The sequence below is a fragment of the Priestia megaterium genome, from assembly GCF_009497655.1.
Lineage (GTDB): Bacteria > Bacillota > Bacilli > Bacillales > Bacillaceae_H > Priestia > Priestia zanthoxyli.
In genome coordinates this window covers 3,522,182-3,576,544 of sequence record NZ_CP023317.1, presented here as the reverse complement: position 1 = coordinate 3,576,544, position 54,363 = coordinate 3,522,182, and the positions used below count along the sequence as shown (strand labels likewise).

The following is a 54,363-nucleotide window of genomic DNA, read 5'->3' as shown; positions in this document are numbered from 1 at the left end:
TGAATGAGATCTTTTAGCGACGTATCCGTTTTATAATTAATATAAGGCAGGCTTGGCAAGTCATCAATCGCAATTTCTTTTTTTGAAATTAAGCAAAGCCGCTCTTTCGTCAGCAGTGATTTTTCTCCGTTCCACGGGTAATTGCCTCGCAAAATACCAACGTGCACACGCGAAGAGTCTAATAGATTCATAACTTGCGTACTCCAGCCTGTATTGACACTGAACTGTACGTTTGGATAGTGAAGAGAAAACTGTTTTAAAATCTTTGGAAGCTTATGCTGTGCGAAGTTACTCGATACCCCTAAGCGAAGCGTGCCTGTAACGGTTTCGCTCATATTACGCATGCTGTCTTTTGTTTCTTGCAGCTGCTTCCACATGTTTTCTGCATAGCGAACAAGATGCTCACCTTCAGATGTAAACTCAATTCCTTTTTTCGTTTTAAAAAACAGCGTCACGCCAAATTCTTCTTCAAGATTTTTAAGCCGGTAGCTTAAAGAAGGCTGCGATACGTAGAGCCTTTCAGCCGTTCGCGTAATGTTCTTTTCTTCGTGAAGCGTTTTAATTAATATCCAATCTTTTTGATCCATCCCAATTCCCCCTTGTATTTAGATTATAAAAATTTTTTTAAAAAGACAATAAATTTTATGTATTTTACTTATGACCACCTCTATTATACGATAAATGGCAAATGAACCGGTTCTAAATAGTAAAAAAATAAAATGGTTTGATGAACGCCTGGGCGTTTGTTAGTAGGGGAGAAAGGTGATTAAGATGACGCGTATTCCTGTAACGGTTATGAGAGGTGGAACGAGTAAAGGGGTCTTTATCAATCATGAAGAAATGCCTGTGAACAAATCGGATTGGGAACCGTTTTTGCTAGATATAATGGGAAGTCCGGATCAACGTCAAATTGACGGGTTGGGCGGAGCTAATTCGCTGACAAGTAAAATTGCGATTATTAAAAAATCAGATTTAGAGAAAGCTGACGTAGATTACACGTTTGCGCAGGTCAGCATCAGCGAATCTCTCGTTGATTTTAAAGGAAACTGCGGCAATATCTCCTCAGCAGTGGGGCCTTACGCAATTGAACAAGGACTTGTACAAGCTGTGGAACCGGTGACCAAAGTGCGGATTTATAATACGAATACTAAAAAAGTAATCGTAGCGGAAGTAGAAGTAGAAAACGGGAAAGTGAAAACAGAAGGGGAATGTATGATTCCTGGAGTGCCAGGTACGGGTTCACCTATTTATCTTTCGTTTGAAAACGGAGAAGGAGCCGTTACCGGAAAACTGCTTCCGACCGGGAACGCTATTGATCTTCTGCAAACATCCATCGGAACAGTAAAAGCATCAATTGTTGATGTAGGAAATCCGCTTGTATTTGTTAAAGCAGCGGATATTGGCCTAAAAGGAACAGAACTTCCGCATGAATACACGGACAAACAGCTGAAGCTATTTGAAGAAATTCGCTCCATTGCAGCGGAAAAAGCGGGGCTCGCACCTCAAGGCAAAGCAACTAAACTATCACCAGCGGTTCCAAAAATGACGATTATTGCTCCTCCGATGGACCACCGCGACGGGACTGGCAGAGAAAAAGCTGCTTCTCAAATGGACGTATTAATTCGCATGATGTCGATGCAAAAACCGCATCAAACGCTTGCGATTACAGGAGCAATTTGTACAACGGCGGCTATCTATACAAAAGGCACGCTTCTGTCAGAAATGGTTCAACTAAAAGGCGATACGGTTCGACTTGCTCATCCAATGGGAATTATGGAAACCAGTGTAGATCTAAAAGAAGGACAGGTTAATGGAATCAAAGTAGTGCGTACGGCCCGTCTTATTTTTGAAGGATTTGTTTATACAAAGCACGCGTACGATGTATGTTTATCAAGTTGATAACGTTCTCAAAAAAACTCTTTCTAGGAAACTAGGAAGAGCTTTTTTATGTTAGACTATTTTTACTGAATATTGAAAAAAGTAGGTGGTAGTATGAAAAAAAGAACGTATATTGATTTAAGCCACGTCATTGAAGACGGAGTTATCACGCATAAAGGCTTGCCGGCACCGATTATTTGCGACTATTTAAGCCGAGAAGAGTCTAAAAAGCTGTATGAACCAGGGACTGAATTTCAAATCGGTAAAATTGAAATGGTCACGAATACCGGTACGTATATTGACGTGCCGTTTCACAGATATAAAAACGGAGCGGATTTAGCTCAAACGGCTATTGATAAAACAGCCGGACTGGAAGGAATAGTAGTTTCAATCGACCCGACTTTAACGGCTATTGATGAATCTCATTTTCACCATATAGACGTAAAAGGCAAAGCGGTATTAATTCACACGGGATGGGATCGCTACTGGAATACAGACGATTATTTAGAAAACCATCCATACTTAACAGAAAGCGCGGCAGCTTATTTAGTGTCTCAACAGCCCGCTCTTGTAGGAATTGATTCGATGAATATTGACGACACAAAAGGAAAAGCAAGACCAGCTCATACGCTGCTGTTAGGAGCGGACATTGTAATTGCTGAACACTTATGTCACTTAAATCAACTAACGCAGTCCTTTTTATTTTACGCCGTGCCTCCTAAAATAAAAGGAGCCGGAACGTTTCCCGTAAGAGCATTTGCGGAGGTAGAAAGAAAATGATCCAGTTACATAGATATAGAGAAGTGCAGGAATTTAAAAACCAAGTAGAACCGCTTTTATCGAAGAATGAAGTTCTTCATAACTTAGCGCTTGGCATTTTACACAGCTTAAATGAAAGCAGCAAACCAAATTTCATGGGTGTTATTTTAAAAGACAGTCGTGCTGCGCTTGTGTTACTGCAAACGCATCCTAAGCAAATCATCCTGTCTCAAATACAGAAACTAACGGAGTGTGAACTAAGCGAAGCGGCAGAGCTGTTACAAGAAACCGCCGTACCGGGCTTAGTTGGAGAAAGGCAAACGGCTTTATATCTTTCTCAAAAACTAGCAACGCTAAAAAATCAAGAAGCTTCTTTGAAAATGGATCAGCGCATTTACCGATTAGACAAAGTAAAAAAAGCTGTGGACGCGGACGGAGTGCTGGTAAAAGCAAGGTTGGAGCACCTTCCGCTCGTGACAGAATGGATTTGGGAGTTTATGGGTATTGTTGGAGAGCCTGTGTCAAAAGAACAAGCTGTCAAAACAGGCGAAGCTTTTATTGAAGCAGAACGGTTATTTTTATGGGAAGTGAACGGGAAGTATGTGTCGATTGCCAATGCTACGCGTCCAACGACTCATAACATTACAATTAACTTTGTATACACGCCGCGGGAAGAACGTAAAAAAGGCTATGCCTCAAGCTGTGTGTCCACGCTTTCTCAGCTTATGCTAGACAGCGGTTTTCAAACAACAAGTCTATACACGGACATGACAAACCCTACGTCTAACAAGATTTATATGGAGATTGGGTATGAACACGTAGCTGATTCAGCACTAGTTTTATTTCATGAAAAAAAGTAGCAGGCTGTCTGCTACTTTTTCTATGAACTAAGGTTTCGCAACTAAATTTACGTGATTTAATGTTTTGCTATCATCAAAAATAAATTCAAGGTCATAGGCGCCGGCATGATACGTGTATCTCGTTTGAGTCGTACCATCACCTTTTACTTTACCTGTAAAGTTTGGCTGACCTAATTCTTTCTTTAAGTTAGCTTGCGTGATGGACCCTAAGTTTGTTTGACGCTCTACATTCGTACCAAAATAGCGAATTTCATTGATGACGTTATTTTGGTCATAGCCGAATGCATACCCAGGATGGCCCATTTCCGCATGATAGTAGTCAAAGCTATTTGATGAACCTTCAGGCGGCGGACCGAACTGATCGCGAACGTCTTGACGCAGGGTTTTGCCAATTTTAAAGTCTGCTGTTAATCGTGGTACTTCACCTTTTACTGCGGCGTTATAAATTTCGTTAATGTTCTTTACAGCTGTTTGACTTTGACTGCTTGTTTCTTGAGATGTAGCTGCATGTGCTGGTGTATCAAGCTGAGCGACAGGAGCAAATCCAAACGCAGCAATTCCTGTAATCGTCGCAGCAGCAGCCGCTTTTGATAGTCGTTGTTTCATTTTCATGATTTTTTCCTCCTATATATAACGATTTAGCAACCTCAGTCTACCTAAAAGAGAAGGTAGGCCAGAATAGTCAAGGAGTCTTAGTTGAGTTGGTAACTGATATATATATAATGTAACACGTCTTTTAGAATGTAAACGTCAGGTAAAGCAAAAAGCAAAAAACGATTCATTTATCATAGGTGAAAAGAGTGGTTTATATTCCTTTATTAGGTAAAAAAACGCAATATGAAGAAGGTTCTAATGCTTTATAAAAAACTGGATAATAATTGTAATTATGATACAATAAATCAAGTATTTGTTAAAAATATAATATTTATTGCTGGAGTTTTGATGTATGGAAAAAAATTTGATGAGAGGTACGCTTTTATTAACAGCGTCTTCTTTGTTAACAAAGATTTTAGGCTTTATTTATATTATTCCTTTCACAGCCTTAGTGGGAACGTCAGGTTATGCACTTTATAAGTATGCATACGGTCCATATACATTGATGCTAAGCTTTTCGACAATGGGTCTTCCGCTTGCTGTTTCTAAGTATGTATCGAAATATAACGGTCTTGGAAACTACCGTGCGGGACAAGATCTGTTAAAAGCAGGACTTCTATTAATGACGATAACGGGCATAATAGGTTTCTTAGTCCTCTATACGATGGCACCGTGGCTCGCTGAACTAGTTATTAACGGAAAAGATTCCTCAGGAAATAGTCAAAAAGACGTAGTGTACGTCATCCGAATGGTAAGCTTTGCTTTAATTATTATCCCGCCTATGAGTCTATTACGAGGCTACTTTCAAGGTAACCAGTCTATGGGACCGTCCGCGCTAAGTACAATTATTGAACAAATAGTGCGAGTGTTGTTCATTTTAGTAGGAGCATACGCTGTTATTCACCTTTTTCATAGCACAATGACAAAAGCTGTTGGAATCGGTACGTTTGGAGCGTTTATTGGAGGCGTAGGGGGAATTGGGATTCTTGGAGCGGTTTATTTGAAGCGCAAGCGGTTGATTATAAAAGAAGTGAACAGCGGAAAGAATAATAAATTCGTTCCGTTCTCTTTAATGTTCAAAGAGCTTGTGACGTACGCTGTTCCGTTTGTATTAGTTGGTTTAGCTATTCCTATCTATCAAAATATTGATACGTTTACGATTAACATGCTTTTTCAATCAATAGGATATGGACAAGCTAAGGCTGAAACGATTAACTCCGTCATTGGATTAGCGCAAATTTTGGTGATGGTGCCGGTATCGTTAGCGACTGCCTTCAGCATGTCGCTAATTCCGGGCATTACATCTTCTTTTGTGCAAAGAAATTTACGGGAAGTAAAAGGAAAGATTACAAAAACGCTGCAGCTGCTGTTGTTTTTTACTCTTCCTGCTGCGGTAGGGCTTTGTTTATTGGGTAAGCCGGTATATATGATGATTTTTGGAGCGAAAAACAGTCCTGAAATCGGTGGAGTTGTTTTACAATGGTATGCGCCTGCTGCCATTTTATTTGCTCTTTTTACCGTAACAGCCGCGATTCTTCAAGGAATTAATCAGCAAAAGAAATTAATTTTTGGCTTGGGTTTAGGTATTGTTGTGAAGATAGTATTAAACGTACTGTTGGTTTCAAGCTTAAAAGAAATTGGACCTGTTGTCGCGACGTACGGAGGATATGGTGTATCGGTTATCTATAACTTTTATTTAATTGAAAAATCCATTTCTTACCGAGTTCAATCACTAGGAAAAGCCGCGTTGACTCCTGTTTTATTAGTAAGTGTGATGTCAGCCGCTGTGATTATCGGCAATTATACTTCTCACTATTTTTTAGAAAATAAGCTGTCTGCATCTTCACTTGCGATTAGCACATCTTGTATTTCAATTGCTTTAGGTGCTGCCGTGTATCTAGGACTTGGCGTAAAAACAAGTTTAGGGCAATCTGTTGTGTTAAATAGAAGAAAAAGAATGTAAATGTAAAGGAGAGAAAGGTGTGTCAAAACGATTTTTACTAACCGTAGCGGCTGGAGGATGTATCATAATTTTCGGCGCGCTGCTGCTATTAAATTGGGAAAGAGTGTTTGGCGATTACCGTCCGATTCAAACAGCAACAGCTGTATTCAAGTTAGAGGTGGGAAGTCAAGGTGTAGCAGAGACTACGGATTCAGATGATGCTCTTCACTATATGGTGAAAAAAGGACATTTAGATGAATATATTCAACTGATGAATGAAAAAGGCTATGTGTTAAAAGAAAAAGATATTGATCATAACCGACTTGTTTTTAACGATGGGCAAGAGGATGAGCAAATTTACTACAAGCGCTTTGCAAGGAAGTATACGATGATTGATGGAGAAGGGTAAAGGCCTTCACTTAGAATTACTACATACTAAAATCATTAAAAGAAAACACCACCTTGCGAATAAAAGGTGGTGTTTTTTTGTTAGATTATCTCATCTTAGTTTTGCTCTTGCTACCCCTGTTACGACCATACTCGTAATAAAAATAACTACGATTCCAATGTTGGTCGGGGTATCAAAAAATATTTTTGAAACGGCTAAAGCGATAATAAGCCCAATGGCTATGCCAGATAATTCTTTCATTAATTTCAACATTAACACCTCTTAATAATATCGCTAAGGAAAAGTCTAACATTATTGGTAAAGTGGTTTCAATTAATAACACATTAACCGAAGAAGCATAATAGAATTTATTTGCTACCACTAAATCCTTTCGACAGTCAACAAATTCAGTATAAGCGCTTTGTGAAGAAGTATAGAATGATTCAAGAAATGAGGTAAAGGCTTTAACTTCTATTTTAGTAGACTAAAACCATATAATCCTATCTGTTTTTAAAGTTTTTTTGTATGAAAAAGAAAAATAATATTGACAATTATTAAAAAACTATTAATATTGACTATATTACATAAAACAAATAGCTATTGTTTTCCTTATCAAGAGAGGTGGAGGGACTGGCCCTGTGAAACCCGGCAACCGCTGTCTATGACAGAATGGTGCCAAATCCTTAAGAACAGTATGTTCTTGAAGATGAGGAAGAGACGTTTGGTTAACGAGCTCTTCCTTTATATAAAGGAAGAGCTTTTTTTATATTATAGGGGGAGTAAGTTAAATGAAGAGATTTCTTATTTTAGCAGTTGCGCTTGTACTACTCGTAACTGGCTGTCAGTCAAAAAGCACAAAAAGCAGTGGAAGTGAAGAGAAAGGAAAGAAGCGAATTGCTCTTGTTTTGCCTGAAAAGATTGGAGTTAACCCGTTTTTTCAGCAAATGGATGAGGGAGCAAAACGAGCTGGGAAGAAGTATAACATTGATGTAAAGACAATTGAATCTACAGATCAAGCAGCCATTGAAAGTAATTTGCGTGCTGCCGTAGCAGAAAATTATGACTTGATTATTACATCTTCTTTTGAATCCGAAGATGCGTTGAAAAAAGTAGCTCAAGAAAATCCGCAGCGTCAATTTGCGATTATTGATACAGTGGTTGATTTACCAAATGTAAGAAGCGTTGTATTCCGTGAACAAGAAGCTTCATATTTATTAGGAGCAGCCGCAGGATTGATTACGAAAACGAATAAAGTAGGAATGGTTGCAGCTGATGATATTCCATTATTAAAAAAATGGACGGTAAGCTTTAAAGAAGGACTAGAATCAACAAATCCAAAAGCAGAGTTTTTAGTAAACTATGTTGGAAGCTTCTCTGATCCAGCTAAAGCAAAAGAACTTGCTATTTTACAGGCTTCAAAAGGCGCTGATTTTATCGCTGGAGCATCAGCTGTAGGCGACTTGGGTGTATTTGAAGCAGCAAAAGAAAAAGGTTTTTATACGGCAGGCCAAGATATTGACCGTACGGAAGTAGATCCTGAGCATATCATTTTATCGCAGTTAAAAGGATCTGATGCGGCTGCTTATGAAACGGTAGAAGCACTAGCAAATGACAAATTTAAATCGGGCGTAGTGACATACGGCTTAAAAGAAAAAGGTGTTGGGTTAACGTATGTGACTCAAGACAGCAAGACACCTCTTAATGACTTTGTAGGACAAGATGTAATTGATCAATTAAAAGAAATTAAAGATTCGATTATTGATGGAAAAACAGTGGTAAAAGATCCGTTAGCAAAGTGAGTTGAGAAGAGAAGTCGAGTAAGGCTGGCTTCTCTTTCTTATTTTTGAAAAAAACCTAAAGGGAAAGGAGCAATGAATGGAATGAGTGAGCTGTTGCAGTTAACGAATTTGACGAAGAAATACGGTTCATTTTTAGCAAACGATAACGTGTCTTTTACGCTGAAAAAAGGGGAGGTTCACGCGCTGGTCGGAGAAAACGGTGCTGGTAAAACAACGTTGATGAGGATGCTTTACGGAATGGAAAAGCCGAGTTCAGGAAGTGTTCAGCTGCACGGGAAACCTGTTTCGTTTTCATCTCCTGCGGATGCGATTAAAAACGGAATAGGCATGGTGCATCAGCATTTTATGGTTTTTCCTCATTTTTCAGTGGCTGAAAATATTGTCTTGGGGCATGAGCCAAAGAAAGGTCTCTTTTTCAACAGAAAGCAGGCGAAAGCAGATGTACGGCAATTAACCCAAACTTATCAAATTTCAGTGGATGTTCATAAAAAAGTAAAGCATTGCTCAATTGGGGAACAGCAAAAGATTGAAATTTTAAAAGTGCTGTATCAAGGAGCAGAAATTATTATTTTAGACGAGCCTACCGCCGTTCTTACTCCTCATGAAGTAAAGGAACTATTAAAAACAATCCGGTTTTTGGCTTCTCAAGGAAAAAGCATCATTATTATTACACATAAGCTGCAAGAAGTGATGGAAGTAGCGGACCGAATTACAGTTCTTCGAAATGGTAAAGTAGCCGGCGTCACAAGTAAAGAAGATACCAATGCTCACCATTTAGCGAGACTAATGGTAGGGAGAGAATTAAAAGAGCGTCCTGCAAGAGTGCCATCACAAAGCACTTCTCATTTAAGCGTACAAAATCTCTTTTTAAAAGGAAAAGGACAAAAAAACGTATTGCAAAATGTGTCTCTTCACGTTTCTGCAGGCGAAATTGTCGGTATTGCAGGGGTTTCAGGAAATGGGCAGTCAGAGCTGCTTCAAGCAATTGCTGGATTAGTAGAAACAGACACCGGAAGTATCAAACTTGGAGATGAAGATCTTACAGGGCGATCTGTGCGTGAAAGAAGAGAGGCAGGAATTGCTCATATTCCAGAAGACCGCTATATGTGGGGAGCCTCTAAAGACGATACGATCGAGGAAAATGCGCTGATGGGCTATCAGTATAAAGCTTCTTACTCGAAGATGGGCTGGCTGAAAAGAAAGATATTCAAGTCGAGCGTGGAGGAACGGATAAATGAATTTTCGATTAAAGCCACTTCATCTAAGCAAAAAGCAGGAGAACTGTCTGGGGGAAATCTGCAAAAATTAATTGTTGCAAGAGAGCTTGGCCAAAACACCTCTTTTCTACTTGCTGCCGAACCAACGCGAGGAGTGGATATTGGGGCAATGGAACGTATTCATGATGCCTTGATTCAAAAAAGGAATAATGGCTCTGCTATTTTACTTGTATCGTCTGAGCTGTCGGAGATTATCTCACTATCAGATCGAATTTTAGTGATGTACGAAGGCAGTATTGTCGGAGAGCTTACAAGAGAAGAAGCGACGGAAGAGAAACTAAGCATATTAATGGCAGGAGGAACGGTAGAAGGTGATACAGTTGCAGAAACTTCTTAAATCATTAATCCAACCGATTATTGCGGTCATTTTTGGCTTAGCGATAGGAGGCATTATTATCTCCTTAACAGGTGGTTCGGTTTTCCAAACATATACAGAGCTCTGGAATGGAGCGTTTGGTAATTTTTATTTCTTCACCACTACGCTGGCTCGCGCTACGCCTATTCTGTTAATTGCATTAGGTGTGGGATTTGCTTTTAGAGCAGGTGTGTTTAATTTAGGGGGAGAAGGACAAATGGTCGTTGGAGCGATTAGTGCAGCGATTGTTGCTTATTACCTGCCGGCTCCAGGGATAGTCAAGCTGATAGCAGCCATTGCCGCTGCTGTTGTGGCAGGGGGATTGCTTTCCGTTTTAGCAGGATGGATGGAAGCCGCGTTTAAAATTCAGCTTGTCATTTCGACCCTTTTATTAAATTATATCGCTGTTTTATTTGCAAGTTATTTAGCAGGTCACCCTTTTCAAGATAAAACAGGCTCAGCTGCTCTCGCTCAGACGCCTATGATTGAGCAATCAGCATGGCTTGGAAAAGTGTTTCAAGGAATGCCTCTTCATGTCGGATTTATCATTGCTCTAGTGGGTGCGCTGCTGCTATGGACGGTGCTTCGCTACTCTGTGTTTGGCTATGAAGTAAACGCATCCGGGAAAAATCCGTTGTTCGGAGCGTATGGAGGCATTCATCAGGTAAAAGTCATGCTGTTTAGCATGTTTATTAGCGGAAGCTTGGCTGGATTAGCAGGAGGATTTGAAGTGCTTGGTTCACAGTACCGATTTGTAGACGGTGCGCTCACCGTTCCTGGATATGCATGGACTGGAGTGATGGCTGCTCTGTTAGCAAATTCAAATCCAATCGGCATTGTTTTTACGTCTCTTTTACTTGCCGCTTTGCAAACAGGAGCGATGGGGCTAGAGCGTAATACAGAAATTCCGTTAGAAATTGCGAGTATTATGCAAGCTGTTCTTATTCTATTTATCTCAGCGAAATTTACAAAGCAGTGGTGGAAAGCCAAAAAGAAAGGAGCTGATATTCGTGGAGCTGCTTGATTGGTCACTGTTAAATGCAACGCTGCGAATGGTTGCACCGATTTTATTAGCGGCGCTAGGCGGAATGCTTTGCGCGCGCGTAGGCATATTTAATGTAGGGCTAGAAGGTCTAATTTTGATTGGAGCTTTTAGCGGGATTGCGGGCAACTATTATACTCATAATGTCTTTTTTGCGATCGTGATTGCGGCTGGAGCAAGCTTACTTTTTGCTTTGCTTTTTGGAATGATGGTCGTGATGTTTAAAGCAAATGAAATTGTCGTTGGGGTGTCTATTAATTTTTTAGCACTGGGCTTAACGACATTTTTACTCCGGACTATTTTTCATACAAAAGGTGCCTATTACGATAAAAACATGCACGGGATAGGTACATGGGATATTCCTTTAATTAAAGACATACCTATAATCGGCGACATTGTTTCCGGGCAGTCACCGCTTGTCTATTTTGCTTTTTTAGCAGCTATTGCTTTTTATATCTTCTTTTATCGAACGATTTTTGGTTTTCGTCTTCTAGCAGTAGGCTACAATAAAGTAGCAGCAAGTACGCTTGGGTTGAAAGCAATAAGATATCAGCTGTTTGCGATTGCAGCATGCGGAATCCTGTGCGGGATCGCGGGAGCACAGCTTTCGTTAGGGCAAGTCACGATGTTCTCAGAAGGCATGACTTCAGGGCGTGGATTTATCGCACTTGTTGCGATGATGCTCGGTCAGTCTCATCCGCTCGGTATTTTAGCGTCAAGTATCCTTTTCGGCTTAATGGATGCCATGAGCACACGACTGCAAGGTTTTTCAATACCGACTGAGTTTACGATGATGGTCCCTTACGTACTTACATTAGCCGCGATGTTTTTCTTACGAGATAAAGGTGTCGAAACGAATCAAACAAGTCAGCAAAGTGCACGCTGATAAAAAAATAAAGAGGTGGTACCTATGAACAAAGCAGACCGTATTAAACGAATGAAAACACCAGAAATTGATCCAAAGTATGAAGGACGAGTGCCTCCGGGGCAAGTAGTGACAGAGCGCTTTCCTATTTTACATGAAGGCGACGTGCCGGAGTATAACTTAGAGGAGTGGACGCTTCGCGTGTTTGGGTTGGTAGACAAAGAAGTGACGCTTTCGTATCAAGATATATTGAACATGCCTCAAACAACGGTGAAATGTGATATTCATTGCGTAACGAGATGGACAAGACTTGATAATGAATTTACGGGCGTGCTGTTTACAGACTTTTTAAAAGCAGTTGGCGTGGAGTTGAAAAGTAAATACATCATGCTGCACGGAGATAATGACTATACGTCAAACATTGAAGTAAAAGATTTACTGAGAGACGATATTCTTCTCGCTCATTCCTTTAACGGAGAGCCGCTTACACCTAAGCATGGATATCCGCTGCGATTGGTTGTGCCGCATTTGTACTTTTGGAAAAGTGTCAAATGGCTTCGAGGCTTTGAAGCTATTGATGAAAACCATCCGGGCTTTTGGGAGCAAAACGGCTTTCATCTTAGAGGAGATCCGTTTAAAGAAGAGCGTTTTTCTGGAGAAGATTTAGGCATTCCAGAAGATGAGTGGGTACATAAAGACTATGATTAATGAAAATGCCTATGCGCAAGCATAGGCATTTTGTTAGCGCTGGCGGTTTAATTCCCACACAACGTGGCGAAGTTCAGGCAAAATCAGTTTGGTCATAGCTAGGCGAACAGCACCGCTTGATCCTGGTGTAGAAAAAACGGCTTTTTCGTTAATCGTCCCGGCAATTGCTCGGCTCATAATCGCTGCGCTGCCAATGTCTTCGGTGTAGCTCAGCATGCGAAACAGCTCGCCAAACCCGACGATTTCTTTATGAATCAGCACTTGAACGGCTTCAATTGTGACGTCTCGTTTTGTAATTCCGGTGCCGCCGTTTGTGAGAACAACGTCAATGTCCTCAGCACTGCATCCGGCAAGTATCGCTTGTTGAATCGACGTTTGATCGTCTTTTACAATTTCATAGGAAGCGACCTGCATCTCGTGTTCTTTCAGAAGTTGGATCATTAGCGCGCCGCTTTTATCGGTTTCTTTTGTACGTGTATCGGATACCGTAATGACTTTGCAGCGAACGGGCTGAGTTGCTTTGGATTTATGTTCATGTACGCTCATTATGTACCTCCTTTACGCTTCCGTACGTTTGTAGTCACCGTTTTTGCCGCCTGATTTTTCAAGCAGATATGTTTCGCCGATAATCATGCCTTTATCAATGGCTTTGCACATATCATAAACGGTTAATGCGCAGGCAGAAGCGGCAGTTAAAGCTTCCATTTCAACGCCCGTTGAGCCTTCCGTTTTAACAGTTGCTTCTATTAATAAACGGTACTCGTTATTGCTTGTATCCCAGTCAAATGAAAGGTTTACGCCTTTTAATAAAAGAGGGTGACACATCGGAATAATGTCAGACGTGCGTTTTGCTGCCATAATCCCTGCTACTTGTGCGACAGCAAGCACATCGCCTTTTCCGATCTTATGTTCTACAATGGCTTCGTGAATTTCTTTGTTAACAAGTATGCTTGAACGAGCTGTTGCAACGCGGCGAGTGATAGATTTTTCGCTAATATCGACCATATTGGCCCGGCCTTGATCATTAAAATGAGTAAAAGAAGACATCGGTGTTTTCATCCTTTTTCAGTAAATTTTGTTGTATGATAGAAATAGTGAGATATGCTATGATTTTACACCATAGCGCAAAAAGTGAACAGACATAAAGGAAGTGAAGAATGTATGTTAGAAAGCAGAACACCTATTTCAATTCCTGAAGCAATTGAAAAAGTTATGACATATAAAAGAAAAGGCAGCATCGAACGTGTATCGATCACCGAAAGCTACGGACGCTATTTAGGAGAAGATATTATCGCCGACCAAAACGTGCCTCATTTTAATAAATCGCTTTATGACGGCTTTGCGGTTCGAGCACAAGACTGCGTAGAAGTATCAAATGAACATTCTGTCGAGTTCGAAGTTGTAGGTGAAATCGGCGCTGGCTCTGTCTTTGAAGAAGAACTAAAGCCGTTTCAAGCTGTGCGCATTATGACAGGAGCACAAGTGCCTCATTCATGTGATGCGGTTGTGATGCTTGAAGTAACGAAGTCGTATGAAAAAGAAGGCAAAACGTATATGGCGTTAAGCAGGCGGGCTTCAAAGTGGGAACACATTGCGTTAAAAGGAGAAGAAACAAAAAAAGGAGACGTGCTCGTTTCAAAAGGAACGCGCATCAATCCGGGCGTCACCGCTTTTTTAGCTACGTTTGGCTATGCGGATGTAGCCGTGGTGAAGCAGCCGATTGTTGGCGTGTTAACAACAGGAAGCGAACTGCTTGATGTGAACGAGCCGCTAGAACCAGGGAAAATCCGCAACAGCAACTCCTATATGGCACTTGCACAAATCGTAAGAAGCGGGGGAATTCCGAAATATTTAGGGAAGCTTGAAGATGATTTTGACCGCTGCTATGAAGCGGTAGAAAAAGCGCTTGAAGAAGTGGATATTTTACTGACAACCGGCGGCGTATCCGTTGGGGACTATGATTATTTACCGGCTATTTATAAAAAGCTTGGCGCGAACGTGCTGTTTAACAAAATTGCGATGCGACCGGGAAGCGTCACAACAGTCGCAGAACGAAACGGACAGCTGTTGTTTGGATTATCAGGAAACCCATCTGCTTGCTATGTCGGGTTTGAACTGTTTGTACGTCCGATTGTTCGCAGCTTTTTACATTCACCGGCGCCTCATTTACATAAAACAAAAGCGGTGTTAAACGGCCGTTTTAAAGAGCCTAACGCATTCACAAGAATGGTGCGAGGAAAAATTACAGACGAAGGGGGAAGGCTCTTAGTAACGCCTGTTGGCATGGACAAGTCGGGTGCTATTTCATCTTTAGCTGCGGCGAACGGCTTGATTGTTCTTCCGGGTGGAGAGCATGGATACGATAGGGGAATAGAAGTGGATGTGCTGCATCTTGAAAAAGAAGGTACAAGTTCGCTTTGGGTATAAAAGCAGAAGTCTGCTTATTGCTTGTCCTTTTTTTCAATAAGAATTTGAAGCAGTTCTGTAATTCGATCTAATTTGCTTTCAATGCGCACGAGTAAGTAAAAAGATAGCGCAACTGGAAAGCCTAATTCTTTAATATAACTAACCAAGTTTTCTATAATTGCATACCTCCTTCAATTAGAAGATACACTATAATATGTGATTTCTAAGTATTTGTTCACAGGACATACATCCATTTTTAAGACAAAAGTCCTTAAGAAATAAGAAAAAGCAGCCTCGGCATTGGCAAGCGAGGCTGCTTTTTATAAGGGTTCATTCACACGTATTCAAGTATGAACGATTATTGGAATTAAACTATAACATATTTTAAAATATAAATAATACTTTTGATGTGTTCTAACATATGAATAAGAGGTGCACTTTTAATTCATCGATTTAATTGGTCCTCCTAATGAAAAACCAACTAAATGAAGGATGTATAAAAAGCTGCATATTCTATAAAAGTGACTTTTTCAGAACTCTTACTTCCCTAAGGGTTCTCTTTTTTGCTGTGTGCCTAAGAGAATGGTTGTGTACACAGTTTATATTTTAATCCTGAGATAAATAAATCCAGTTGATTTCATCAAATTCTTCAATACTATAATTTGAACCTATATTCTTTAACATTTTATTGAAGAATTTTAGATTAACTTCATGATCATACAAATCTTCTTGAATGTATTCCTTAATAATAAAGTTTGTTAAATTTGTATTATTAACAAAGTCTGAAAAGAACGATGTTATAAGGTCTGAATCTTCTTCGTTTAATTTTTCATCATTAATGATCGAAATCCTAAAAACGTTTAAAATCGCGTCAATATCTTCTGCATCCATATAACATAATGGATCTAGTTTTTTATCTTCTTCTGTAAATGGATTTCGAGTGTCTTCAATAACTACATAAGAAATAATTCTTCCATTTCTTGATACATGGAAGATTTCTAAATCACGCAATTTTAAAATTCTATGAAGCGATATCATAAGTTCCTCCTGCTAACATGTTGATGTACGATATTTTTATAAATTAGATATTGTTAAATCTGTAGTATTCAGTTTACAGTAAAATAGTCTTGTGTGGTATTAATTAACACATATATAAACATATACTTTGTTAAGGAGGAGTAGATAAAATGTATTATTTAGAACCAAAAGATTATGATAAGATACATAACATTTTAAAAGCATCATTTAAGACTCCTACATTTGCTTTTTCTGTCGTTAATCATGTTATTGAAGGATCTGTGTATGTAAATGATCGTATGAGGCCAACGTCAGGATTTCTTAGAATACCTGCAGGTGACTATTATGTATTTGGTAAAGGAAATGATGGGGTGTTTAATAAATCTCTCTATCGTTACTTCGTTGAGAATGTTTATGGTAAGGAAAAACGTTTTACTGTTTTTACTCCATCGACCGACTGGGAGGCTTTTTTTGACGAGACTTTCGAACCGTACGTAAAGAAAATGATGCGTTCTAAGTATAGATTTGTTGCTTCAAAAGTTCCTTCTAAGTATAATCTTCCCGATCTTTATGAGTTAAAAGATTTTAACTCCGACGCTTTAAGAAAAAGTAAGAATTTGAATGAATCATATATAGTGGATTACTGGGGATCAGAAAGTCATTTTCTGAAAAATGGATTAGGCGTTTGTGTTATCCATAAAGAAAATATTGTCGCTGAATGTGTGTCGATCTTTCATAGTGGAACAATAGCTGAAATCGATATTGTGACTAATCCTAGCTATAGAGGACGGGGACTGGGAAAGATAGTAGGTCAAGAGTTTATAAAAAAGTGTTTAGAAAAGAACGTTATGCCTGCTTGGGATTGCGATAATAATAATGAAGCGTCAAAAGTATTAGCTAGTAAACTTGGATTTTCTAATGAAGAGAGTTACGCTCTATATGTATTAAAATGAAAAGCCCTAGAAATATGGTTTTTTTCTTTGTACCAACAACATATTTTAAGTTAACTAAGTCTAATTATGATAGGTATGTTACAATGTAATTATAAGGAAGAAGAGGTGGATATAGGGATGTTGACGGCAGTAGTTGTAACTGTTTCAATTTTATCTTTAGCTTGGATTGTAGGGAAAAAAGAGCAGCCGAGGAAACAATGATTAGAAGAAAAAGCATCTGAGGTGGTATATATGCAAAGACAGCAAGGCATTACTGTCCTTTTATTAATGTTAGGAATGGCAGCTATTTCTTTAGGGATGGCTTTGAAAAATGTATTTGAGTACTCTCCTACGGTGGGATGGCTTTTAGGAACCGCAATATTAATAGGTAATTCTATTTATACAGGTGTACAAATTAAAAAGAAAAGTCATACATAATTAATTTCAAAAGTGCTTGGATAAACATTATCCAAGCACTTTTTTAGCTTATTACATTACAGTAACTACTCGTGTATAGGCTATATCTAAAGTACACGAATCTATTAATAAATATAATTTATATTTAAATTTCTTCTTTTTTCATTGCTCTCGCATTAATAATTCTGTTCTTATGCGTTTCTCCCCAGTCTTTCATAAGTAAAATGATTGGTTCGAGAGATCTTCCGAATTCGGTTAGGGAGTACTCTACTTTTGGGGGGATTTCTTTATAGATTTCACGGTGAACAATCCCGTCTTTTTCTAACTCTTTTAATTGAAGGTTTTGAGAGGACATAAGTGAATATAGAAGAAACGTTGGAGCTTCTCTTTTAAGTTTAATTCCATAATTACTTCTTGTTAGGTTTTAATCGTATTTGAAAAGGGTATAGTATCCTTTAGTCAAGCTGCTAGAATAATTGTCGCAAACGTTTGCAATCAATATAGATACACTGTTCTAAAAACAGCTGTCCACCCCAAAACAAAGGGAAGAACATCCAATTTTGACATGCAGGAACGCAAAGCGTAGAATCTTTCTAACAGATAAACAAATTACTATTTCAAGAGGCTTAAAATTTAGGTTGATTTTATATAAGGGAGCGTACATATTTGAAAAATCAGTTTGCTCAATTAATACAGAATAATGAAAGCGTTCATATTTACTACAACATTGACGATATGAAAAGTTACTTAGACAATCTTGTGTCTTATATTGTTTCGGGTATTGAACAGAAGAGACATACTTTAGTTATAGAAAGTGAAAGATTAATTCCATTAATTTTTGAAAAATTAGAGGGAATTCTAACTAAAGATCAATTAACCTATATACATACTATTAATAATTTTGATTATTACTGTTCAAGTGGAAGTTTTCAGCCTGCCATAATCTTTGAACACCTTTCTAGACACTTAGATCCTTTCTATAAAAACAATACATCTTTTCAAATATGGGCTCATGTAGAATGGGGACAGCAAGAAGGAATTATACCTATTCTAGAAGAGTTTGAAAATGAAGCCGATAAATTAGTAAATAAAGGCGGATTGTATTTAGTATGCGCTTATGATGAAGAGAGAGTACCAGAAGTTCTTAAGCTCGCTTTAATGAAATGCCATCCATACGTAATTTTAGAAAATAAAATTGCGCCATCCCATTTATATGTAATGACAGATGCAGTGTAATTGCTATTTTGGTTGGGATTTGCTCATAAAAACACAGGTGAATAGAGAACCAATAAAGAGCCTTATACTTTAAGGCTCTTTATTGGTTGTTTTCGAAAGTTATTATGTTAACTAAAATTGCATTTTGAATAGCTTGTTTAAGTTTGTGAAAACTTATGAACAGAAGAAAAAAGCCTGCATAACTGTGCATGAAATGTCGGATAGGTCTATTCAAATCCTGCTATTCTGATAATAAGGGAGGTCATATAAATGGATTTGCTTAGAAATATGAATAGAGCTTTAGACTATATTGAGGAGAATTTAACCAATGATATCGATTTTAGAGAAGTAGCAAGACTGGCTCTTTGCTCTGAGTATCACTTTAAAAGAATGTTTTCTTTTCTTGCAGGTATTACTTTATCAGAATATATTCGCCGAAGACGACTTACACTTGCAGCATTTGAACTTAAAGATAGTAACATCAAAGTCATTGATGTTGCGATCAAGTACAATTACAGCTCACCCGATTCGTTTACAAGGGCTTTTCAAAATCTACACGGTATAACTCCTTCGGAAGCTAAAAAAAATGGGAGTTCACTTAAAGCATTTCCAAAAATGACCTTTCAGTTATCAATTAAAGGAGGAAATGAAATGAATTATCGAATTGAGGAAAAAGAGGCCTTTCATATAGTCGGTATTAAAGAAAGAGTTCCAATAATCTTTCATGGAGTCAATCCAAAGATTGCTGCTATGTGGGAAAGCTTGAACGATGAAACAATACGTGAATTAAAAGAACTTTCTAATGTTACACCATTAGGTTTGCTTAGTGCATCTGTGAACTTTTCTGAAGGGAGAATGGAGGAAAAAGGGCAGCTGGACCATTATATCGGTGTAGCCACAACTAAGGATTGTCCCGATCATTTAGTACAACTTGAAGTGCCAGCTGGAACATGGGCTGTATTCGAAGCAGTCGGACCATTTCCTGACACATTACAAGATGTATGGGGACGAATTTATTCAGAATGGTTTCCGGCCTCAACTTATGAACAAGTAGAAGGACCGGAAATCTTATGGAATGAACATAAAAATGTAACGTCGCCAACCTTTAAAAGTGAAATATGGATACCCGTGTTAAAAAAGTAATGATGACTCCGTAATGGAGAGCAAAGGTAGATCGCAAATGTGATCTACCTTTGCTACTTTATAGCTTTCTATCAACTACATTACGTTGACTAAATAAATATGTACCGTCCTTACATAAAAAGCAGAAAAAGCTCCCTATTTCCGTAGGGAGCTTTTCTGCTAGGAGAATTATTTCTCACATAGTCGATACGTTGCGGTATCTTGAGTAGTTTAAGCAAACACTGGAATATTATTCGCTTTTTAACTTACAGCTTTTAATTTTAATCTTGCTTTAGAGTTCAAGCTCCATAAACTAAGTAATACGGTCATTAACCCAAGTATGACGCTAGACCAAAACACACCGTCTGTTAATGAATAAATAAAGGGAAAAAGAATAAACCATAATCCGGTAATGAGCGAAATCCAATTTTGCCATGAATTCCATCCGGGTTTAGTAACTCCCCAAAAAGACATAATCACTTGAAGGGTTCCAAATACAATACTTGCTGACGTAGCCCCTGCATCGTATGAAAACCCAAGCATCCACGGGGCCATAACAAACCAAATACCGATTAAAGCGTTAGCAATTCCTCTTGCTTTCATCATTATCTCTCCTCAAATTATGACACTCGTAGTGATGTCATGATTAAACTATATGTTTGTAAGTAACGTGTGTTGAGTATTCATCAACGCCTGTTGAGATTTTTTCAACTTTTCATGTAGGAACAAGCACTTCTGTTGATGAGTTCTCATAAGATGTTTCAAAATCAAGTATAAGAAAGAGAGTGAAAACAAATGTACTATTGTGTTAATTGCTGCAGATTGCAAAATGAACATCTTATTAAGAGTAAGTTATTTGAAAATGGAGTCTATATAGATCCATTTGTAGGAGAGAAAATCCCTTTAGGTATGTGTGCACATAGATGCAACCATGAGTCATGCGAGCCATGTAAAAAAGAAAAAATTATTAAAAAGATTGTGCCAAAGGAATTATCTAAATTAAAGAAGGCAATAGAGTATTTACCTGCTCATCGTCATGGTTCAGAAAAAGTTCCATTTTCACAATAAATAGCGGAATGCCGCGTTCAGTTCCCTTAATAAAACTCAGTTTTTATTCCGTAAGTTGATTCATCACTAGTTGTACAGCTATTGCATCGTCTAAATAACCGATTGGAAAGACGTAGTCTGGAATAATATCGGTAGGCAAAATAAAATACAATAGCGCACTTCCCAATATAGAGCGCTTGGCGGCTGAGGTTTCTTCGCTACAATATTCAAGATACATTTGCTTTAATTGGTCGATGAAAGTACCAACGCTTCCTACTTGCTCTATTTTGGATTGAAAGTTATTTATGATCATGCTGTGTCCTTCGTCTGTCTGTGCATATTGCTTATATTTTGTTAGTTCTTGTTTTACACGTTCAATCGTAAAGTTGGTATCTGCTATATTAAAAAATTTAAGTATTTCTTGAATTTTATCGATGGAGTAATGAATGCCTGTTTCTAGTTCATTTTCTGTATGGTTTGAAGCAGCTTCAGCAGGATCAATCAATGCTTCAAGAGGCGTATTTAAATAGTGTGCAAATTGCTTTAAATGATGTAGATTTGCTTGCTGCTTTCCATTTATAATCCGTGAAATAGTTGCCGTATCAATCCCCGTAAGTGAGCTTAGTTTCCGCATAGATAAAGCATTTTCCTTTAATAAAGACCGTAATAACAGACCAAGGCTTTGTTCATTTTGGATGTTAGACATTGCGATTCACCTCTTTATATTTTTCAACGCGCAGTACTCATTTTATTGAAGGTTTATCAACAATATATGCAACAAGTAAGCAAATTTCCTCAATATTATCATCAAAAGGAGAATACAAAATGGAATGGTTATTCATTTTAGGTTTTGCCCTATCATCAAGTATAGATAACTTTGGTGTAGGAATATCTTATGGAGTACGAAAAATCAGGATCAAATGGCTTTCGAATTTACTAATAGCAGCTATTTGTTTCCTCTTTAGCATGGTGGGAATTATGTTTGGCAGGTGGATTTCAACAATCTTACCGGGAGTGTTCCATGTTATTGTAGCCGTCGTATTATTAACGCTAATTGGAATTCGAATTATTTTATTAGTTGGTTCCCAAAAAAATAATGGAATTGATGAACTAGATAGTAGTGGTCAAGAAAACGTACGATATATTGGCTGGGTTGAAAGCAGTGTGCTAGGTGTTGCACTTTCAGCCAATGCACTTACAAACGGTCTAGGAGCGGGTTTACTTGGTTTATCACCTTTAGCTATTTCGCTTACATCAGCATTTGGTAGTTTTATAACGGTATGGCTAGGAGTAATGGTGGGGCAAAAAGCAGCAAATGTTCAAATCGGCAGCTTTACATTAGGTCAATGCGGAACGTTGATAAGCGGGATTACGATTTTAATTGTAGCTTTTACTCAAATATTTTAAAAGAAGACACGCCATTTAAAGCAAGTGGCGTCTCTTCCTTATGTTTTAAGTTAGTACATTATGTTGATCAAGTTCGTATATCGTATACATCTTGTCTTTATATTTAATATGAATTTTTAATTAAAATCTCTATTCCTTAAAATGAAGTTTTTACGTATCAGGTCTGTTTCATCCTCTGTAACTTCCGGATAGTACCTAGATAAGACATTAGCTAGACTTTCTTTTTTAGGTACGTGTAAAAAACGTGAATATACTTCCGTACCATTTGGTAACTCCTCTTCTTCACATAAGAGGAAGGCATCTAAACTCTCAATAAATTGGAACTTTACAGTCTGATCATAAACGTTGGTATAGCTGTCTTCACATTCTTTTGCTTTTTTTTCTGCAATTTCATAGGCTTGATCAAATGATGGAGCGTTAATTAATAAAATGCTTTCTTCAAATATCTGATGTTCTTCGTAGTTTTCATCAATGTTTTCTGGATTAGGTTTATCCACCATGAAGTACTGATAAAGAACCTTTACTCCATACCAGTGGCTATCTAATTTTCCGGTTTTATTCGTTTTCATACCAACTCTCCATTCTTAACTAAAGGAACCATAATTATTAATTTTATCATCGTATTCCTTATTGTCCTTCTTGCTTATATAACTGAGTTTGTATATCGTGTTCATCCACTAAACTATGATAAAATGGAAATATAATCAAGGTATTTCTATATATTAGGGGGATGTAAAGTGGAATATATTGATCAAATAACAAATGCTGCAGTGAATGGGAAAAGCGAAGAGATAAGAGTTTTATTAAATAAAGAGCCATCTTTACTTAACGCTTTTAATTCAGATGGATGGACGCCTTTACATTTAGCTTGTTATTTTGGACAAGTGGATAGCACTAAGTTATTGTTGTCGCTAGGGGCGGATATTCATATTAAGGCTAAAAATTCGAATGAAAACCTGCCTCTTCATGCAGCAGTAGCAAATCAGCAAATTCAAGCTGTAGACTTGTTGCTTACAAAAGGCGCAGATGTAAATGCAAAACAAAGCGGTGGATGGACTAGCCTTCATGAGGCCTCGTTGCTAGGAGATGAAAATATGATTAAACTTCTCATCGAAAAAGGTGCAGATATCGATATACAAAAAGATGATGGTAAAACACCTTTAGAGGTTGCAGTAGAGAAAAAACAAGACGGCGCAGTTCATTTACTTACTCAGTATTTAAATCATAAAGCTTAATATAGAGTAGGAGATTTTATGTTAATGAAATTAGCGGAAGTTTACATGAAGGAGAGGGAACGCCTATTATCATTTGGTTTCGTCACTTGCCACAAATAAGCATGGACTTTTCTGAATGGACACCTTTTATCCAGAATACGTGGTATCGAAAACACTATATGAAGTTTGTACATTTGCTTCAGATTATTATTCTATCAATACCTTATTTCTTTGGAGCAGGCTTTACTCACATCAATCTCTTTTATCTTATTATAATGGGTATGATTGTCTTTGCTATTCATGAATGTCTGCACGTTTTAGTCGTATATAAAAAAGGTGATGTGAGCTTGACATTTAGCGGAATATTTTTCTGGCTCAATACAAATGCAACTCTATCTAAAACGAGATATTGGATCTTTATGAGCTTGCCTTTTCTTGTATTATCGATAGTTCCTGCTATTACGTCGTTCTATGTATCAGGAAACATTAGATCCATCCTATTATTTGTATGTTGGATAAATACATTCATTTCTGGCTCAGATATCTATAACTCATTTTTAATTGCTATTAAACCGAAGAACTCGTTTTTTTGCAGAGGTTATTACCAAGTAAAGTAGTAGGACAGGGGTCTAGTTGTACTAATACCTAAAAAAGGAGCACTTATAGTAATTAGATGCTCTTTTTGTGCTGGTAATCCGTTTTATACTAGTCAGTTTCGGATAATCTCCGTTCCAACAGTATTCTAAAACTATGTTAAAATGTAATTATAAGGAATAAGAGGTGGATATAGTTATGGTGACTGCACTAGTAGTAACGATTTCTATATTAGCGTTAGCTTGGAGTGCTGGACAAAGAGAACAGAGGGAGTAACTATATGTATTATTTGTATATAGAATCGAGATGATTGGGTAAATGAGCAAAAGAAATGTTTTAGTCAAGTTGATGTTCTTTTTAGGATCATTTTCTATTATAATCTTTGGGTTTATTTTAAAACAGGGATTAACAGGGTTGCTTTTATCTGCTGCCTGTATTATATCCGCAGGGTTTTTAATGAAAACTGGAGTTACAAAAAGAAGGGGAAACTAACATAGCTTAGCTTCTCCTTCTTTTTGATAAGTGAAATAATTATAATTATGTTAAAATATAACTATATTTATTTTTTTGGTGGTGAAATAGATGGATAATCGAAGCTTGGGATTATTTTTAGTTGGTATAGGAACAGTCTTTTTGATTTTAGCTTTAACATTACATATAGCTGGATTATTATATGGTGTTATTTTAGGAAGCAGCATATTATTAAATGTTTCAGGGGCAGGTATACTTATGAAGTTTATAGCTGATGAAAAACTGGCTAATTTGTAGAGATCTTATAAAGTAAGATCTCTTTGTTATGAATCTTACGCTAGAATGTATTTATTAGAAATGTTTGGGGGGTATCCTGTTTTGGAAATGAACTTTTTTTGGTTAGCGTTAGGATTAGCTGCCCTTGGTTATTTTATAGGCGATGGTTTAAAAAATTTTAGTAAACCTCAAAGGAAATCAAAATATCCTTATTTGATTAAAGAAAAAGATCTACACTATCACTTTCATTTGAGTAAGGGTGAAATTGAAGAACTGTTAACTAAATATCCTGGAGCTCCAAAAATAGAGCTGAAAGGGACTACATATTATCCGTATCATCAATTCGTTGACTGGCTGTCGTCTAATGAAATCTATAAGGTGTAAAGGAGGAGAAGCATTTAGTCTTTAAAGACTAGATGCTTCTTTTTTTGAGGATTGGATTTTAATGCCATCGTCACTAGAAATAAACGTATGTCATCGTTAGCTAGGTTATCTTTGTCTGGAATCGTTGTGGTATATTACATAAACTTTCAATTTTAGGTAATAATATTTACGAAAATACAGTTTGAGGAGACAATTCATGCGTAAGTATAAAAGAAAATTGATCATTTCTTTAAGCGTGCTAATCTTTCCATGGTTAACTGCGCCTTTTATAGGAACAAAATCATTTGTCCGCTTTTTGCCTGTAGCTACTTTCGCTAACTTATTCATCATTGTGTTTACCGTCATTGCTAATCAGAAAAAATGGTTTAGAAACAACAATCCTTTATTTCCTAAAGCACCTATAGATTTTACTTATATTTTAGGTCCGCACTTAATAGGAACGCTTTGGATATTTAAGCTAACGTACGGCTCTTTTCTAAAATACATACTTGCCAATACGGTGTTAGACTGGTTTAATATTTTCCCTTTTGGCGGTGCTTTGAAAAAAGTGGGCATCTTTAAAATGAAAAAGATGTCGCCAAGCATGTACTGGGGGATGACTACGGTTTTAGCCGTTGTTTTATATGGATATCAGTACATTGTGGAAAAAGTAATTAGGCAAACCAATGATTCTCAGTCAAGATTACAAGTGCTTAAAGCAACTATCCAAAAAGGATCTTCCAATAGCTGAAGATCTTTTTTTATTTATTTTTAACACTTTATCCGTCTGTTGTTTATTCTGAATATTCAAGTTTATTTTCATATAGAGTGCTATACTAGATATTAACAAAATTAGAAAGGGAGGAAGAAGTATGTTTAATCAATATCCTATTGGAAAATTTACCGTGAAGGAAAATATTCAGAAAGAAGATATTCAAGGTTGGATTCATGACATTGGAGATGCACCAAAGCAATTAGCTTATGCTGTAGAAGGGCTGACAAACGAGCAGTTAGCTACGCCTTATCGAGAAGGCGGTTGGAAATTAAGTCAAGTTGTCCATCATTTAGCTGACTCACATATGAATGCTTATACTCGTTTTAAATTAGGCTTAACAGAGCAAGCACCTACTATTAAGGCCTATGATGAAGTAGCTTGGTCCACTCTGCCTGATAATGATTTACCGATAGAAGTTTCTCTTCAACTTTTTTCAGCTTTACATAAGCGTCTTCATAAAGTTTTAAACTCACTTGATGAAAAAGATTTGAAGAAAATGATCCACCATCCTGAAAATGGGGAAGTGACGATTGAGCAATTAATAGCCACTTACGCTTGGCATGGAAAGCATCATATTGCTCATATTACCACATTAAGAAATCAAAGAGGATGGTAGAATGGCATTTAACATATGTTAGAACCAAAAAAGCTCTTTTTAAGAGCTTTTTTGGTTCTAATAAATGAAATTATGCTAATTGAAGAGTATACAGCTTAAAAACAGGAAAACTCCCTCAATCCCTCAAACCGTTAAGGAAGTTATCTCTAATCCTGAATAGTGATTCATTCATCCTGCATCTCGCTATTGTATTGTACGATGGTGACTTATTTTTATAAGCCATCAGATCTAACTTTTGAAACACCTAAGGCAAGGTTTTTCCACAAAGTTTGTTCAACCATTTCGGCATCCACCGTACGACAATCCACAATGAGTATGACTTCTGAATGTTTGCCACGCAGAAGTCGTTGATTTTTCCTGATTACTTTAAATATAAATAGTTTAATTCCCAATCCTAAGCTAAATCCGATAAAAGCACTAATAATTCCCCAATAAATAGGGCCCCAGCTTAGTTTAAAGCCAATGCTTGCACCAATGACGGAAAAGGCTGTGGCTAAAGCCATTCCTAAATCAATAAGAGAAACTCCATCTGCTCGATGAAGGCTATCAAAAATCCGGCGATTTTCTGTTCGATTATTAAGAGGAACAATAAATATATCCCTTTTCTTTATCCCTTTTCTCTCTAGCTCCGAAACAGCTAACTCTATGTAACTGGAGTATTCAAATGTAGAAAAGATCTGCATGTTTTCACTCCACCTTTTTTCCTTTCACAATACAAAAGCTTGGATGTTGATACGTTTTCTCGAAGAAGTTTTTTTGCTCTCTTTCCACAAGTTTATTGTTCTCAACAGTATTCATGTAGGAATCAAAAGTAGCAAAACCATATAGGGAAGGGAAAAATAACAGCCATTCTTTATTTAAAGCGGAAGTAGCCTGTTTTATTTCTCCTAAAAATAGCAGAGAAATCCCTTCAAGTAGATGGGAATAATAAAAGAAAATGACTGCCCAAATGATAACAAAGAAAGCACCAATGATCCGATGAATATAAAGTTGTCCTAGACCTGGCATCAAAAAGGACCAGGCAACGGACAAGATGGGATTCCGTTTATCTAAATAGTTTATTTCCATGGCTCCTATACTAAAGGAGTTGAACCGATGATTTTCTCTTTCAGCTAACACGTATATTTTATTTAAATCAACGGTTGTTCGGTAACTATCCCATATAGCAAAAATATAAACGGGAATATAAATAAGAAGCCATCTTGTATTAAGCACGTCTTTGGCCATATCAATGTTTCCTTGAAAAGAATAAATCATTGCTAAATTTACATGAGATTTAAGGTTTATGACGACCTCCCATATAAATAACACAAAGCCGCGAAGGTATTTAGACAGTAGCAAGTGTCCAAACCCAGGAAAAGCTGCTGACCACCAAGCAACAATATAGGGGTTTCTTAAATGAATTTGAGTCGTTCCAAATATACTGACATGAGCAATATAGCGTCTTGCAGTATTGTCATTTTTATAATTATTCATATACGATCTCCTATGATTGGAAGAAAATACACTTTTATACCTATCATTCATATTTAATATGGTCTTGTTTACTTATTTTATGCAATATCCATTGATATACACTTAATCTTTGTCAAAATGGAGAACTCGTTGATAAGAAAAAGCTCTTTATCTTTCGATAGAGAGCTTTTTTACATGTTGTTTCTAACAATTGGTATTATGTTAATAAAGAGATGGTTAGATGCTTCACGGCGTCTTGATTCGTTTGTTCAAGATATAGAAATATATTCAACTTTATGGCATTGGACATATTGGGTTGCTTTCAAATAGTCAGGTTAACGCGTACATAAAAGAAGGGCTGAATGGCGAGGGACAAAATACAAACTAATTATTTTTCAGGTGGACAAGGCAGGCTCGCCTTTTATATATTGGGGATTAGACCGTTTGCCTTTGTGTTTCACCAGTATAGACCTAATGAAACACACCCGAAGTCACAGTATTTCCCCCGTCGAAATAGAGTAGACTGCTAAAAGTACCTCGGTTAATTGAGGTACTTTTATAGGTTCTTATACAAAGAGTCCGTGATTAAAAACTGCTTAAAGTGTTTTTTTAATCGCGCATTGCGCCTGCTTCTCGAGAAGTCATTGCACCTTGCCCTTCATTTATGTCTCTTTGGATTTCTTGTTTTACTTGTTGTGCATTTGTTGCAGAAGCTGCTGATTTTTCAGTAAAGCCCGCATTTTCTTTAGCCGGTTGATTTTGCTGCATATAATCTCTCCTTCCTTTTTTATTCGTACAAAAAGGAAGAATGGAGATCCATTCTTCCTTCAGCCATCAATTATAAAGTTGTCTTAGTTAGAAGCGTCCGCCGCCAAGTTGTTGCTGAGCTAATTGCACAAGACGTTTTGTGATTTCGCCGCCTACTGATCCGTTTGCACGTGCAGTTGTATCAGCACCAAGGTTTACACCAAATTCGCTAGCGATTTCATATTTCATTTGATCGATTGCTTGTTCAGCACCGTATACTAATAATTCGTTGTTGTTGCTGCTTTTGTTGTTTGCCATGTTGTGTCACCTCCTTGTTTTACTTAAGTTTCCTAGAGGCCAAGAAGTATATACATGGTAATTTGTGGATGTTTAGACCTTATCATTTAATGATACTAAAGAGTAGAAACAAGTTGCGCTGTGAAAAGTGGAATTACATGTTTCATTTCCTTGTGAAGAAAACTATACGCTTGCCATGTGTAGGAGAAAGAATGACAGTTCATTTGTCATTCTTTTTTCATGTTCATGAGTATACTAATTGAATGACAAAGGACTAACTCTTTAAAGAATTAGTCTTTGGATTAATAAAAATGATTGCTTTTTATAGCTATTTTAAGAAGTGTGTTTAGTTATTCTTCCTCTGTAAATTCAGTTTTGACGTTTTAGTTTCCCCATTTCGTAAAACAATTAAGCATGTTGTACATATCTCTTAGCAACAAGTATCTAATTAATTCTGGGGAAATAAAAATATAACTTAACCTTCCACTTATTTTATCTTCAAATTTTCAAACAATAGGGCTAGGAGGTGTTTTTATGCCAAAGAAAGACTTTAAAGACGTTGATAATTCAGGAATTGCAGAAAGAGTTGATTATAACAACTATAAAAATAAAGATAGCAATAATGACCCTACGCTTAACCGTATTGTCGAAGAAGACGGACGTGCTCTTGACCCAAGGGAATCCTTAGAAAATTTCTTTACTGACCTTGAAGGCGAAGAGCCACAAGAAATTACAACGTAATAAAAAAAGTAGAAAACGGCGGATCTTTTTTTAGCGAAAAGACCTATGAAACGTAGCTATTTTTATTCGAGGATCTGCTGTAAACGAGTTAACATGATTTAAAAAAACGAGGGCTATTAATAGAGGTGAAGTTAATGTCGCATACGGAAACTGAACGAACAACGTATATGTATGATCCTTTCACTATACAAGGTCTTGAAATGAATATACCTAAAGAAAACGAAGGCAACCAACCGCTAATAAATCGTTCAGGACTGAGTACTTCTACGTTCAAAACAAATATGAATAGAGAACATTTTGAACGTTATATTTATTAGCAGGAATATTCTGCAGCGTTTTATTTTATAAAAAGATCCTTCTATTTTATATGTTAGAAGGATCTTTCCACTAAATATTCTTATTTCAGTGTAGTAATCAATTGCTTGTGCCTAAGGTATTGGAAAATTCATCTTGGTTTTAGGCGTGGATAGGTAAAGCGGTTAGTATTTATATATATATATTGTCTGTACATCCATTGTAGAAAGGATTTCACGAAATGCAGAAGCAAACCTTACTTTTTAATTTAGACGATACGCTTATTCACTGTAATAAATATTTTAGAGACACCATAAATGCTTTTGTGGCTCAATTGCAGGAATGGTTTGAAAATCTGACTAAGGAAGAGATAAAACAAAAGCAGTTAGAGATAGATTTAAAAAGTATCGAAAAGTATGGCCTTCACTCTTCCCGTTTTCCAGAATCATTAGTAGCTACTTATTTATTTTTTAGTGAACAAAATCATCAAGATATTCATGAAGATAGAGTCGAAAGAGTCAAAAAAATTGGCCAAAGTGTATTTGAAGTACCGATAGAGCCTCTGCCAAATATGTATGAAGTATTAGATAAGCTTAAAGAACAAGGACATAATCTCTACTTACACACAGGTGGAGACGAGGAAAACCAAGGTAGAAAAATTGTTCAGCTAGAGCTAGCTAAATACTTTGAAAAAAGGGCATTTATTTCTGAACAAAAAGATACGCCTGCATTAAAAGAAATACTAAACCAAATTAAGTACGATCCAAAAAAAACTTGGATGATTGGCAATTCATTAAAAACCGATATAAGACCGGCAGTAGAGGTTGGAATACATGCGATTCACGTACCTTCTGAACTGGAGTGGAGCTATAACCAAGTTGAAATTGATATTGCGCCAAAAGGTAAATTAATAACCGTTCATTCACTGCTGGAAGTTCCAGAAATCATCCAAAAGCACGCTCAAGAAATGGTTGTGTCCACCTAAGGTCATATGTAAACACAATATACAGAAACAGCTAACCGTTGATTAAACCTTACTCAACAGTGGGCAGATAAAGTTATTATGTTTTTTCTAATCAACTCACATACTATACAGAGGAGGTGACTGATATGGGAGGTCAATCCAAAGAATCAGAAAAAATGATATGTGAAGATCATAATTCTCCAGTTGATGAAAGAAGCTACGATTTATACGAAGCGACGCGTAATTCACTTTTACGTAATGAATTAGACGATAAAAACAAAACCATTTTAAATAATATTGATAACGGAGCGATGGATGTTAATCTTGAGGAATAATGGGCATTAAAAAACCTTTTATTTCTTAGTATCATAGCTATGTTACTAAGGATACACATTTTTTCTCTTAGTAAAAAAGACCCTAACTATTTAGGGTCTTTTTTAGGTATTTGTCCAAACATTCTATGGTTGTTTCACATACAGTAATAGGAGTCTACTAACAGAAAGGAGAAGATTTTTAATATGAGAAACAACTATCCTTATCAGCACTCTAATTACGGTGGTTATCACGGCGCTATGTATCCTCAGCAAGGTAACTGTGGTTATCCTCAAGCTAAACCTTGTGGTCAATTGCCTCCTCAAACCATGCCTGCTCAGTATGACCCAGTTAAACAAAATACATCTTTTACTGGTCAAGATGTGTTTGTGCCAGTGATGCATCCGAGTCATACTACAAATGTTTATCAAAAAAATTATAAATATATGCACTCATTCCCGCATACAGAATCCGTTGTATGTCAGGAAACGCACCAACATTTTTGTGCTCCAAGCTGTCCTCCTAGACCTCGTCTTTGGTGCTGATAGCCAAAAAAGCTCCTTCATTTTAACAATGAAGGGTTTTTACTATGTGAAACTTAGGATGTTATTTAGCTATCGTTAAACAAAATAGCCCATTTTAGACCAAAATCCAATCGATATGAGCTATGTCTACATATAATACCTTAACCCATGTAAGTTTAAAGTTTTTTCCTTTAGTTAAATATCACGAAAGGAAGTGTTTGTATGTCTAGTTATGGTGGAGCTGGTTCTGGTTTTGCTTTATTAGTTGTTCTGTTTATTCTTCTTGTCATTATTGGATGCAGCTGTTACGGCCGCGGATTTGGCTGTTAATAACAATAAAAAAGTCTTTCTCTAATTTGAGAAAGACTTTTTTATTCGAGGTTGTGAGGGAGTGCTTTTATACGCAATAGAACTGATTGGGCGGAATTCAAACACTCTATTGCAGAGGGTGTAAAACTCATATATGGGATCTGAGGATGCTTCATTGTATGTAAAAGAAACTAAAAGGTTATTGTTTTTTTTATAGTGATATAAAACGTAGTTTATCCACTTCGTGGAGCACATTTCGTTTTTCATCATATGCTAAATGTATGAAGAAGAAGGAGGTGAAGTTTATGTTCTTTGGCGGTTATGGCGGAGGTTGTGGCTATGGTTACGGCGGCGGCTGCGGTTACGGAGGTGGCAGTGGTTTTGCTTTAATTATCGTGCTGTTTATCTTATTAATCATTATCGGCTGTGCTTGTTGGGGAGGATTTGGCGGTTGCTAATTATTAGCCTGCCTTTATCTCTAACTTAAAAAAGTTAGCTTTATGCTAGCTTTTTTTCTTTGTTGAATTTGTACATGTCCAGTGAGTACGCTTTATATCTGCCGTGTTAACCAATGGTTTGCAGCTTGTTACTAAGCATTTATGAAATTTTTTACATATTTATTGTAAGCTAAGCCTTAGAGGTGATGAAAGTGAATTTAGGGGAACAGCTGCAGAAGTTAAGAGAAGAGAAAAAGATGTCCAGGGAAGACTTAGCTGGGGAAATGAATGTATCTAGACAAGCCGTCTATAAGTGGGAAAATAAGCGGTTTTCCACAAAATTTCTTAGCCTAATTCACAGTTTCGTCTTCGTCTGTAAACGAATGGTTTACGGGCGATTACCATACGTTTTCAATTCTATGATTTTTTGTAGGATTTAGGTTTTTATGTTAAGTTATGGGTATCCTTCAATTGTTTTAGAAAGGAGTGAATTTATATCTTAAAAACAGCAGTTGCTTCAATCAGTGCGGGTGTTTTATTTAGCTTATGTGCAAAAATAATGATGCATACAAGATGTTCAAAGTATTTTCTAAAAGCAAATGAAGCTACTCATAGGCCAATAAACTTTGTTCTTCAGGGAGCTTTGTTTGCGATTATCATGTTTATTATGCTTTTAATTGTAAAACCTTTTACATAAGAAAATAGTGTTATAGCTAAAGGGATCAATTCTTAAACATTCCTATTGGTTACCAAAATATTTGCCCGGGAAATGGAGCGATGTTGTTTTCTCTACTGAACCAGCTATATACGGATATTAACAGTTTTTAGAAAGGAGTATTGGATGTTAGTTAAAGCACTAATTACAGCAATCATTGGAGGCATTCTGTTTCCATTGTTCTTCAAGCTATTTACCCGAAAATCCTTAGATAAAAAGACTACTAGCCCTGTCAGTCAAGGATTTTTCTTCGCGGTTATCTTCTTTATAATCCTTATGGTTACAAAAACCTTCAGTTAAAGTTATATTACAGATAATCTCTGTTCTATTATGGATTGCTCCAGAAGGAAATTAAGTGAATTAAAGGAACTCAAACCCAAGGAATACGTATATTCTTTGGGTTTTTTATAAGATTTCAAGAGTAAAGCCTCCTTTTACTTAGAAATATTAAAGCGATGATAATGAGTATGTAAGCAAAGTGTCACGAGATTCGAAGGTCTTTAAATATTTAAAAAATAATTTGTGCAAACGATTGCATTAAATTATTAGTTTAGTATATAATGTTCAAATAAAAGTATTCTAATGTTTTTAATAATTAGATTTTATGAAACTTTCAAGAAGGTATAAGCGATAGTCAGCAGCTTACGGATGAGCAGATAGTGAAAATTCTTACATACTCAAACAGCATTTTTAGACAGGACTATTAGTTATGCCGTATTCCTGAGGTAATCTAGCAAAATAGAAAACAGCCAGCCAAAGACACTAGCATTTACAGTATTCATCGTTGTTTTGAAAACGTTCACAACGAATGTCGTAGCACTTTACATCAGAACATCTATCTTTTGCGGCTGTTAATTGAATCATAGGAGGCAGTTATGTTAGAAGAAAGAATCGTTGAAACCAGTGAAAAAAGCGTTCAGCCAAACTTACCTTATCTACCGATCAGTACCATATGGTTAATTAGTTTTGGATTTTTAGGTGTACAAATGGCATTCTCATTACAGAGTTCAAATATGGGACGTATATTTCAAACAATCGGTGCTGATCCAACTACATTAGGCTTTTTCTTTATTTTACCGCCGTTGGCCGGTTTAGTGGTTCAGCCCTTAGTTGGTTATTTTTCAGATCGCACCTGGATGCCAAGGCTTGGCCGTCGTATACCCTATCTACTGATTGGCGCAATTGTAGCCGTAATTGTTATGTGTTTGCTGCCAAACGCCGGCAGTTTTGGTTTTAGTGCGGTGGCTGCTATGACTTTTGGCGCCATCACTATTTTGTTTATGGACGTATCATCAAATGTAGCCATGCAGCCATTTAAGATGATGGTTGGAGACATGGTCAATGAAGAGCAAAAAGGTTTTGCCTATTCTATTCAAAGTTTTCTATCAAACAGCGGTGCTGTGCTAGCCTGTATTTTCCCTTTTGTTTTAACGGTATTAGGCGTATCAAATAGTGCACCAAAAGGAGTAGTACCACAATCAGTTGTTATTTCATTTTATGTTGGAGCCGTTGTGTTAATTATTTGTAGTTTATTTACAATACTTAAAGTAAAAGAATATTCACCTGCAGAATTTGCAGCATACCATGGTATTCCAGATGAAGCTACAAAAGAAAATGTAAACGTTTTTAAACTGCTTCGCAACGCTCCAAAGGTTTTTTGGACGGTCACACTTGTTCAATTTTTCTGCTGGATGGGCTTTCAATATTTATGGACATACGGTACAGGTGCAGTCGCTGAAAACGTTTGGTATACGAATCAGCCGTCTAGCTCCGGCTATCAAGCAGCTGGCAACTGGTTCGGCATTTTATCAGCTGTACAGTCGATTGCCGCAGTCATTTGGTCACTAGTTTTGTCACGCGTAGCCAACAACAAACGTAAGCCAGCGTATGCTTTTAGTTTACTGCTAGGCGGTATTGGTTTTGGATCTGTCTTTTTTATTCACAATCAATGGATGCTGATTGCTTCATTTATTTTAATTGGCATCGCTTGGGCTGCTATGATGACGTTTCCGTTCACGATGCTTACCAACGCCCTGTCAGGAAAGAATATGGGAACATATCTAGGGTTATTTAATGGAAGTATTTGTTTGCCGCAAATTATAGCTTCTTGCTTGAGTTTTGCTTTGTTCCCAATAATCGGATCTTCTATGCCGGGCATGATTTTAATCTCAGGTATTTTACTTGCTACGGGAGCAGCGTCTGTTTCGATTATTAAGGAAACATATACAAAGTAATTAGTAGCTGTCCATGGTACAAAAGCAGCGTGGTTTCTTAGTTTTTTTGTGTTCGAGCTATTGACCGGAATCTATAAACATCTTATTTTTGTATTGACTATCATGATAAAATGTAAACGAATTCAATCTAGTGGGAAATTTGATAACAAGAATGGAGAATGAATCAATGAAAACTGAAAAAGAAAAAATGGTGGATGGCGAGCTGTATTTTCCAGCAGACCAAGAATTAGTAAAGGACCGGGAAGATGCAAGAAGGCTTGTTCGTTCGTTTAACGGTACAGATGAGACGAATTATGAAAAGCGTACCGAGTTACTAAAGGAACTATTTGGTTCAACAGGAGAACGCATTTACCTTGAATCTAACTTTCGATGCGACTACGGATACAATATCCACGTAGGAGAAAATTTTTATGCGAACTTTGACTGCACACTTTTAGATGGGGGACGAATTACAATAGGTAAGAACTGCATGATGGCACCGGGCGTACATATTTATACGAATACTCATCCTGTGAATGCAGAACAGCGAATTACAGAAGTTGAATATACCAAGCCCGTCACGATTGGAGATAATGTATGGATTGGGGGACGAGCTGTCATCAATCCAGGCGTTACAATTGGACATAATGCTGTAATCGCTTCCGGAGCTGTTGTGATAAAAGATGTTCCAGATCATGTAGTAGTGGGAGGGAACCCCGCAAAAATTATAAAAAAGTTGGATTAATTTTTACTAGCTAAACATTGTTTATAAATTAACTAAAAAATAAAGAGTTATTCCCGATAGAAATGAATCTTTCTGTAAAAATCAATATCTGTTTTTAAAAAAACAAAATGTTCGAGCAGCACTAAACCTATGGATACTCAGCAGGTTTAGTGCTGTTCTTTTATGTTGAGATGATCTCTTTATCTGACTGCAAGTCATATCATCTCTAACTCAGCTTATTAACATAATCTTCTAATAAGAAAGTTTCTGCCACTTTTACACTTTGGGGGAATTTTCATTTATGTGTACGTGTAAAACGGATGAAATTATTCCAAATTCCGATCTAACAATATGCCGGTTTGCTCGGCTATTACATCGGTTGGAACGTGCATCCCGTTTTTAAACCACCATTCTACTGTCCCTACAACGGCCGAGGCAAAGAACTGAATAACAACCTCTTTACGCAACCCTTTGTTTTCTCCTTCAGTTGTATCAACTTCAGGACCATACTCTTGGATGACTAACTCGAGAAAACGGCTGCGGAAATAATGAGCGCCTTTACTTTCTAACATGGTTGAAAAGAAGAGATGGTGACGCTCAAAATATTCAAACCAAACATAATTTCCTTCTTGGAACGTCATATCAGCAGCCGAATGACATAGTTCTTCGAGGTTGTTCATATGTTCTTCAATCATCTTATCTAATAAATCATATTTATCCATATAGTGAAGATAAATCGTGCCTCGGTTAACGTTTGCTTTGTCAGCAATATCCTGAATGGTAATGTCATCAAATCGTTTTTGGGTCATTAATTCAGTCACTGCGTTTTTTATAGCCTCTTGGCTCTTTAGTATTCTTCTATCCACTTTCGCCATTTTAACAACCTCACTTTTTTTAAAAGATATTCAACAATACCTCTTCATTTGTTGAGCAATCAACGAATCGCCTTCAATTAACGATTGAAAGGATTTTATTTGCTTTTATAATTATAGACAGATGTTGATTAATCAATCAATATTGATTATTTTTTCAACAGAAAGATAGAGAGTTTTAAAAGTATAAAAAAATGAAATTCAAGAGGAGGGATGTGTATGAACCGTATTGATAAGAGTGCAGAAAAATATAAACAGCTGTTTGGCGATGGTGTTCCGGCTACACATGTTACCGATCCGGATTTTCAAGACATTCTGAGCCATTTCATTTTTGGAGAAGTTTTTTATCAAGGTGACCTAGACGATAAGCAACGTGAACTAATTACACTGGTCGTTCTGGTTACTAACCAGACGTTATCTCAGTTAAAAGCACATGTTAGCGCAGCGCTGAATGTTGGGCTAACGCCTGTAGAAATTAAAGAGGCTGTTTATCAGTGTGCGCCATATATTGGCTTTCCAAAAACGTTAAATGCCGTCAATGAAGTGAATGAGGTTTTTAAAGCAAACCATATCGCGTTACCGCTTGAAAGCCAAAAGGCGATAGATGAACAGAATCGTTTGCAAAAAGGGCTGGCTACTCAAGTAGAGATTTTCGGAGATGTTATTAAAAAAATGCAGAAGAATGCTCCATTGAATCAAACGCATATACAGGAATATCTTTCTGCTTTTTGCTTCGGAGATTTCTACACCCGCAGCGGACTTGATTTGAAAACAAGAGAGCTATTAACTCTCTGTATTGTAAGTGCGTTAGGCGGTGCTGAAGGTCAAGTGAAGGCACATGTACAAGGTAACCTGAATGTTGGAAATGACAAGGGACGATTGATTGATGCAATTACTCACTGTCTTCCATATATGGGGTTTCCAAGAACACTAAATGCATTAGCTTGTATTAATGAAATTAGCCTTGAAAACTAAGAGAAGAGAGTGGAAAATTTCTGTTTTATGTGAAGAACTTCCTGATAAGAAATGGGAAACCAAAGCATATAAGACAAGCTACTACAAAAAATAAACAATTCAAAGGAGATAAAAAACATGTTTAATGAAACGTATAAATTATCAAACGGTATAGAAATTCCGCTATTAGGCCTGGGTACTTGGCTGCTTGATGATGAACAGGCAGCGCAGGCAGTGCGTGATGCGGTATCTAGCGAGTATCGTCATATTGATACGGCACAAGCTTATATGAATGAAGCTGGTATAGGCGAAGGAATCCGTTCATGCGGTGTTGCAAGAGAAGAACTTTTTATTACAACAAAGGTTGCAGCAGAAGCAAAAACTTATGAGGAAGTTACGAATTCCATTGATGAGTCTTTAACAAAGTTGGGGCTGGATTACATTGATCTTCTAATTATCCACAGTCCACAGCCTTGGACGGAGTTTAGAGAAGAGAAACGTTACTTCGAAGAAAACAAAGAGGCATGGAAAGCAATGGAGGATGCTTATAAGGCAGGGAAGGTAAAGGCAATCGGCCTTTCTAACTTCCTTCAGGATGATATAGAGAATATTCTTTCTAGCTGTGAAATCAAGCCTATGGTCAATCAAATATTGGCACATGTGAGCAATACGCCTTTGGAGTTAATTGAGTTCTGCCAGAAGAATGGCATCTTGGTAGAAGCATATTCACCAATTGCGCACGGTGCGGTTCTTGATAATAAAGAAGTGAAGGTAATAGCTGATAAATACGGAGTGTCTGTGGCTCAACTTTGCCTGCGCTATGATATTCAGCTTGGTCTTGCAGTCATTCCTAAGACGGCAAATCCAGATCATATGAGAATCAATGCAAAGCTTGATTTTGGGATCAGCGATGCAGATATGGAGACTTTGAAAAATGTAGAACCTATTCGAGATTATGGTGAGCATAGCTACTTCCCGGTATTTGGCGGGAAATTAAAATAAACGGCTAACGAATGAGGACTTTTTATAGCAATGAATGATAGTATTGGAGGAATCAAAATGGCAAAACATGAAGAAGTAAAAAATGGCGTTATTTTTCCAGTAGGTGAAAAGAATGAAGCGTATGCACAATTTTTTGTTGGACAAAGTTATCTCCAAACCTTAATCGCAGATCCTAAAGTGAACGTTGGAGTTGGAAATGTAACCTTTGAACCTGGATGCCGCAATAACTGGCATATTCATCGTGATGGATTTCAGCTTCTATTAGTAACAGGGGGCGAAGGTTGGTACCAAGAAGAAGGAAAACCTGCACAATTCTTAAAAGCTGGAGATGTTATTGTGACGCATGATGGTGTCAAACATTGGCATGGTGCTGCAAAAGACAGCTGGTTTGAACACATTGCCATCACTGCCGGTACGCCGGAATGGTTAGAACCAGTAACGGATGAGGAATATAATAGCATAAAATAATAGATCGTATGTATCTTAGAAGCAAAAACCCTACGGATTATTCCTAGTAATCCGTAGGGTTTTTATTATAAATTCAAGATGTCATAGGAAATAGCCTTAACGCTATAAAAGTTCACCAATCGATTTGTTTTCCGTCTTTAAAAAAGCCTCCGGAAGGTCCTTCGGGTCCAATCGTTGCTAACCAAAGGATAGAACGAGCAGCTTGCTGTGGCGTTCTTGGAGCCGATGGTCCACCCATATCTGAGCTTACCCATCCCGGATCGACCGCGTTAATTTTGATATCTTTGGTGCTTTCTGCAGCTATTAACTGCGTCAAGCCATTTAAAATGAGCTTAGATAACTTATAAGCGCCTACTCCAGGAGATGACATTTCACTCAGGGCTCCATATTCTGAGGAAACATTAATAATTCTTCCGTAGGCTTGCTGTTCCATAAGAGGCATAAAGGAACGGATTACATGGTAGGCACCGAGGAAATTCGTTTCTAGCGTTTTCTCTAGAACAGAAGGATCCATATCTACTAACTTTTGATTTTTATCTAAATATATGCCCGCGTTATTAATTAGCACATCCAATCTTCCACATTGCTCACTTACTGTAGCCGCAGCTTGACTGATACTTGTTTGATTGTTTATATCCATTGTCAAAAATGAAACATCAAGATGAGAGTCTTTAAGTTTTTGCACGGCTTTATGTCCGGTTTCTGAATTTCGGCTCGTCAAAATGACCTTAAAACCTTTCATCGCCAATTGTCTCACTAGTTCATATCCAATACCCCGATTTCCGCCGGTGACAAGTGCCACTTTAGTGTGGTTTTCCATTTCAAGTCCTCCATTTTATATATATTAATGCTGTAAGCATTTATTAGAACAGATTTCTGCTTTTCATAGATTTAATAAAAGAAAACAAAGGGATCCTACTAGGGATCCCGAAAGAAAGTTGCGTTGATGTCTTATTTTGAAAGTAGCCTTACAGGACGTTGCATGTAGCTTCTTGGTAAAATGAATAGTACACTCAATACTAATGACAAGATCCCCACTAGTACAACATATTGTGTACCCATTCCTGATATAAATAGTCCACCTACGGCTGTACCAATTGTTGTTCCTAAGTTAACGGATGCTAAAAATAGTCCGTTTGCGAAATCAGGAGCTTCTGGAGCTGCTGATGAAATCCAGTATTGGTTAATATTCGTTCCTATACCAGCAAATATTCCCCAAACTAAAGTCATGATAGCCATAGGCCAAGTAAACTGTCCGATGAAGAATAAAATGATGTAAACGATTCCCAATGCGAAAGGGAAAACGACTACAGTTTTAATGGCATTTTTCGTAAGTAATTTCCCTGCGATAATGTTTCCGATAATATTTGCCACACCGTACAGAACCAGCATGAAACTAATTAATTGTCCAGAGAGGTTCGTAACGCTTTTAAGATACTCAGCAAGATAGCTATATACCCCAAATACTGCTGAATTCAGTAAAAGGACGGCAATAATAGAAAGCCAAGTAACAGGTTTTTTTAATACGCTGAGCTGTGCTCCGTATGAAAGTCTTTCTTTAACAGGCATTGAAGGGAAGAATGCCCACGTAGCAATAAATACTATCGCATTAATAACAGCAAAAAACGTCATTGATAGTTGAAACGAGACTGTACTTGCAAGAAAACTTGCGATCGGCACACCAAGTACCATACCTGCAGATACGCCAATAAAGACTTTTGAAACAGCTTTTGGAGCCTCTTCCTTGCTGACTGAGTTCGCTGCCATTGTAAAAGCTGCTGAAAAATAAATTGGATGAAAAATAGCTGGAATCACACGCGCAATGATGGCAATAGCAAAATTAGAAGTAAAGATAGAGATAATGTTACCTAAAATGAAAATACCAAGTACAAGCAGCATTGCCTTCTTGCGATTGACTCCTGAAAATAATAACGGCATCGTTGGACCGGATATTGACACGGTAAGCGCAAAGAGACTCACCAGCCATCCTGCCTTTGATACACTGATATGAAAGTGAACCGCAATGTAGGGTAATATCCCTATAACGCCCATTTCGGTATTGATAATACCGAAAGCTCCTAAAGTTAAGACAAATATAAGTAGTTTAGTTTGTTTAGACATAAAATAAAGATCCTTCTTTCTAAAAAATGTTGTGTTCTCGTGGCTGTAAAGCGGGTTGTTTAAAGGTGTATTGTCATGTTTTTACTTAGTCAATTTTTCAATTCTACCTGTAAAATCACCATCAACATTTTCAACATTTTCTTTTCCTGATTCAATTTGACCTAGTATGATAAGGTCGTTTGTAGCATCTTCAAGACCTTTGTAAAAAATAGCTACATTTCCCCAAGGAGCGTAATAAGCAAAGTCTCCTTTTTTGGATAGGTCTCCGGCTTGTACATCATCTATAGATAATCTTTTTTGTAAAATACTAACTTTCTCTTTACCTATATAATCTTCAAACGTTACGGTTAAAGGCAGTTGAACTAGAAAATCCTTACTTGCTGGGTTATCGTACATCCTAACAAACACTTCTTTGTTGTTGAACGTTAACTTTATTCTTGTATTTGAAATACTATCTTCTTCTGTTTGTTCTGGTACTCGGTTTAAATGCTTACTGGCATTATGGTCGGTTGCAGAAGAATGATTGTTGCCGCAAGCAGCGAGTGCAGCGCTTATTACTAAGATAGAAGGCAGATGTAACATTTTTTTCATCTTAAGATCCTTTCCACATTGAATTATTAAAGATGTTGCTGGTGTGACATGAACTTCTTTGTTGTTTATTCTAACGGCTTCTTCCAAATATAAAAAATACTTATATCTTATATCATGATATGTTTGATAAGCATTTCTGGAGTGTATATACTAAAGCTTATGAAAGGAGGAGAGGGATATAGAAATTCGAGTTTTGCGGTATTTTCTTACAGTTGCAAGAGAAGGAAACATCACGAAGGCCGCTGATGTTTTGCATGTGACACAGCCAACACTGTCTAGACAATTAAAAGATCTTGAACAAGAGTTGGGCAAAAAATTATTTATTCGCAGCAGTCACAGTATCATTTTGACAGATGAAGGAATGCTTCTGCGAAACAGGGCAGAGGAAATTGTTAATATGGTCGATAAATTAGAGGCGGAGTTTAGTTCCATGGAAGAAACAATAGGTGGTGATATCTATATAGGGGGCGGGGAGACAGAAGCAATGAAACATATTGCACGAGTCGCAAAAGATGTGCAGTTACGTTATCCAAATATACGATATCACCTCTACAGCGGAAACGAAGAAGATATAACGGAACGGCTTGACAAGGGGCTGCTTGACTTTGGCATTTTAATTCAACCGGCTGATATTTCAAAATATAATTATCTTAATATCCCTGCCAAAGATGTTTGGGGCGTTGTGATGAGAAGAGACAGTTCTCTTGCCCTCAAAGAAAGCATTCAAGCTGCGGATTTATTAAACGCTCCACTAATCTGTTCACGACAGGCCATGAAGCAGACATTTTCAAAAAATGAATTTTCGGATTGGTTTGGCGAAGACTTTCATAAATTAAACATCGTTACTACATACAATCTTGCATATAATGCTGCCATTATGGTTGAAGAAGGCATTGGGTATGCCATAACACTTGATAAAATAGTCAATACGTCTACTAATAGCAACCTTTGTTTCAGGCCGTTACAGCCAAGACTTGAATCGGGTTTAAATATTGTGTGGAAAAAGCATCATGTTCTTTCAGCTGCAGCTGATGCGTTTTTAAAAGAACTGCAGGGGAAATTTTCACAAACTCTAAACTGACAGCGCATCGGTCTAGTTCAAACAAATGGAGTAAAAAGACTTATCTATACGGTATGGTAGATAAGTCTTTTTACTGCGGGTATGGAGGTGATGTTAAGAGCCTTAGGATGTTTTATTAGGATGTATTAACTCCCATTCGCCAGGGTTAGTGTCATCTGGGGATAAACCGTTAATAATATCAAGATAATGATTAGCTTTTTCGTCCATAGATTTTACAGTTCTTTTAGCTTCCTTTAATTGAGCTTTAGCGATCTCTTAAAAGTGACATCATTGATCATTTTACCGCCGATACGGCTAAGACTTTAAATGGATGGAAGATTCATGAATAACTAACGCTGAAAAATTTGCATAGCTGCATATCTAATACGGGGAGCGATTGAAGATAAAAGAGACGTACCTAAAAATAGCAGGCTTGAACGAGTAAGCGCTGATTAGAGACCGGTTAACTTTCATAGATCTTAATGGAATATAGATGTATAAAAGCGTAGCCTGTCACGAGTTCACGCTTTTATAGTGAGAGCTTAAAACGTAGACTTCATTTTTCAAAGAAGAAATTTTTAAAAAGATAAGTGAGACGAACATTTCACCAATTTTCACTATTAGATGCTAGTATAAATATCAGTAATGCAATATAACATTTTCTATAGAACTCCCCTATTTAGGCTGACCTTTTAAGGTGAGCTTTTTTTGTGTCTGCAATTAATATGCTCCATAGAATATGGAAAAAAGTAAATATAGGCACTCCAATAAAAGCGATAAAAGCTGAAGCAATAAGAGAAGCAATCCAATAAAACTTCCATTTGCTAAAGAATTGGTAAACTAATGTAAGTATAACCGGGATAACTGCAAAATCAACGGAATTAAAACGATGAGTAAAGACCAATAATTGATGAGGGTAGCTCCATACGCCAAAGAACTTCCCGAGTTCATCCACAGTACCAACTAAAACAAAGCTAATGAAAAATACTAAGAGAATAAATATTATTCGTTGTCGGTCAATGAGGAGATAAAAAACGAATAGAAAAGCGCACTTAAAATGATAATTAGCCACCATTGAGCACTAAATAAATCATGATGAAGCCAGTAATCGTATTGTTTATCATTAACACGCTGGGTAAGAACTTCTAACTGATTAACCATAAACACCACCTCCTTACGAGTATGTGTGAAAAAGAGGTGGTTCATGCAATTAGTCACTTCGTTAGATTTTTTCTTTTTATGGGTTTTGTAATGTATTAAATAAAAAAGGAAATCTACAGCGCTTGTTCTGAGCTTACGTTATTTTGTTTAAATGTCGTATGAATCATAAAGGCAATAAGAATGGAGGCTAGGACTAGAGAAGAGCCTGCCGTACCTAAGTCTAAACCACCTTTTTCATGTGGCTTTGTCAAAAGATCTCCAAATGTTGCTCCGAAAGGGCGAGTCAAAACGAATGCTACCCAAAATAAAAATACACGAGAAATCTTTGTATAGAAGGTACATATAACAATGAATGCTAGTAAGCTGCCAATTAAAATAGCTCCACCTATATATCCAAGGCCAGACGTATCAGACAAAAAATCTCCTAAAGCTGTACCTAATGTGTTTGAGAAAAGGATGGCAATCCAATAAAGTATTTCAGCCTTGCGGTTTCTAATATAGTTGATATTTAATGAACGCTCGCTAAAATACCAGTATGCAAATATCGACAACAATATAGTGATTAATATCATCGAGCCTTTTGCGTAACCTAATGCCAGTGTACGATCCATAAAATCAGACATAGTTGTGCCAGCTACGCTAGTTGACAGAATAACAGTCCAATAAAGGGCCGGAATATATCTCTTAGAGCTTAGTTGAGCTACAAGTGTAATTAAAAATATGCTAAAAAAGATCAGCGTACTAACTGCATATCCAACTCCTAATGTTTGTGCTAATAAGTCACCTGCGGTTTCACCCAGTGTCGTAGCAGAAATCTTCATAATCCAAAAAACAAGGGTAATTTGTGCAATTTTATTCATTGGCGAAGATGCTTGCATTTTTAATTTTTCTCTCCTTCCTGTGCTAAGTGTTTATTCTCTTAAATAAACGGCACACTTGCCTAACGTTTTTCTTAAAGAAATTTTTTAAAAGCTTCATCGCTGCAATTCAAACTGTACAGTCTTTTTCTAAAATCAAAATGAAAAATAAATAAGAATTTAATGAGATTTTTATAAAAAACTTTTTATTAATGTTTTATCAACTCTGTTGCACCATGATGTTTTTATAAAAATAAAATATTTATTTTTTATCGAATTCTCATTTTAATTTCATTTAAATTTCATTACACAGTATTAAATTTAAATTATGTGAGCCAAGTTTTTTAAACATAACGTTATGCCTTCAGCTTTTGAAACTAGAAAATAAGTACAATTCATTAAAAGAAGGAGAACGTTGAACAGTTGTTAAGAGGTCAAAGATGATGATACTTAAGAAATTTTTAAGAAACAGCTAGTAAGATTATAAATAGCATGACTATTGGTAGGAAGGTGCCATTGTGATACGTTTTCAAAGAAAGAAGAAAAGACATACATATATTTTGATAGGAGGGATTCTTACTGTAGGAGGACTTATTTTTGTTGGAACCTTGTACAAAGATAGCTTACTTTCTTTAGACAATCTTTCTTGGACTGAACCTCAACAAGTGAGTCAATTATTTTCCACTTACAAAGAAAACTCTATCTTAAAGAATAAGCTAGCCACTGAAAATCAGGAGGAAGCAAATGCTTATAAGTTGGAATATGAAAACAAAGTCTTAAAAAAAATTTTAAAAACAGAAGATCAGGTGAAAACCTATAATCCTGTAACAGCTACCGTAATTGGCCGCTCAACGAACAACTGGAACAATGAATTAACAATTGATAAAGGAAAGAAGCAGGGGTTAAAAATAGATATGAATGTGCTAGGTACAAATGGAGTCGTTGGGAAGGTATCCAAAGTTTTTTCGTCAACCTCTATCGTAGAACTAATTAGCTCAAACCTTAGGACAAATCGTATGGCGGTAATGTTAAAGGATAGGAAAAGCGTGAATGGAACATTAGAAGGCTACGATGATAAAAAAGGTAATTTAATTATTAGAAAAATCCCTAGTGAGGCTGAGGTTAATGTAGGAGATAAAGTTCAAACCTCTCCTATCAGTTCAATCTTTCAAAGGAAGTTAGCCTTAGGAAAAGTCATCAAAGTAAAGCCTGATGAATATGGATTAACCCAATTGGCCGTTGTAAAACCCTCATCCAACTTTAATGATATTAGTGAAGTAATTGTTATTAAAGCAAAGAACAATGGGTAGGGAATTTAATATCACATTCTAATAGAAGTCTTTTATCTTATGTTTTTATGTTCAGCACTTAAAACTTCTTATTGTCCACTGAGATGTTGGTTTGTGATAGCTATACACTTCTCTTTATTATTGGAAAGAGCGATCGATATGCAAAGCAAAAATATAGAGATTGAAAAGAGGGGTTAGTTAGATGAAAGAAAGTATTTTAATTGTGGAAGATGAAGTAGAAATAGGCAATATATTAAAAATGGAACTTGAACATGAAGGTTACCAAGTGAAAATTAAAAACAATGGAAGAGATGGTCTCGAAATGGCCTTATCAAATATGTTTGATTTAATTTTACTTGACATTATGCTACCGGAAATGAGTGGTATAGAGGTCTTGCGTAAAGTAAGAAAGAGAGAAAATTACGTGCCTATTATTCTTTTGACAGCTCGCAACTCAACTCTAGACAAAATACTGGGGTTAGATCATGGCGCAAACGATTATATAACTAAGCCATTTAAAACTGAAGAATTGCTGGCTCGGATACGTTCTTTACTACGTTATAAGCACCTTGTTATTAGGAATAAGGTAGAAAAAGACTCGTTATTATTAATTGAAGATATGGTTATAAATACTGAATCAAGAGAAGTAACTAGAGCTGGGCAAAAAATCAGCTTAACCCCTAAAGAGTATGATTTATTAATTTACTTAGTCATCCATAAAAATAAGACGGTTACTCGTGAAGGAATCTTACTAAATGTATGGGGATATGAATACGAAGGAGATACAAATATACTTGATGTTTATATAAGTTATTTGAGAAAGAAAATTGAAGAAGGATTTAGTCCCTCACTCATTGAGACTGTTCGAGGTATAGGATACACCATTAAAGAAAGTTAAAGAAACAAGGAAAGCAACTTTATATGATTCATTAAAGAAGATTAAGAAATAAATTCATTTATTCTTAATCTCTTTTTTATTCAAATCTAATTTTTATTTGATAAATTGAAGAAAAGCCTATAAAGAAGAAAGTCATAGAAAACTTATTTCATATTTCTTCTTATTATCTTTCAAAATTGAGGGATATAGTACTAGTACTCATATTCATTTGTAGAAGCAGTTTTTACGTTTTTAATTTTTAGACAAAGGAGAGTACTTTATATGCAAAAGGTACTAATTGTAGAGGATGAAGAAGGATTAGTAGAATTTTTAGAATTAGAACTAAAATATGAAGGATATTTAGTTGACGTAGCTTACGATGGTCGTACTGGTTTAGATAAAGCAACCAAGCAGAAGTACGATATTATATTATTGGATTTAATGATGCCTGGATTAAATGGAATTGAGGTATGCAGAAGACTAAGAACAACTAAGGATACTCCTGTTATTATGCTCACAGCTAAGGATAGTGTCATGGATAGGGTAATGGGGCTTGATAATGGAGCTGACGATTATTTGTCCAAACCATTTGCAATTGAAGAATTATTTGCAAGAATGCGAGTCATTTTTAGACGTCAAGAAAACAACAAGATGCTGGATCAGAAGCTACTATTAACATTTAAAGATATTGAACTTGATTTGGAATCAAGAACAGTGATAAAAGAAAAAAAACTAATTGAACTCACGAATAAAGAATTTGAACTCCTAGCCATTTTTATGCGTAACATTAACAAAGTATTAACGAGAGACATACTTTTAGAGCAAGTGTGGGGGTACGATTCAGTTGTTGAAACGAATGTTGTCGATGTATATGTTAGATATTTAAGAAATAAATTAAGTGCGCAGGACAAAGAGTTATATATTCAAACCATCAGAGGGGTTGGATACGTGATGCGTGATGTTTAAATGAGAAAGTGGATAAAGTGTATAAAAGATTTGCCTATAAGATGGAAGATAACGTTATGGTCTTCCATGTTTTTATTTTTTCTTTTTCTCTCTTATAACCTCTTTCAATACATTGTGATTGATAACGGTATTTTAAATTATGAGAAGCAAAATGGTATTCATCAATTAAACGAGGTTCTCGCTTTTATTCAATCTGATGATGAACCTTTATCCTTAAAACAAATTGAAAGCAGTGAAGGATACTTATCGAAAATTAATGAAAAGAATCAGTTGATTCGTGTTCTTGATAGGAAAGGGAACATTATAACCAGTACCTCAAACAATGTTTCACCAAATTGGCAGCAACCGAAGGCGGTGAAGCACCAAGAGTATAAAGTGATTCGAAACCACGATGAACGTCTACTCGTTCTTCGTTCTCCAATTGTCACCGACAACTTCACTGGAACGGTTGAAATTGTTAGAAATATGGAGATGTCTGATGCTTTTATGGACAAGATTTTTTTATTAATGCTTGCTGCAGGGATAGGCTCACTAATCTTTAGTATTCTAGGTGGAACCATTCTAGCAAAGAAAATACTATCTAACGTTCAAGCGTTAACATTGACGATGAAAAAAATAAAAACAAATGGCCTTGAAGAACGTGTTCCAGTTAATGAAAAAAACGATGAATTTGCTCAATTAGGCAGTTTATTTAATGAGTTGATGGATAGCCTCGAAGACTCTTTTTTACAGCAAAAACAGTTTGTAGAGGATGCTTCACATGAATTAAGAACTCCGTTAGCCATTATCCAAGGACATTTGACATTGTTAAATCGCTGGGGGAAAAATGAAGCAGCAGTATTAGATAAATCCTTGAAATCCAGTCTGAAAGAAGTAGAGCGTTTAACGAATCTTGTGCAAGAATTATTGGAGCTATCCCGAGCTGAAAATAGTCTGATAAATCCTGTAGATGTTGAACCTATTAACGTATTGGCCACTGTTCAACATGTTGTAAGGAATTTTGAAGTACTGTATAACAACTATGAGTTTAAAATAAGACACTCACATGAAAATCTGTACGTGAATATTTCTTCTCGCCATCTAGAACAAATATTAATCATTTTGTTAGATAATGCAGTCAAATATTCTAAGAAGGAAGAGAAAGAGGTAGTTATAGACTGTTCTCTCATCAATGAAAAGGTATCCCTTAAAATAATGGATAAAGGAATTGGAATTCCAGAAGAGGATATACCTTATATTTTAAATAGATTTTACCGAGTGGATAAGGCAAGGAGCAGAAAACAAGGAGGACTTGGCTTAGGACTGGCTATAGCCAAACGATGGATTGAAAAGTACCACGGTACGATTAACATCGAGAGTAAAGAGGGCGAAGGAACAAATGTAACGGCTGTATGGCCTCTGTTTACTAACTCTCTATAAATGTGCATATAAAACAAGCTCTTTATTTTTAATACTCCTAACTTCAAAAGCAAAGAAGCATCAAAATCTAAAAGTAAAATGACCTTATCACATTTCATCAAAAGTAGCTTGATAAAGCACAGAAAGTAGAGGTGTCTAGTATGAAGTTGAAGTTTCAATTTACACTTGCTTTTATATTAAGCCTGTTGTCCCTTATTTGTTTTAGTGGGATGGCTCTTTTAATTAATGGATCAAAAATTGTCGCATTTGATCGGTCTATTATATCGCTAATTCAAGGGTTCGAAACTCCTGGGCTAACGACTATTATGAAATGCTTTACTTTTATTGGCTCTACGCCATCTGTTGCAGTGATTTCTCTCTTTAGTTTGTTTTTTCTCTATAAGGTATTAAAACATCGAACGGAGCTTATTTTATTTATCGCGATTATTGTAGGTTCTCCAATCCTCAATGAGCTGCTAAAACTACTTTTTCATCGTGCACGTCCTGATTTCCATCGATTAATCGAAATCAATGGTTATAGCTTTCCAAGTGGGCATGCTATGAGTGCTTTTGCTGTTTACGGCGTCCTTTCATTTTTGCTCTGGCGTCATATTTCTACTCGCTGGGGACGTACACTTTTAATCGTTATTACCACTACAATGATTCTAGCAATAGGTATTAGTCGTATTTACTTAGGCGTGCATTATCCTAGCGACGTTATTGGAGGCTATTTTGCTAGCGGCTGCTGGCTAGCTATTGCTATTTGGTTCTATCAACGCTATCAGGAGAAGAAGGTTGAGCAAAGAAGATCTACTCAAAGTAAAGAATGAATACCATGATATATCAACACGGAAATAATCATATAGGCTAAGGATGCAAGTGACTGGCTTCATAATTAAGTGTGGATTATCAAAAGTACTGATATGAAAAGCCAGCATTGATTTATGGACGTTTTTTCAGTAGGGGGAATAAAAAACGAATCTATAAGAACTGCATTTTTTATAAAGATGATACACCACCTAGGAAATGAAATTTTTGATAGCATTCTACTTAAAACAGTCATAAAATTGACTGTTTTTATTATTAGAAAATGTAAAATAACGGTTACTTTTTTCTTGAACTTATTACAAAAAAATCAAATGAAATTGATCCATTTCTATCGATTGTGGCGAAAACTGTTAAATTTTATCTTAAAAAGTGATATTCTTACAGGAATTCAATCAATATACTTTCAAAGCCATTTGTGGATTTAATTTTTACAGTATAAAAAATATTGAGAGTCATGATTACTGTATTACTCTGAGACTAAGGATGAGCAATGTATGAACAAACTTACAATACCAGCCATATTAGTTATCTTCGCTTTATGGATCTTATTACAATTAGCTTTAGATGGTAATATCTTTAAAAACCCGCTAAATTATTTTATCTTAATTACGATTTTCTTTTTATTTATCAAGCAAGCAAAAGAAAAATAGCCTAGAATGTTCGCTGCTGAGTAGTCTATAGTTATAGGCTGCTTTTTATTTTGCTGCATTAAAAATAATTCTATCTAGGACCTTCTTTTTAAAAAACACCTTACGTAGTTATTATCTAGCTGAATTTAGCACGCCATGTATCTTTTTCCAATAAGTTATTCTAGTTTGATCATACTCGCTATAAAATGGTTAAAATTTAAAAAAATATTAAACAGTACCTTGCAATAAACAATAGCTGGTGATATATTGTAATTATTAGGAAGTTATTATAAATCAGTACTATACAATAAACAGTAGTGGACTGTGAAAAGAAAAGGGTGAAGAACAGTGAACGTGCAATTTAAAAAAGGAGTTTTAGAGCTTTGTGTCCTTGTATTACTGGATAAGAAAGACCGCTATGGATATGAATTAGTTCAAAAAATCTCCGATCAAATTGAAATATCAGAAGGGTCGGTATATCCTCTTCTGCGCCGATTAACAAAAGAAGAATATTTTACAACGTATTTAAAGGAATCTACAGAAGGTCCTTCAAGGAAATATTATCAGCTTACCGATAAAGGCAGGGAGTATTTATACGAACTTATCGATGAATGGAATGAGTTTTCAAGAGGTGTTAATCAATTAATCAAAGAAGGTGTGAACAATGTCGAAGAGTAAATTTTTACAGCAATTAAATGAATCCTTAAAACCATTATCCTCAAAAGAACGAGCAGATATTTTACAAGATTATGAAGAACATTTTTCCATTGGCTTAGAAGAAGGAAAAACAGAAGAAGAAATTGTAGCGTCGCTAGGCTCCCCGAATCAAATAGCCAAAGAATTGCTGGCAGATTATCACGTTGAGCAAGCAACAGCTAAGGCAACAACTCAAAATATTTTGAGAGCCACTTGGGCCGTAATTGGTTTAGCTTTTTTTAATGTAGTAATTGTTCTTGGTCCGGCCGTTGCATTAGCTGGCTTTATTTTATCAGCTTGGGCCATAGGTCTATGTTTCTTGCTATCTCCTATTCTAGTTCTCGGTGAAGCTATTGTACATTTGAGCGGCTTTTTTCTCTTTAATTTATTTATGTCGTTAGCATTTTGCGGAATTGGATATTTTATTATGCTAGGTATGTTCGTTGTAACGAAGCTAGCTATAAAAGGCTTTGTACGTTATCTGAAATACAATGTATCATTGGTGAAAGGCGGTTTAAAACGTGTTGAATAAAAAGAAACTCTCCGTTCTTGCAGGCATTCTCATCCTTATTGGGGTTATAGGAAGTCTCCTTACTTATCGTGCTATTGATCCTGAACCTATTTCAAAAGAAAAAGTTATTAACAGCAATCAAGTATCCAAGGTAAACATCGATACGGATAATACTCGTGTTCACGTGTATCCTATCAAAGGCGATAATATCAAAGTAACATTAAAAGGCGAAACATCTCCTAATATAAAAAGAGACTTCACTACTGACGTTAAAAATTCAACCCTTTTTATCTCCTATAATGAACAGCAGCGCAGCTGGGTCAATTTTGATATTGTTAGTGTATTAAACCCGCTATCCATCAACGTTTATCTGCCTGAAAAACAGTATAATTCATTGGGGATTTCCAGTAACAACGGATATGTGTCTGTTAAAAAATTACGTGCAGCAGATGTTTCTGTTCGTGCAAACAATGGACGTGTAGAATTAGAGGACATTGATTCACAAAACCTGACCACCAGCGTACACAATGGACTTACGAGCATAAAAAATGCTGCAGCCAAAACAGTTCAAGCAAAAGGAAATAACGGAAAAATAACGCTGAGTAACGTGCAAGGTAGTTTAAAAGGCGAAACGCATAACGGAAGTATCGCTCTCGAAACAGAAGAACTTGATCGAGATATTGACTTTAAAACGAACAATGGAAAGATTAAAATTACAACGGAAAAACAACCAAGTAACGTTCAATTTAACGTTTCTGTCGACAATGGAAAAGTCGATATTCTGAATAAATATGATAGGGACGCTGTTATTGGAAATGGAAAGAATATCATTAAACTAGGTACTCACAATGGCAATATTTCAGTAATAAAGTAACCTATTAGCTATAACTAAATTAAAAAGGTTTTACTCATTGAACGTTAATGAGTGGAACCTTTTTTCTATGCAAGATTAATAAGCTAAAAGCTTGTTACTACACAAAAAATAGATAGTAATATTATATTATTTTGAATTTTTATTCATTTTAATTTATAATTTGGTAAGTGAATGCAGAATAAGGTTCTGATAGAACAATTATTCCAAAACTTGCGTGCTAGAAAAACAAGCTGTATTCATTTTAATCTGAATATTATTAATAGTTTAATTAACTTTGATATCACGCAGGAATGAGAGGGAGAAGCATTCAAAAAAACGACTTTAGGGGGAACAACATGATATTTGGTGTATTGAAAGATAATAAAGTGGGAGAGTATCGAGTAATTATGACGCCTGTGGAGGCTGCTGCTATTAAAGATGATGGTCATACGGTTCTTGTTCAAAAAGATGCGGGCGTACTAGCGGGATTTACGAATGAACAGTATGAAAAAGAAGGGGCGGAAATAGTAGAAACAACAGAAGAGATGTATGAAAGATGTGACTTTATCGCAAAAGTTAAAGAAATTGAAGAAAATGAGTATAAGCTGCTTAAGGAAAATCAAATTATCTATACGTGTATACATCCAGCTGCACACAAAGAGCAGGTACAAGCTATACTTGATAGCAAATGTATTGCGTTCACAGCAGAGGATTCTCATAGATTTGGTTCAGTTAACTGTGAAGCAGCGGGAAAACAAGGTGCATTAATGGGTCTGCAGGCTATGCTGACGATTAACGGCGGGAAAGGGAAATTTGTTAGTGGCTTAGCCGGAGCCCCTGGTATGAAGGTACTTATCCTTGGAGGAGGACTAGTAGGAAGGTCGGCGCTGCAGGTGCTACATTCTTTAGGCGCGTGGTGTACTGTAATGGATATCAATTACGGAACATTAAGAGATATTGGCAAAACGTATAATGAAAAAGTAAATACGCAGCTATCAACTAAGCAAAATATTAAAAAATTGCTTCCTGAAATTGATATGGTGATTAACTGTGTTAAATGGCCAAAGGAACGCGAAGATTATTTAATAGATCGTGATATGCTCAATTTAATGGAAAAAGGATCAGTTATTGTAGATATTAGCAATGATACTGACGGTGC

At 36.5% G+C, this 54,363-nt stretch carries 67 protein-coding genes, 3 pseudogenes and 1 riboswitch (2 of these 71 only partly in view); of the genes and pseudogenes, 48 read left to right on the top strand and 22 right to left on the bottom strand.

The annotated features are described in order from the left end of the window. Window positions 1–587: the 5' portion of a LysR family transcriptional regulator gene (locus CEQ83_RS18365; protein ID WP_028414936.1), read on the bottom strand. Its footprint begins 274 nt before the window's first position; the window shows 587 of its 861 coding nt (coding positions 1–587); the start codon lies at window positions 585–587; its stop codon lies off the left edge, out of view. Between the two features lie 184 nt (window positions 588–771). On the opposite strand from CEQ83_RS18365, the gene CEQ83_RS18360 reads away from it, so the two are divergent. From CEQ83_RS18360 to CEQ83_RS18350, 3 genes are all read left to right on the top strand, one after another. Further along, entirely contained in the window at window positions 772–1,899 is a 1,128-nt protein-coding gene (locus CEQ83_RS18360; RefSeq protein WP_028414935.1) for a 2-methylaconitate cis-trans isomerase PrpF family protein, read from the top strand. Window positions 1,900–1,992: 93 nt separating this feature from the next. Beyond that, complete coding sequence (locus CEQ83_RS18355; RefSeq protein WP_098113616.1) at window positions 1,993–2,658, top strand: cyclase family protein; 666 nt, start codon at window positions 1,993–1,995, stop codon at window positions 2,656–2,658. After that, window positions 2,655–3,497, top strand: a complete 843-nt coding sequence (locus CEQ83_RS18350) for a GNAT family N-acetyltransferase (protein ID WP_098113617.1) — start codon at window positions 2,655–2,657, stop codon at window positions 3,495–3,497. Before CEQ83_RS18355 ends, CEQ83_RS18350 begins: the two co-directional genes overlap by 4 nt. Window positions 3,498–3,524: 27 nt before the next feature. Here the strand turns inward: CEQ83_RS18350 and CEQ83_RS18345 are convergent, their stop codons facing one another. Then, complete coding sequence (locus tag CEQ83_RS18345; protein WP_098113618.1) at window positions 3,525–4,109, bottom strand: YjgB family protein; 585 nt, start codon at window positions 4,107–4,109, stop codon at window positions 3,525–3,527. 334 nt (window positions 4,110–4,443) lie between these two features. On the opposite strand from CEQ83_RS18345, the gene CEQ83_RS18340 reads away from it, so the two are divergent. Both CEQ83_RS18340 and CEQ83_RS18335 read left to right on the top strand, forming a co-directional pair. Beyond that, a complete protein-coding gene (locus CEQ83_RS18340; RefSeq protein WP_098113619.1) occupies window positions 4,444–6,054 on the top strand; it encodes a putative polysaccharide biosynthesis protein in 1,611 nt (536 codons plus the stop codon). 19 nt (window positions 6,055–6,073) lie between these two features. Next, on the top strand, window positions 6,074–6,442 hold the full coding sequence (locus CEQ83_RS18335; RefSeq protein WP_098113620.1) for a hypothetical protein: 369 nt from the start codon (window positions 6,074–6,076) through the stop codon (window positions 6,440–6,442). Window positions 6,443–6,532: 90 nt separating this feature from the next. Here the strand turns inward: CEQ83_RS18335 and CEQ83_RS18330 are convergent, their stop codons facing one another. Next, window positions 6,533–6,694 (bottom strand): hypothetical protein, encoded by a 162-nt coding sequence (locus tag CEQ83_RS18330; RefSeq protein ID WP_155017469.1) that lies wholly within the window; start codon window positions 6,692–6,694, stop codon window positions 6,533–6,535. Between the two features lie 333 nt (window positions 6,695–7,027). Continuing rightward, a riboswitch (SAM riboswitch) is annotated at window positions 7,028–7,134 on the top strand. Window positions 7,135–7,209: 75 nt separating this feature from the next. Between CEQ83_RS18330 and CEQ83_RS18325 the strand changes: the two genes are divergently transcribed. The 5 genes from CEQ83_RS18325 to CEQ83_RS18305 all read left to right on the top strand — a co-directional run bounded on the left by CEQ83_RS18325 (window position 7,210) and on the right by CEQ83_RS18305 (window position 12,467). Then, complete coding sequence (locus tag CEQ83_RS18325) at window positions 7,210–8,220, top strand: BMP family lipoprotein (protein ID WP_098113621.1); 1,011 nt, start codon at window positions 7,210–7,212, stop codon at window positions 8,218–8,220. A gap of 81 nt (window positions 8,221–8,301) precedes the next feature. Further along, window positions 8,302–9,834, top strand: coding sequence for an ABC transporter ATP-binding protein (locus tag CEQ83_RS18320; protein WP_155017468.1), 1,533 nt, complete (start codon window positions 8,302–8,304; stop codon window positions 9,832–9,834). Beyond that, window positions 9,809–10,876: an ABC transporter permease gene (locus tag CEQ83_RS18315; protein WP_028414927.1), complete on the top strand. Its 1,068-nt coding sequence runs from the start codon at window positions 9,809–9,811 to the stop codon at window positions 10,874–10,876. The genes CEQ83_RS18320 and CEQ83_RS18315 overlap by 26 nt, the downstream gene beginning before the upstream one ends. Continuing rightward, the gene (locus tag CEQ83_RS18310; RefSeq protein WP_028414926.1) at window positions 10,863–11,780 is read left to right on the top strand and encodes an ABC transporter permease; all 918 of its coding nucleotides are present in this window, start codon (window positions 10,863–10,865) and stop codon (window positions 11,778–11,780) included. Before CEQ83_RS18315 ends, CEQ83_RS18310 begins: the two co-directional genes overlap by 14 nt. Before the next feature lie 24 nt (window positions 11,781–11,804). Continuing rightward, window positions 11,805–12,467, top strand: coding sequence for a sulfite oxidase-like oxidoreductase (locus tag CEQ83_RS18305; protein WP_028414925.1), 663 nt, complete (start codon window positions 11,805–11,807; stop codon window positions 12,465–12,467). Window positions 12,468–12,500: 33 nt separating this feature from the next. Here CEQ83_RS18305 and CEQ83_RS18300 read toward each other — a convergent pair whose 3' ends face one another. Then, window positions 12,501–13,013: a MogA/MoaB family molybdenum cofactor biosynthesis protein gene (locus CEQ83_RS18300; protein ID WP_028414924.1), complete on the bottom strand. Its 513-nt coding sequence runs from the start codon at window positions 13,011–13,013 to the stop codon at window positions 12,501–12,503. A gap of 12 nt (window positions 13,014–13,025) precedes the next feature. Then, entirely contained in the window at window positions 13,026–13,514 is a 489-nt protein-coding gene (gene moaC, locus CEQ83_RS18295; protein WP_028414923.1) for a cyclic pyranopterin monophosphate synthase MoaC, read from the bottom strand. 114 nt (window positions 13,515–13,628) lie between these two features. On the opposite strand from moaC, the gene CEQ83_RS18290 reads away from it, so the two are divergent. Then, window positions 13,629–14,894 carry a molybdopterin molybdotransferase MoeA gene (locus CEQ83_RS18290; RefSeq protein WP_108674269.1) on the top strand — a complete coding sequence of 422 codons (1,266 nt, stop codon included), beginning with the start codon at window positions 13,629–13,631 and terminating at the stop codon, window positions 14,892–14,894. A gap of 14 nt (window positions 14,895–14,908) precedes the next feature. On the opposite strand, the gene CEQ83_RS18285 is transcribed toward CEQ83_RS18290, so the two are convergent. Together CEQ83_RS18285 and CEQ83_RS18280 are read right to left on the bottom strand one after the other, a co-directional pair. Next, complete coding sequence (locus CEQ83_RS18285) at window positions 14,909–15,040, bottom strand: YvrJ family protein (protein WP_014458777.1); 132 nt, start codon at window positions 15,038–15,040, stop codon at window positions 14,909–14,911. A 439-nt stretch (window positions 15,041–15,479) separates the two neighbouring features. Continuing rightward, window positions 15,480–15,911: a hypothetical protein gene (locus tag CEQ83_RS18280; RefSeq protein WP_028414921.1), complete on the bottom strand. Its 432-nt coding sequence runs from the start codon at window positions 15,909–15,911 to the stop codon at window positions 15,480–15,482. Window positions 15,912–16,060: 149 nt separating this feature from the next. Between CEQ83_RS18280 and CEQ83_RS18275 the strand changes: the two genes are divergently transcribed. Both CEQ83_RS18275 and CEQ83_RS18270 read left to right on the top strand, forming a co-directional pair. Beyond that, complete coding sequence (locus tag CEQ83_RS18275) at window positions 16,061–16,843, top strand: GNAT family N-acetyltransferase (RefSeq protein ID WP_098113624.1); 783 nt, start codon at window positions 16,061–16,063, stop codon at window positions 16,841–16,843. 231 nt (window positions 16,844–17,074) lie between these two features. Next, window positions 17,075–17,260, top strand: a complete 186-nt coding sequence (locus tag CEQ83_RS18270; RefSeq protein ID WP_028414919.1) for a hypothetical protein — start codon at window positions 17,075–17,077, stop codon at window positions 17,258–17,260. Between the two features lie 124 nt (window positions 17,261–17,384). On the opposite strand, the pseudogene CEQ83_RS18265 reads toward CEQ83_RS18270, so the two are convergent. Beyond that, window positions 17,385–17,579: pseudogene (locus CEQ83_RS18265) on the bottom strand (winged helix-turn-helix transcriptional regulator); the annotation flags it as partial. A gap of 326 nt (window positions 17,580–17,905) precedes the next feature. Between CEQ83_RS18265 and CEQ83_RS18260 the strand changes: the two are divergent. Together CEQ83_RS18260 and CEQ83_RS18255 are read left to right on the top strand one after the other, a co-directional pair. After that, a complete protein-coding gene (locus tag CEQ83_RS18260) occupies window positions 17,906–18,475 on the top strand; it encodes an MEDS domain-containing protein (RefSeq protein WP_028414918.1) in 570 nt (189 codons plus the stop codon). 249 nt (window positions 18,476–18,724) lie between these two features. Then, window positions 18,725–19,597: an AraC family transcriptional regulator gene (locus CEQ83_RS18255; RefSeq protein ID WP_108674268.1), complete on the top strand. Its 873-nt coding sequence runs from the start codon at window positions 18,725–18,727 to the stop codon at window positions 19,595–19,597. Between the two features lie 240 nt (window positions 19,598–19,837). Here CEQ83_RS18255 and CEQ83_RS18250 read toward each other — a convergent pair whose 3' ends face one another. Continuing rightward, window positions 19,838–20,179 (bottom strand): SPW repeat domain-containing protein, encoded by a 342-nt coding sequence (locus CEQ83_RS18250; protein WP_224980458.1) that lies wholly within the window; start codon window positions 20,177–20,179, stop codon window positions 19,838–19,840. Between the two features lie 192 nt (window positions 20,180–20,371). On the opposite strand from CEQ83_RS18250, the gene CEQ83_RS27830 reads away from it, so the two are divergent. After that, complete coding sequence (locus CEQ83_RS27830) at window positions 20,372–20,644, top strand: DUF3973 domain-containing protein (protein WP_049165968.1); 273 nt, start codon at window positions 20,372–20,374, stop codon at window positions 20,642–20,644. Between the two features lie 43 nt (window positions 20,645–20,687). On the opposite strand, the gene CEQ83_RS18240 is transcribed toward CEQ83_RS27830, so the two are convergent. Next, a complete protein-coding gene (locus tag CEQ83_RS18240; protein WP_155010471.1) occupies window positions 20,688–21,329 on the bottom strand; it encodes a DUF1232 domain-containing protein in 642 nt (213 codons plus the stop codon). A 119-nt stretch (window positions 21,330–21,448) separates the two neighbouring features. Between CEQ83_RS18240 and CEQ83_RS18235 the strand changes: the two genes are divergently transcribed. Continuing rightward, window positions 21,449–22,030 (top strand): manganese efflux pump, encoded by a 582-nt coding sequence (locus CEQ83_RS18235; protein ID WP_028414915.1) that lies wholly within the window; start codon window positions 21,449–21,451, stop codon window positions 22,028–22,030. Between the two features lie 116 nt (window positions 22,031–22,146). On the opposite strand, the gene CEQ83_RS18230 is transcribed toward CEQ83_RS18235, so the two are convergent. Continuing rightward, on the bottom strand, window positions 22,147–22,599 hold the full coding sequence (locus CEQ83_RS18230; RefSeq protein ID WP_098112445.1) for a DUF4288 domain-containing protein: 453 nt from the start codon (window positions 22,597–22,599) through the stop codon (window positions 22,147–22,149). Between the two features lie 168 nt (window positions 22,600–22,767). Here CEQ83_RS18230 and CEQ83_RS18225 point away from each other — a divergent pair, with 168 nt between their 5' ends. The 6 genes from CEQ83_RS18225 (at window position 22,768) to CEQ83_RS18200 (ending at window position 26,339) form a co-directional block, all read left to right on the top strand. Continuing rightward, window positions 22,768–23,265 (top strand): ankyrin repeat domain-containing protein, encoded by a 498-nt coding sequence (locus tag CEQ83_RS18225; RefSeq protein ID WP_098999658.1) that lies wholly within the window; start codon window positions 22,768–22,770, stop codon window positions 23,263–23,265. A 101-nt stretch (window positions 23,266–23,366) separates the two neighbouring features. After that, window positions 23,367–23,861: a DUF3267 domain-containing protein gene (locus tag CEQ83_RS18220; protein ID WP_155017582.1), complete on the top strand. Its 495-nt coding sequence runs from the start codon at window positions 23,367–23,369 to the stop codon at window positions 23,859–23,861. A gap of 559 nt (window positions 23,862–24,420) precedes the next feature. Continuing rightward, the gene (locus tag CEQ83_RS18215) at window positions 24,421–24,606 is read left to right on the top strand and encodes a hypothetical protein (RefSeq protein ID WP_028414911.1); all 186 of its coding nucleotides are present in this window, start codon (window positions 24,421–24,423) and stop codon (window positions 24,604–24,606) included. Between the two features lie 81 nt (window positions 24,607–24,687). Further along, on the top strand, window positions 24,688–24,969 hold the full coding sequence (locus CEQ83_RS18210) for a hypothetical protein (RefSeq protein WP_025749994.1): 282 nt from the start codon (window positions 24,688–24,690) through the stop codon (window positions 24,967–24,969). 196 nt (window positions 24,970–25,165) lie between these two features. Continuing rightward, on the top strand, window positions 25,166–25,699 hold the full coding sequence (locus CEQ83_RS18205; protein WP_051418594.1) for a hypothetical protein: 534 nt from the start codon (window positions 25,166–25,168) through the stop codon (window positions 25,697–25,699). Window positions 25,700–25,820: 121 nt separating this feature from the next. Then, the gene (locus CEQ83_RS18200; protein ID WP_014458796.1) at window positions 25,821–26,339 is read left to right on the top strand and encodes a YfiT family bacillithiol transferase; all 519 of its coding nucleotides are present in this window, start codon (window positions 25,821–25,823) and stop codon (window positions 26,337–26,339) included. Window positions 26,340–26,551: 212 nt separating this feature from the next. Here CEQ83_RS18200 and CEQ83_RS18195 read toward each other — a convergent pair whose 3' ends face one another. Together CEQ83_RS18195 and CEQ83_RS18190 are read right to left on the bottom strand one after the other, a co-directional pair. Beyond that, on the bottom strand, window positions 26,552–27,022 hold the full coding sequence (locus CEQ83_RS18195; protein WP_028414910.1) for a hypothetical protein: 471 nt from the start codon (window positions 27,020–27,022) through the stop codon (window positions 26,552–26,554). 4 nt (window positions 27,023–27,026) lie between these two features. Next, complete coding sequence (locus CEQ83_RS18190) at window positions 27,027–27,815, bottom strand: hypothetical protein (protein WP_028414909.1); 789 nt, start codon at window positions 27,813–27,815, stop codon at window positions 27,027–27,029. A 265-nt stretch (window positions 27,816–28,080) separates the two neighbouring features. Between CEQ83_RS18190 and CEQ83_RS18185 the strand changes: the two are divergent. Then, window positions 28,081–28,182 (top strand): annotated as a pseudogene (locus tag CEQ83_RS18185) (esterase); the annotation flags it as partial. A gap of 221 nt (window positions 28,183–28,403) precedes the next feature. On the opposite strand, the gene CEQ83_RS27210 reads toward CEQ83_RS18185, so the two are convergent. Continuing rightward, window positions 28,404–28,562: a hypothetical protein gene (locus CEQ83_RS27210; protein ID WP_165573614.1), complete on the bottom strand. Its 159-nt coding sequence runs from the start codon at window positions 28,560–28,562 to the stop codon at window positions 28,404–28,406. Between the two features lie 87 nt (window positions 28,563–28,649). After that, entirely contained in the window at window positions 28,650–28,859 is a 210-nt protein-coding gene (locus tag CEQ83_RS18180; protein ID WP_047750082.1) for an alpha/beta-type small acid-soluble spore protein, read from the bottom strand. 513 nt (window positions 28,860–29,372) lie between these two features. Between CEQ83_RS18180 and CEQ83_RS18175 the strand changes: the two genes are divergently transcribed. From CEQ83_RS18175 to CEQ83_RS18130, 10 genes and pseudogenes are all read left to right on the top strand, one after another. After that, complete coding sequence (locus CEQ83_RS18175) at window positions 29,373–29,579, top strand: hypothetical protein (protein WP_028414907.1); 207 nt, start codon at window positions 29,373–29,375, stop codon at window positions 29,577–29,579. Between the two features lie 134 nt (window positions 29,580–29,713). Next, window positions 29,714–29,896, top strand: a complete 183-nt coding sequence (locus CEQ83_RS18170) for a hypothetical protein (protein ID WP_098112452.1) — start codon at window positions 29,714–29,716, stop codon at window positions 29,894–29,896. A 218-nt stretch (window positions 29,897–30,114) separates the two neighbouring features. Beyond that, window positions 30,115–30,858, top strand: coding sequence for an HAD family hydrolase (locus CEQ83_RS18165; RefSeq protein ID WP_155017467.1), 744 nt, complete (start codon window positions 30,115–30,117; stop codon window positions 30,856–30,858). A gap of 125 nt (window positions 30,859–30,983) precedes the next feature. Then, window positions 30,984–31,172 carry a hypothetical protein gene (locus CEQ83_RS18160; RefSeq protein ID WP_028414904.1) on the top strand — a complete coding sequence of 63 codons (189 nt, stop codon included), beginning with the start codon at window positions 30,984–30,986 and terminating at the stop codon, window positions 31,170–31,172. Window positions 31,173–31,355: 183 nt separating this feature from the next. Further along, window positions 31,356–31,694, top strand: a complete 339-nt coding sequence (locus CEQ83_RS18155; protein ID WP_155017466.1) for a CotD family spore coat protein — start codon at window positions 31,356–31,358, stop codon at window positions 31,692–31,694. A gap of 201 nt (window positions 31,695–31,895) precedes the next feature. Then, window positions 31,896–32,003, top strand: coding sequence for a YjcZ family sporulation protein (locus tag CEQ83_RS18150; RefSeq protein ID WP_081213975.1), 108 nt, complete (start codon window positions 31,896–31,898; stop codon window positions 32,001–32,003). A 284-nt stretch (window positions 32,004–32,287) separates the two neighbouring features. Continuing rightward, window positions 32,288–32,440: a YjcZ family sporulation protein gene (locus CEQ83_RS18145; RefSeq protein WP_013058439.1), complete on the top strand. Its 153-nt coding sequence runs from the start codon at window positions 32,288–32,290 to the stop codon at window positions 32,438–32,440. A gap of 191 nt (window positions 32,441–32,631) precedes the next feature. After that, window positions 32,632–32,748: pseudogene (locus CEQ83_RS18140) on the top strand (helix-turn-helix transcriptional regulator); the annotation flags it as partial. A 1,261-nt stretch (window positions 32,749–34,009) separates the two neighbouring features. Beyond that, window positions 34,010–35,368 carry an SLC45 family MFS transporter gene (locus CEQ83_RS18135; protein ID WP_028414902.1) on the top strand — a complete coding sequence of 453 codons (1,359 nt, stop codon included), beginning with the start codon at window positions 34,010–34,012 and terminating at the stop codon, window positions 35,366–35,368. A 166-nt stretch (window positions 35,369–35,534) separates the two neighbouring features. Continuing rightward, window positions 35,535–36,092, top strand: coding sequence for a sugar O-acetyltransferase (locus CEQ83_RS18130; protein ID WP_098112455.1), 558 nt, complete (start codon window positions 35,535–35,537; stop codon window positions 36,090–36,092). 305 nt (window positions 36,093–36,397) lie between these two features. Here the strand turns inward: CEQ83_RS18130 and CEQ83_RS18125 are convergent, their stop codons facing one another. Beyond that, window positions 36,398–36,946, bottom strand: a complete 549-nt coding sequence (locus tag CEQ83_RS18125; protein WP_028414900.1) for a TetR/AcrR family transcriptional regulator — start codon at window positions 36,944–36,946, stop codon at window positions 36,398–36,400. Window positions 36,947–37,162: 216 nt separating this feature from the next. On the opposite strand from CEQ83_RS18125, the gene CEQ83_RS18120 reads away from it, so the two are divergent. The 3 genes from CEQ83_RS18120 (at window position 37,163) to CEQ83_RS18110 (ending at window position 39,367) form a co-directional block, all read left to right on the top strand. Then, window positions 37,163–37,918: a carboxymuconolactone decarboxylase family protein gene (locus CEQ83_RS18120; RefSeq protein ID WP_155017465.1), complete on the top strand. Its 756-nt coding sequence runs from the start codon at window positions 37,163–37,165 to the stop codon at window positions 37,916–37,918. 117 nt (window positions 37,919–38,035) lie between these two features. Further along, window positions 38,036–38,899 (top strand): aldo/keto reductase, encoded by an 864-nt coding sequence (locus tag CEQ83_RS18115; RefSeq protein ID WP_155017464.1) that lies wholly within the window; start codon window positions 38,036–38,038, stop codon window positions 38,897–38,899. Between the two features lie 57 nt (window positions 38,900–38,956). Beyond that, the gene (locus tag CEQ83_RS18110) at window positions 38,957–39,367 is read left to right on the top strand and encodes a cupin domain-containing protein (RefSeq protein WP_028414898.1); all 411 of its coding nucleotides are present in this window, start codon (window positions 38,957–38,959) and stop codon (window positions 39,365–39,367) included. A 112-nt stretch (window positions 39,368–39,479) separates the two neighbouring features. Here the strand turns inward: CEQ83_RS18110 and CEQ83_RS18105 are convergent, their stop codons facing one another. The 3 genes from CEQ83_RS18105 to CEQ83_RS18095 all read right to left on the bottom strand — a co-directional run bounded on the left by CEQ83_RS18105 (window position 39,480) and on the right by CEQ83_RS18095 (window position 42,079). Then, window positions 39,480–40,187, bottom strand: coding sequence for an SDR family oxidoreductase (locus CEQ83_RS18105; protein ID WP_028414897.1), 708 nt, complete (start codon window positions 40,185–40,187; stop codon window positions 39,480–39,482). Between the two features lie 131 nt (window positions 40,188–40,318). Next, a complete protein-coding gene (locus CEQ83_RS18100; protein WP_155017463.1) occupies window positions 40,319–41,488 on the bottom strand; it encodes an MFS transporter in 1,170 nt (389 codons plus the stop codon). 81 nt (window positions 41,489–41,569) lie between these two features. Continuing rightward, on the bottom strand, window positions 41,570–42,079 hold the full coding sequence (locus CEQ83_RS18095; protein ID WP_155017462.1) for a cyclophilin-like fold protein: 510 nt from the start codon (window positions 42,077–42,079) through the stop codon (window positions 41,570–41,572). 178 nt (window positions 42,080–42,257) lie between these two features. Between CEQ83_RS18095 and CEQ83_RS18090 the strand changes: the two genes are divergently transcribed. Beyond that, window positions 42,258–43,160: a LysR family transcriptional regulator gene (locus CEQ83_RS18090; RefSeq protein ID WP_155017461.1), complete on the top strand. Its 903-nt coding sequence runs from the start codon at window positions 42,258–42,260 to the stop codon at window positions 43,158–43,160. A 658-nt stretch (window positions 43,161–43,818) separates the two neighbouring features. Here CEQ83_RS18090 and CEQ83_RS18085 read toward each other — a convergent pair. From CEQ83_RS18085 to CEQ83_RS18075, 3 genes are all read right to left on the bottom strand, one after another. Next, window positions 43,819–44,094 (bottom strand): hypothetical protein, encoded by a 276-nt coding sequence (locus CEQ83_RS18085; RefSeq protein WP_140451129.1) that lies wholly within the window; start codon window positions 44,092–44,094, stop codon window positions 43,819–43,821. Window positions 44,095–44,141: 47 nt separating this feature from the next. Next, window positions 44,142–44,300, bottom strand: a complete 159-nt coding sequence (locus CEQ83_RS18080; protein WP_155017460.1) for a hypothetical protein — start codon at window positions 44,298–44,300, stop codon at window positions 44,142–44,144. A 113-nt stretch (window positions 44,301–44,413) separates the two neighbouring features. Then, window positions 44,414–45,178, bottom strand: a complete 765-nt coding sequence (locus CEQ83_RS18075) for a COG4705 family protein (protein WP_228123018.1) — start codon at window positions 45,176–45,178, stop codon at window positions 44,414–44,416. Window positions 45,179–45,675: 497 nt separating this feature from the next. Here CEQ83_RS18075 and mreC point away from each other — a divergent pair, with 497 nt between their 5' ends. From mreC to CEQ83_RS18030, 10 genes are all read left to right on the top strand, one after another. Further along, window positions 45,676–46,467, top strand: coding sequence for a rod shape-determining protein MreC (mreC, locus tag CEQ83_RS18070; protein WP_194273197.1), 792 nt, complete (start codon window positions 45,676–45,678; stop codon window positions 46,465–46,467). A 181-nt stretch (window positions 46,468–46,648) separates the two neighbouring features. Beyond that, entirely contained in the window at window positions 46,649–47,344 is a 696-nt protein-coding gene (locus tag CEQ83_RS18065; protein ID WP_028414892.1) for a response regulator transcription factor, read from the top strand. A 261-nt stretch (window positions 47,345–47,605) separates the two neighbouring features. Then, the gene (locus CEQ83_RS18060; protein WP_028414891.1) at window positions 47,606–48,289 is read left to right on the top strand and encodes a response regulator transcription factor; all 684 of its coding nucleotides are present in this window, start codon (window positions 47,606–47,608) and stop codon (window positions 48,287–48,289) included. Continuing rightward, window positions 48,290–49,708, top strand: coding sequence for a HAMP domain-containing sensor histidine kinase (locus CEQ83_RS18055; protein WP_028414890.1), 1,419 nt, complete (start codon window positions 48,290–48,292; stop codon window positions 49,706–49,708). It begins immediately after the preceding gene. Between the two features lie 140 nt (window positions 49,709–49,848). Continuing rightward, on the top strand, window positions 49,849–50,517 hold the full coding sequence (locus CEQ83_RS18050) for a phosphatase PAP2 family protein (protein WP_028414889.1): 669 nt from the start codon (window positions 49,849–49,851) through the stop codon (window positions 50,515–50,517). 492 nt (window positions 50,518–51,009) lie between these two features. Then, window positions 51,010–51,165: a hypothetical protein gene (locus tag CEQ83_RS27205; protein ID WP_033580025.1), complete on the top strand. Its 156-nt coding sequence runs from the start codon at window positions 51,010–51,012 to the stop codon at window positions 51,163–51,165. Window positions 51,166–51,492: 327 nt separating this feature from the next. Further along, window positions 51,493–51,822: a PadR family transcriptional regulator gene (locus CEQ83_RS18045; RefSeq protein ID WP_033580026.1), complete on the top strand. Its 330-nt coding sequence runs from the start codon at window positions 51,493–51,495 to the stop codon at window positions 51,820–51,822. Then, window positions 51,809–52,372: an HAAS signaling domain-containing protein gene (locus CEQ83_RS18040; protein ID WP_098112508.1), complete on the top strand. Its 564-nt coding sequence runs from the start codon at window positions 51,809–51,811 to the stop codon at window positions 52,370–52,372. Before CEQ83_RS18045 ends, CEQ83_RS18040 begins: the two co-directional genes overlap by 14 nt. After that, the gene (locus CEQ83_RS18035; protein WP_098112462.1) at window positions 52,362–53,225 is read left to right on the top strand and encodes a DUF4097 family beta strand repeat-containing protein; all 864 of its coding nucleotides are present in this window, start codon (window positions 52,362–52,364) and stop codon (window positions 53,223–53,225) included. Before CEQ83_RS18040 ends, CEQ83_RS18035 begins: the two co-directional genes overlap by 11 nt. A 335-nt stretch (window positions 53,226–53,560) precedes the next feature. Further along, window positions 53,561–54,363, top strand: the 5' portion of a protein-coding gene (locus CEQ83_RS18030; RefSeq protein WP_033580028.1) for an alanine dehydrogenase. Its footprint extends 364 nt past the window's final position; only the first 803 of its 1,167 coding nucleotides appear in the window; its start codon is at window positions 53,561–53,563; its stop codon lies off the right edge, out of view.

What these genes read in the sequence shown, in the direction of transcription:
- CEQ83_RS18165 (WP_155017467.1), top strand. Translation starts at nt 30,115, where the DNA reads ATGCAGAAGCAAACCTTACTTTTTAATTTAGACGATACGCTTATTCAC.
- CEQ83_RS18250 (WP_224980458.1), bottom strand. Translation starts at nt 20,179, where the DNA reads ATGAAAGCAAGAGGAATTGCTAACGCTTTAATCGGTATTTGGTTTGTT.
- CEQ83_RS18340 (WP_098113619.1), top strand. Translation starts at nt 4,444, where the DNA reads ATGGAAAAAAATTTGATGAGAGGTACGCTTTTATTAACAGCGTCTTCT.
- CEQ83_RS18355 (WP_098113616.1), top strand. Translation starts at nt 1,993, where the DNA reads ATGAAAAAAAGAACGTATATTGATTTAAGCCACGTCATTGAAGACGGA.
- CEQ83_RS18190 (WP_028414909.1), bottom strand. Translation starts at nt 27,815, where the DNA reads ATGAATAATTATAAAAATGACAATACTGCAAGACGCTATATTGCTCAT.
- CEQ83_RS18325 (WP_098113621.1), top strand. Translation starts at nt 7,210, where the DNA reads ATGAAGAGATTTCTTATTTTAGCAGTTGCGCTTGTACTACTCGTAACT.
- CEQ83_RS18345 (WP_098113618.1), bottom strand. Translation starts at nt 4,109, where the DNA reads ATGAAAATGAAACAACGACTATCAAAAGCGGCTGCTGCTGCGACGATT.
- CEQ83_RS18155 (WP_155017466.1), top strand. Translation starts at nt 31,356, where the DNA reads ATGAGAAACAACTATCCTTATCAGCACTCTAATTACGGTGGTTATCAC.
- CEQ83_RS18195 (WP_028414910.1), bottom strand. Translation starts at nt 27,022, where the DNA reads ATGCAGATCTTTTCTACATTTGAATACTCCAGTTACATAGAGTTAGCT.
- CEQ83_RS27210 (WP_165573614.1), bottom strand. Translation starts at nt 28,562, where the DNA reads ATGCAGCAAAATCAACCGGCTAAAGAAAATGCGGGCTTTACTGAAAAA.
- CEQ83_RS18175 (WP_028414907.1), top strand. Translation starts at nt 29,373, where the DNA reads ATGCCAAAGAAAGACTTTAAAGACGTTGATAATTCAGGAATTGCAGAA.
- CEQ83_RS18095 (WP_155017462.1), bottom strand. Translation starts at nt 42,079, where the DNA reads ATGAAAAAAATGTTACATCTGCCTTCTATCTTAGTAATAAGCGCTGCA.
- moaC (WP_028414923.1), bottom strand. Translation starts at nt 13,514, where the DNA reads ATGTCTTCTTTTACTCATTTTAATGATCAAGGCCGGGCCAATATGGTC.
- CEQ83_RS18215 (WP_028414911.1), top strand. Translation starts at nt 24,421, where the DNA reads ATGGATAATCGAAGCTTGGGATTATTTTTAGTTGGTATAGGAACAGTC.
- CEQ83_RS18230 (WP_098112445.1), bottom strand. Translation starts at nt 22,599, where the DNA reads ATGAAAACGAATAAAACCGGAAAATTAGATAGCCACTGGTATGGAGTA.
- CEQ83_RS18270 (WP_028414919.1), top strand. Translation starts at nt 17,075, where the DNA reads ATGCAAAGACAGCAAGGCATTACTGTCCTTTTATTAATGTTAGGAATG.
- CEQ83_RS18280 (WP_028414921.1), bottom strand. Translation starts at nt 15,911, where the DNA reads ATGATATCGCTTCATAGAATTTTAAAATTGCGTGATTTAGAAATCTTC.
- CEQ83_RS18100 (WP_155017463.1), bottom strand. Translation starts at nt 41,488, where the DNA reads ATGTCTAAACAAACTAAACTACTTATATTTGTCTTAACTTTAGGAGCT.
- CEQ83_RS18220 (WP_155017582.1), top strand. Translation starts at nt 23,367, where the DNA reads ATGGACTTTTCTGAATGGACACCTTTTATCCAGAATACGTGGTATCGA.
- CEQ83_RS18125 (WP_028414900.1), bottom strand. Translation starts at nt 36,946, where the DNA reads ATGGCGAAAGTGGATAGAAGAATACTAAAGAGCCAAGAGGCTATAAAA.
- CEQ83_RS27205 (WP_033580025.1), top strand. Translation starts at nt 51,010, where the DNA reads ATGAACAAACTTACAATACCAGCCATATTAGTTATCTTCGCTTTATGG.
- CEQ83_RS18150 (WP_081213975.1), top strand. Translation starts at nt 31,896, where the DNA reads ATGTCTAGTTATGGTGGAGCTGGTTCTGGTTTTGCTTTATTAGTTGTT.
- CEQ83_RS18080 (WP_155017460.1), bottom strand. Translation starts at nt 44,300, where the DNA reads ATGGTTAATCAGTTAGAAGTTCTTACCCAGCGTGTTAATGATAAACAA.
- CEQ83_RS18350 (WP_098113617.1), top strand. Translation starts at nt 2,655, where the DNA reads ATGATCCAGTTACATAGATATAGAGAAGTGCAGGAATTTAAAAACCAA.
- CEQ83_RS18290 (WP_108674269.1), top strand. Translation starts at nt 13,629, where the DNA reads ATGTTAGAAAGCAGAACACCTATTTCAATTCCTGAAGCAATTGAAAAA.
- CEQ83_RS18305 (WP_028414925.1), top strand. Translation starts at nt 11,805, where the DNA reads ATGAACAAAGCAGACCGTATTAAACGAATGAAAACACCAGAAATTGAT.
- CEQ83_RS18160 (WP_028414904.1), top strand. Translation starts at nt 30,984, where the DNA reads ATGGGAGGTCAATCCAAAGAATCAGAAAAAATGATATGTGAAGATCAT.
- CEQ83_RS18075 (WP_228123018.1), bottom strand. Translation starts at nt 45,178, where the DNA reads ATGCAAGCATCTTCGCCAATGAATAAAATTGCACAAATTACCCTTGTT.
- CEQ83_RS18330 (WP_155017469.1), bottom strand. Translation starts at nt 6,694, where the DNA reads ATGTTGAAATTAATGAAAGAATTATCTGGCATAGCCATTGGGCTTATT.
- CEQ83_RS18060 (WP_028414891.1), top strand. Translation starts at nt 47,606, where the DNA reads ATGCAAAAGGTACTAATTGTAGAGGATGAAGAAGGATTAGTAGAATTT.
- CEQ83_RS18255 (WP_108674268.1), top strand. Translation starts at nt 18,725, where the DNA reads ATGGATTTGCTTAGAAATATGAATAGAGCTTTAGACTATATTGAGGAG.
- CEQ83_RS18050 (WP_028414889.1), top strand. Translation starts at nt 49,849, where the DNA reads ATGAAGTTGAAGTTTCAATTTACACTTGCTTTTATATTAAGCCTGTTG.
- CEQ83_RS18235 (WP_028414915.1), top strand. Translation starts at nt 21,449, where the DNA reads ATGGAATGGTTATTCATTTTAGGTTTTGCCCTATCATCAAGTATAGAT.
- CEQ83_RS18275 (WP_098113624.1), top strand. Translation starts at nt 16,061, where the DNA reads ATGTATTATTTAGAACCAAAAGATTATGATAAGATACATAACATTTTA.
- CEQ83_RS18200 (WP_014458796.1), top strand. Translation starts at nt 25,821, where the DNA reads ATGTTTAATCAATATCCTATTGGAAAATTTACCGTGAAGGAAAATATT.
- CEQ83_RS18360 (WP_028414935.1), top strand. Translation starts at nt 772, where the DNA reads ATGACGCGTATTCCTGTAACGGTTATGAGAGGTGGAACGAGTAAAGGG.
- CEQ83_RS18320 (WP_155017468.1), top strand. Translation starts at nt 8,302, where the DNA reads ATGAGTGAGCTGTTGCAGTTAACGAATTTGACGAAGAAATACGGTTCA.
- CEQ83_RS18300 (WP_028414924.1), bottom strand. Translation starts at nt 13,013, where the DNA reads ATGAGCGTACATGAACATAAATCCAAAGCAACTCAGCCCGTTCGCTGC.
- CEQ83_RS18105 (WP_028414897.1), bottom strand. Translation starts at nt 40,187, where the DNA reads ATGGAAAACCACACTAAAGTGGCACTTGTCACCGGCGGAAATCGGGGT.
- CEQ83_RS18135 (WP_028414902.1), top strand. Translation starts at nt 34,010, where the DNA reads ATGTTAGAAGAAAGAATCGTTGAAACCAGTGAAAAAAGCGTTCAGCCA.
- CEQ83_RS18130 (WP_098112455.1), top strand. Translation starts at nt 35,535, where the DNA reads ATGAAAACTGAAAAAGAAAAAATGGTGGATGGCGAGCTGTATTTTCCA.
- CEQ83_RS18240 (WP_155010471.1), bottom strand. Translation starts at nt 21,329, where the DNA reads ATGTCTAACATCCAAAATGAACAAAGCCTTGGTCTGTTATTACGGTCT.
- CEQ83_RS18110 (WP_028414898.1), top strand. Translation starts at nt 38,957, where the DNA reads ATGGCAAAACATGAAGAAGTAAAAAATGGCGTTATTTTTCCAGTAGGT.
- CEQ83_RS18040 (WP_098112508.1), top strand. Translation starts at nt 51,809, where the DNA reads ATGTCGAAGAGTAAATTTTTACAGCAATTAAATGAATCCTTAAAACCA.
- CEQ83_RS18145 (WP_013058439.1), top strand. Translation starts at nt 32,288, where the DNA reads ATGTTCTTTGGCGGTTATGGCGGAGGTTGTGGCTATGGTTACGGCGGC.
- CEQ83_RS18170 (WP_098112452.1), top strand. Translation starts at nt 29,714, where the DNA reads ATGTCGCATACGGAAACTGAACGAACAACGTATATGTATGATCCTTTC.
- CEQ83_RS18115 (WP_155017464.1), top strand. Translation starts at nt 38,036, where the DNA reads ATGTTTAATGAAACGTATAAATTATCAAACGGTATAGAAATTCCGCTA.
- CEQ83_RS18205 (WP_051418594.1), top strand. Translation starts at nt 25,166, where the DNA reads ATGCGTAAGTATAAAAGAAAATTGATCATTTCTTTAAGCGTGCTAATC.
- CEQ83_RS18055 (WP_028414890.1), top strand. Translation starts at nt 48,290, where the DNA reads ATGAGAAAGTGGATAAAGTGTATAAAAGATTTGCCTATAAGATGGAAG.
- CEQ83_RS18065 (WP_028414892.1), top strand. Translation starts at nt 46,649, where the DNA reads ATGAAAGAAAGTATTTTAATTGTGGAAGATGAAGTAGAAATAGGCAAT.
- CEQ83_RS18120 (WP_155017465.1), top strand. Translation starts at nt 37,163, where the DNA reads ATGAACCGTATTGATAAGAGTGCAGAAAAATATAAACAGCTGTTTGGC.
- CEQ83_RS27830 (WP_049165968.1), top strand. Translation starts at nt 20,372, where the DNA reads ATGTACTATTGTGTTAATTGCTGCAGATTGCAAAATGAACATCTTATT.
- CEQ83_RS18180 (WP_047750082.1), bottom strand. Translation starts at nt 28,859, where the DNA reads ATGGCAAACAACAAAAGCAGCAACAACAACGAATTATTAGTATACGGT.